This is a genomic window from Niveispirillum sp. (assembly GCF_052437035.1).
Lineage (GTDB): Bacteria > Pseudomonadota > Alphaproteobacteria > Azospirillales > Azospirillaceae > Niveispirillum.
The window spans coordinates 857,416-908,871 of record NZ_JBQVOH010000002.1 but is presented as its reverse complement, the minus strand read 5'-3'; the positions used below and the strand labels follow the sequence as shown (position 1 = coordinate 908,871).

The following is a 51,456-nucleotide window of genomic DNA, read 5'->3' as shown; positions in this document are numbered from 1 at the left end:
TAATGCTCTCCCATGGCAGCCTCCATTGCTAACCATCTGATTATAAAAGAGAGTCGCACTTCAAAATAGAATCCACCCCCCTACATCAAAAAAATCGATAATTTTGATTATGGAAATTAATATCCTATCAAAGCTTTACGGTATGTTCCGTCAATGCGCTTTGCACACCAGCCTCAATCATCTCCATTACCGTGATGGCCTGGCTGGCTGTGACCGGGTTTGGTTGCAGCCCTCTAATCGCGTTTACCACCCCTACATAATAGCAGCGATAATCACCCGGCATGCCCGTATGGTTTGTTGCTGTTATGGTTCCATTAGCATCAACGCGTGTCAGTTGCCCAGGTCGCGGATCCCAGCCCCAGCTGTGGCAGCCCGGTGTCAGACCTGCCTTCAGCATGTCCTCCTGGCTATCAAGGCCGTGCTTCACAAAGCTGCCACTGTCCCCATGCACTGCAAAACGCAAAGCACTGTCGGCTGTCAGCATCGATCCATGCAAGATCACACGCAGACCGTCAGCATAGCGCAGGATAGCGTGGAAATAGTCGGTGGCGCCGCCGCCGGGCCGTTGTGTGCCGATATCGGCCCATAGATCGACTGGCCTGCCGAACAGGCAGAGGGCCTGATCCAGGATATGCGGCCCCAGATCGTACCAGAGGCCGGCCCCAGGCACGCTAGCCCTTTCACGCCAACGGTCGCGTGGGACCGGCCGGAACCGATCGAAATGGCTTTCAAACTGTGTCACCCGGCCCAGGGTCCCATCTTTGATCAAGCGTGAGAGGGTCAGGAAATCAGAGTCCCAGCGTCTATTATGGAAAATGGATAGTATCCGGCCTGTCTGCTTTTCCAGGGTGGCCAGCGCCTTGGCCTCCTCCAGCGTCACGGTAAAGGGCTTATCCACCACCACATGCTTGCCCGCCAGCAGCGCGCGCTGTGTCAGATCGGCATGGGTATCGTTAGGTGTCGCGATCACCACCAGATCGATATCGGGATCAGCCAGCACCATGTTGATGTCCGGCGTGAAAGCGACATCTTCTCCCCAATATTGCCGCACCTTGCCGGCATTTGAGGAAACGATGCAGGCCAGTTCCAGGCCCGCCGTTGCCGCGATCAAGGGTGCATGAAAGGTCTGGCCCGCATAACCGAAGCCGACAAGGGCGGTGCGCAGCGTAGCCATGCTTCTTCCTTTTAAAACAATCAATTATGGGGGATATTTAATCTCCCTGCCCGCCCGGTATCAGCACCATGCCATCATAGCCCGGTTCGACCCCTGGCGGCAGCATGGTGCGCAGGGTGGCGTAATCCATGCTCTGATTCATGTGGGTCAGGATAGTCCGCCGGGGACGCAGCCGCTCGATCCAGCCGCGTGTAATCTCCCAATGGGCATGGACCGGATGCGGCGGTTCGATGCGCACACAATCGACGATCCAGGTATCGATCCCGGCCAGGATATCGAACGCTTCGTCCGACAGATGAACAACGTCGGTGGAATAGCCAATGGGGCCAAAACGGAACCCTAAGCTTTCCGAATAGCCATGATCCTGCACGAACGGCAAAATCTCAATGGAACCAATAGTCAGGGGCCCATTGATGATATTCGGTATCAGGACCGGACGCGGGAAAAACGGTGGCTTAACCTCTGCGGCCGTGAAACAGTAATCGAAGCGGCGGGTCAGGATGCCCATGGTGGTGGCATCGCCATAAAGCTGCACCGGCGCATGCTGAAGCCAATTCACGGCCCGCAAATCGTCGATCCCATGGGCGTGATCGGCATGGGCATGGGTGTAGAGTACTCCATCCAGCCGCTTCACCCCGGCATCGTTCAGCTGTTCGCGCATATCCGGCCCGGTATCGACCAGGATGGTCGTGTCCCGGTTCTGTACCAGGATGGAGGGCCGGCGGCGGCGGTTGCGCGGTTCGGTCGGGTCGGCATTGCCCCAGACATTGCCGACCAGCGGCACCCCGCCCGACCCGCCGCAACCCAGGATGGTGACACGCAGATCATCCATCACCGACACTTACGCTGCCTTCAGAGCCGATGCCGGCACCTTGTTGAAAAGATGCAGGAAATTGGCGGTGGAGACGGATGCCATGGTGGCCGCGTCCACGCCCTTCACCTCCGCCAGGGTGCGGGCCGTGTGAGCGACAAAGGCCGGCTCGTTCCGCTTGCCCCGCATCGGCACGGGAGCCAGATAGGGGGCATCGGTTTCCACCAGCAGCCGGTCCATCGGCACGATGGCCGCCGTGTCGCGCAGTTCTTCCGACTTCTTGAAGGTTAGGATGCCCGACAGCGAGATGTAAAAGCCGATTTCCAGTGCCTGTTCAGCCAGTTGCCGGCTGCTGCTGAAGCAATGCAGCAGGCCGCGCAAACGCCCCTGCCCCTCTTCGCGCAGGATGCGGATCGTATCCTCATCAGCATCGCGGGTATGGACGATGATGGGCAGGTCGGTTTCCAGACAGACGCGGATATGGCGGCGGAAGCTTTCCTGCTGCACATCGCGCGGCGACTTGTCATAGAAATAATCCAGCCCCGTCTCCCCGATGCCCACGACCTTGGGCTGCCGCGCCAGACGCAGCAGTTCAGCCTCGCTGCACAGCGGGAATTCTTCGGCGGCTTGATGCGGGTGCACACCCAGGGTGCAATAGACATCGTCATAATTCAGGGCGATATCATGCACTTGGTCGAACCGGCTGATATGGGTGCAGATGGTCAGCATCAGGCCCACGCCCGCATCCCGCGCCCGCTGCACCACCGCGTCACGCTCTGGCGCGAAGTCGGGGAAATCCAGATGGCAGTGGCTGTCGACCAGCATCACTTAGCCTCCTCCGGCTCGACATAGCGCGGGAAGGCCGGGACCGGGGGCGGCAGCAGCGTGCCGGGCGTCAGCGGATTTGCCGCCAGATTGGCAAAGCCACGCTGGTCAGCCGGCACCACCAGCAAATCCAGGATGCGGTTGCTGGTATCGGGCATGAAGGGCTGGGTCATGATCGCTAGTTGGCGAATGACATCGGCCAGGGTGTAGAGGACCGTGCCCAGCCGTACCTTGTCAGTCTTTGACAGGGTCCACGGGGCCATTTCCTGGACATAGCGGTTGGCTTCGTCCACGACGTGCCAGATCGCATCCAGCGCCTTGTTGAAGGCTTGAACGTCCAGTTCGGCCCGCACGGCATCCAGCATGCCCTTGGCGGCATTCAGCAGGGCGTGATCATCATCGCTCAGCACGTCCGGCGCCGGCAACTGGCCTTCATGATACTTTTGAATCATGGAGAAAACGCGCTGGCACAAGTTGCCGTAACCATTGGCTAAATCGACGTTGATCCGCTGGGCCATGGCGCGCTTGGAAAAGTCGCCGTCATTACCGAACGGGATTTCCCGCATCAGGAAATAGCGGGTCTGGTCAAGGCCATAGGTCTCGATCAGGTCGGCGGGCTTCACCACATTGCCCAACGACTTGGACATCTTCTCGCCCTCAACGGTCCACCAGCCATGGGCGAACACGCGGCGCGGCAGCGGCAGCTTGGCCGCCATCAGGAAGGCCGGCCAATAGACGGTGTGGAAGCGCAGAATATCCTTGCCCACCATATGCAGATCGGCGGGCCAGAACTTCGCAAAATCGCCGGTCGTGTCGGGGTAACCGACGGCAGTGATGTAATTGGCCAGGGCGTCCAGCCAGACATACATCACGTGCTTCTCGTCACCCGGAACCTTGATGCCCCAGTCAAACGTGGTGCGGCTGATCGACAGGTCGCGAAGGCTGCCCTTCACGAAGCTGATCACTTCCGACCGCTTGCCCGACGGCATGATGAATTGCGGCTGCTCCTCATAAAGCTTCAGCAGCGGTTCGCCATAGGCGGACAGGCGGAAGAAGTAGCTCGGCTCCTCCACCCACTCCACCGGCGCGCCGGTTGGGGCGAAGCGCTGGCCGTCGCGCTCGGTCAGTTCATCTTCGTTGTAATAGGCCTCGTCGCGGACGGAGTACCAGCCGCTATAGCTGCCTAGATAGACATCGCCACTTTCCAGCAGCCGTTCCCACAGGAACTGCACCGCCTTGATATGGCGGGCCTCGGTCGTGCGGATGAAATCGTCATTGCTGACGTTAAGCAGCTTTGCCAAGTCCCTGAAATTCTGGGAATTCTTATCCGCCAGCTCCTGCGGGGTGGTCCCGAACGCTTCTGCCGACTTCTGGACCTTCTGGCCATGCTCGTCGGTGCCGGTCAGGAACTTGACGTCAAAACCATCCAGCCGCTTGAAGCGGGCCATCACGTCGCAGGCGATCGTCGTGTAAGCGTGGCCGACATGCGGCGCATCGTTTACGTAATAGATCGGCGTGGTGATGTAATAGGGCGCGCGCCCGGACATGGGACTTCTCCGCGAAGCGATAGGACGGGTTCAGCCGGCAGCGGCCGCTTCGATCCGCGACAGCACCGACATCAGGGTCTGGCGCCGGTCGAGATTGGCGGATTCCGCCTTGGCGAACATATGGTTCGTGTTCTCCCACACCTCTACCCAGCGATCAAGGTTACCCGACCGTTGGCTCCCCTGCATCAGGCGATGGACAAGGGCGGCCTCACCGGGCACCACCTCTGGCGGGATGGTGCCACGGGCACCGGCACGGGCCACACGGCCCAGCCACCAGCCCATCAGTTCGGTGACGGCGACCCAGTTTGCTTCCTCGTTCCCGCCGCGTAAGGTCGCGTCGATGAAGGTATAGGCTTCGACAATATCCAGGCGCGGCAAACTGTCGAACACGCCCAGCATGGCCTTGTAGAGCGTAAGGCCGCCGGCGGCTTGCAGTTCCATGGCCCGGCCAATGCTGCCTTCCGACAGGCGGGCCAGGGCTGTACGTTCCGCCTCCTCCAGGTCGGGCAGATAGCGGAACAGCAGGGCCTTTACCTGAGCCTCGCTCAGCGGTTCGAGCGCCAGCTTGCGGGTGCGCGACCGGATGGTGGGCAGCATGGCGCCGACGTTATCGGCCACCAGCAATATCAAGGCCTTGGAGGGTGGCTCTTCAAGGATTTTCAGAATGGCGTTCTGACCACTGGTATTCAACTGATCGGCGCCATCGACGATCACCACCCGCCAGCCACCCTCTGCTGAGGTCAGGCGCAGGAAGGGGGCGATCTTGCGGATTTCGTCAACGGGCAGGTCACGCTTGAACCGTTTGCGCTTTTCATCCCAGGTGCGCTGAACGGTCAGCAGGTCGGCATGACCGCCCGAGGCAATACGGTGGCAGACGGCGCTGTCGGGATCGACCACCAGGCTGGTCGGGTCGGGCGGTGGGCCGAACAGGCCCATTTCCTGCTCCCCAGGCAGCCCCTTGGTCAGCACGAACCGCGCCATACGGAAGGCCAGGGTAGCCTTGCCGATACCAGGTGGGCCACCGATCAGCCAGGCATGATGCATGCGCCCGGAGTTCCAGCTGCCCAGCAGTAATTTCTGTGCTGTTGCATGGCCTTCCAGATGGGTATTGCGACGCGGGTTGAACGCGTCATCGGCCTCATGCGGTTGCCCGCTCACAGCGCCACCCCCAGCCGGTTGGCGATGGCGGCACGGATCGCAGCCTGGATGGCCTCGATACCGGTAGAGGCATCAATAACGGTGCAGCGAGAAGGTTCAGCCTTTGCAATGGCTTGGTACCCTTCCCTCAACCGTTCATGGAACGTGACCTGCATCTTTTCATACCGATCCTCACCCCCACGACGAGCGGCGGCACGGGCCAGACCCTGGGCCGGATCGATATCGAGGATCAAGGTAAGGTCGGGTATGGTGTCACCCACGGCGATATCGCGCAGCGCCGTCAGCACACCAAGGTCCAGGCCATGGCCATACCCTTGGTAGGCCATGGTGCTGTCCGCAAAGCGGTCACACAGCACCCACTTGCCGGCGTCAAGCGCAGGCCGGATGGTGCGCATGACATGGTCGTGACGGGCAGCGGACAGCAGCATGGCCTCACTGACCGGCAGCCAGCGGCCGGGCTCCCCATTGACCAGCAGGTCACGGACTGCTTCTGCGCCCGGAGAGCCGCCGGGTTCGCGGGTGGTCACCACATCGATGCCGGCGGCGCGCAGCGCGTCGGCAAGCAGGCGGATCTGGGTGGATTTGCCCGCCCCCTCGCCGCCTTCCAATGTGATGAAGCGCCCGCGTCCCATGCTGGCCGTCACTGTGCCGGGGCCGGGGTCGGCGCCGGCTGGCTGGACCCGCCGAAGAAGTGCGACAGAGCGGCACCCATGCGACCAAACAGGCCCAGTTGTGCCACATCGGCACCAGCCAGCAGCGGCAGTTCCAGCGTCTGCAGACCCGGTGCTGTGATGGTCAGCGTGCCCAGCTTGGCACCCTTGGTGACGGGGGCCGCCACGGGGCTGTCGGCCTTGAAGCTGACCTTCATCTTCTGCTTCTGATCATGGGTCATGGTGATCTTCACCTGATCCTGGATAACCAGCGGCACCGTCTCTGCAACGCCCAGCCAGACGGGCAGGCTGTCCACCGTCTCCCCGGCTTTGAACAGGGTGAAATTGTCGAACTCCCGCCAGCCCCATTCCAGGATACGGGCGCTCTCGTCGGCGCGGGCCTGCATGTTGGGCAGACCATTGACGACCAGCACCAGACGACGGCCATCGCGTTCACCCGACGCGATCAGGCCATAGCCGGCAGCCTCTGTATGGCCCGTCTTGATGCCGTCCACACCCATGTTCCGGTACAGGAGCGGGTTACGGTTACCCTGCTTGATACCGTGATAGGTGTAATCCAGCTCCGAATAGTAATGATAGTGATCGGGGAAATCCCGGATCAGGTGGCGGGCCAGGATCGACAGGTCGCGGGCCGTGGAATAATGGTTCGGGTCGGGCATGCCCGAGGCATTCATCAGGTTGGTATTGTTGAGGCCCAGTTCCTTCATCCGCTTGGTCATGGCGGCGGCAAAGGCCTCTTCGGTGCCGGACATGCCTTCGGCCAGGACCACGCAGGCATCATTGCCCGACTGGATCACCATGCCGCGGACTAGATCCTCGACCTTGATGTTGTTGCCCAACTCCACAAACATCTTGGAGCCCTGGACCTTCCAGGCGCGTTCCGACACGGGTAGCGTGTCATCCAGCGACAGCCGACCCTCCTTCACGCGTTCGAACAGCATGTAGGCTGTCGCCACCTTCGACATTGACGAGGTGGGCATGCGCTCATCCGCGTTCTTCTCGAACAGGACCGTGTTGGTCTCGGCATCGACCAGGATGGCTTCCCTGGCAATGGTGTCCAGATCGACCGCCATCGCGGGCAGCGCCGACACCGTGAACAGGAGGGTCGCGGCAAAGAAGCGGGCGGCACCCTTCATCCGATGTGCGATCCGAATATCCATCTCTTTCATCAACCCTTCACAACAAGAACAGGTGGGGGCCAGACCCCCGGCGACAGTGGGACGGGCAAGGTGGACATGTCCAGACCTGCGCGCCACCGCGACATTGTGCAACATCATGAAACATGGTGCCGGCCCCGGTTTCACGGGGGCCCGGCGCCAGGATCAGTCCACGATGATCTTCGCTTCCGACGTGCCGGCCTGCAGAACCTGGGCCAGCACCTGATCTGCGCGTTCGACCTGATCGAACGGACCGACACGAACGCGGAAATATTGCGTGCCATTGACCATGGCGTTCGACAGGTTGGTCGGCGCAATGGAATTCAGCTTGGCCCGAAGCTTGTTGGCATTGTCATAGCTGGCGAAGGCGCCGGCCTGGATATAGATCTTGCCGGGCTTGGCCGGAACCGCACGCTGTTCAACCACGGGGGCCGGCAGGAAGCGGCCATCATCGGTGGTGGTGCCGGCCAGACTGGTCGGGGCGGCGATGGTGCGGGCCGGAGCCGGCGTTGCTTGCGCCACCTTTGGCGGAATGGCGCTGCCAGGGGCGGCCTTGGTCCCGGCGGGCGGGGCCAGAGGCGTGGATTCCACCGTCACGCTGGGGCGCGGGGCGGCCTGCGGCACGGGGCCGCCGTCGGGCGAGACACCAGCCACCTGGGACGCGGCGTTCATGGCGGCGGCGGCGATGGCGCGGCTTTCCTCCGCCAGAACCTCAACCCGGACCTTGGCGGTGCCCTGCTGGTCAAAGCCCAGCAACTGTGCCCCACGGCGCGACATGTCGATGATGCGGCCCGACACGAAGGGGCCACGGTCATTGATGCGCACGACGATGGAACGGCCATTTTCCAGGTTGGTGACACGCACCAGACTGGGCATGGGCAGGGTCTGGTGTGCCGCCGTCAGCTCATTCTCATTATAAGCCTCGCCATTGGCAGTGACCTTAGTGTGGAAGCCGGGGCCATACCAGCTGGCAATGCCTGTCTCGTTATAGGAATAATCGACGCGGGGGTAATACCAGACGCCGTCGATCTGATATGGGTTGCCGACCTTGTAGCTGCCGCCCGGCGTGGGCTTGGGCTCCACCGGTGCGGGCACAGCGGCCGGAGGCTTGGGCGGCGGCGGCGAGGAACAGCCGGCCAGCCCCGCAAGGGTGACACCCAGGACCGCCAGTTTTACAAGATTTACCCGCGCCATACTTCCCTACCCCAACCAATTGTGGCCGCAGCCTACATCAACTCATTTACCGGAGCCAATATGGTCGGCGAGAATTCCGACCGCAGTTGCGAAATAGGTAGACCGGTTCCAGTCCATGATGGTCCGGTAATTGCCATAGACCAGGAATGCCTTGCCCTTCGGCCCGTCCGGCTGCACCAGCCAGGCATCGATCTTGGCCTTGGGCAGCGGTTTGCCGTCCGAACTGCGCAGACCGCGCTTTGTCCAGACGGACAGCGGCTGTGCCTGCTTGTCCAAACCGGCCCAGGCCGCCGAATCAGCACCCTTGGGCAGACGGACCGCCCTGCCCCATGTCTGGTCGGTTTTCCAGCCCACGGTGGCCAGATAATTGGCCGCAGACGCGAAGACATCGGCAGGCGTGGTCCAGATATCCCGCTTGCCGTCGCCATTTCCATCCTGGGCAAACTTGAAGAAGCTGGAGGGCATGAACTGACACTGCCCCATGGCGCCCGCCCAGGAACCCAGCATGCGGTCAGGCGCGATATGCCCCTCATCCAGGATACGCAGCGCCTTCAGCAATTCCCCCCGAAAGAAGGCGCTGCGGCGGCCGTCATAGGCCAGCGTCGTCAGCGCATCCACCACCTTGAACCCGCCCATATTGCCGCCGAAATCCGTCTCCATGCCCCACAGGGCGACGATGAACCGGGCGGGAACGCCATATTTCCTCGACATTTCGGCCAGCAACGCCTTGTGCGTCACCATGCGTTCACGCGCCTTCTTGATGCGTGCCTTGGTGACGGACCGGGACAGGTAGGTGTCGAAGGTGATGGTCCGTTCGGGTTGTTTGCCATCCAGTTCCAGAATGCGGGGGATGGGGGCAACACCGGTCAGGGCTGTGTCTACGATGGTGGGGCGGATTCCCTCACGCAGCGCTTCGGCCTTGAACTCCCCCAGCCATTGCTGGAAATCCGGTGCAGCCTGTGCCGTGGGGGCCAGCAATGTGCCCAGCAGAAGGCAAGCGGGCAACAGGCCCCGAAGGCGGCTTCGCATCGCGTGCATCATCATCTGGGGCCCTTCCGCAGTGCCTGATCCCATCGGTTGTGGCACGGGCAGGCAGACAGGGGCAAGCGTCAGGGAGAGGGTAATACCGTCGGGATACGCCCCGCGAGACGGTAGGCGACCAATCCCCGCCATTCATGGGCGGCATTGTCGAACCGGTCCAGATTGTCGGTCAGGTTAAGACCGAAACGGTCAGCCTCCGTACGGTTGGCGTTGTAGGCGACGGGAAAGGCCGTCAGATGGACATCGGGCACGACTGACCGGAAAACGCCCATGGCGCGCGGCATATGGGCCGCAGACGTGACCAGCAGCCAATGTTCGCCGGCTTTCAGTAAAGGCGCACTGTTCACTGCATTCTCCCAGGTGTTGCGCGACCCATCCTCCAGCATGATCCGGGCGGTATCGACGCCCCAATCGGTCAGCAGGGCAAGGACGAAGGCCGCTTCCCGGTCATCGGGATGGCGCGGGTCGCCACTGCCGCCGGTGAAGACCACGCGGGCCTGTGGAAAGCGCCGCATCAGTCCCGGCAGCACCGTCAGCCGTTCGGCATCGCGCGTCAGCTGCGGCGCGCCATGTTCGCGCGAGGCGATGGGCATCAGCGCGCCGCCCAGGACGATGATGCCGTCAACCGGCGGGATCGCCGTCAGGTCCGGTGCGGAGAACCGCTCCTCAAGCGGCAGGAGTGCCCATGTGGAAACAGGGGTGACGGCAATGATCAGCAAGGGGAACAAGCCCACCGCCATAATAACCACGCCCCAGCGGCGCCGGGCCAGAACCGCGATCATACCCGTCAACATTATCAGCAGCAGAAGATTGCCGGGCGATGTCACGGCTGCGAACAGTTTACCCAGCGCAAACTCCATCCTCGGCTCTCCAAAAAGATCAATAATTTAACGAACGTTTTTTTCTATGGTTATAAGAAACTGGCACCTAAAAGAGTGTCAGAAAATGATCGTTGCCGCTATTGATGCGTTCCATCAAGGGGTCGGATGTGCAATGATCTTGCCTACCCTGTGATTTGGACATGCCGGAATGCACCATCGGTGTTTCCCCGGCTGAACAGGTTTTGGGGTGCCGGGAACCCGGATGCCGGACCAGCCGTGGAAACCCGCGACAAAGGCAGCAGGTAGGATGATGCAAATGGTCACTTTTTTGTCCGCCGTACTTTCCCCGATCTGATGCCTGGACCACGGAATAACGCTGTCGTGACTTTGTCCAAGATACTGAATACGGATGGCGGTCAGGCTGCCGACTTCATCCCCCGCGATGCCGTTACCGGCGTCTGGGAGATGCGGCCTTTTGCCAACCGGGTGGCCGAGATATTGGCCCAGCATGATGGGCGGCTGATTGCGGGCATCCTGGTGGTCGAGATTGACCGCATGCCGCAGCTTTTCCGCGTCCATGGCCAGCAGGCCTTGGATCAGGCCATGGCGACATTGGTCAAGCGCCTGATGCCGGTCTGCGGTTCCAACGATCTGATCTGTCGGTTTGCGCAGACGCAGTTTGCCATATTCCTGCCGGGCCTGGACCATGCGGGCAAGGCGCTGTTCGCGGCGTCGGCCATCGCCAATTCCATGGTCGAACCGATCATTGTCGAAGGCCAGCAGTTGTTCGTGTCGGCCAAGATCGGCGTGGCGGTATCGCCCAACGACGCCACCGATGGCCCGTCGCTGATCCGCAATGCCTGCGTGGCGTTGGAACAGGCGGTGAAATCGGGGACGGCCAATTACCTGCATTTCACGCGCGCCATGCGCGACGATTTGAAGGAACGGCTGGACCTGGAGGATGAGCTGCGGGCCGCCATCCGCGATAATCAGCTTGTCTTGCATTACCAGCCGAAGGTGGCCATCCAGGGAGGCGAGCCGGTTGGCGGTGAAGCGCTGCTGCGCTGGCGCCATCCCGTGCGGGGCATGGTGCCGCCCGGCGTGTTCATTCCGACGGCGGAGGAAACGGGCCTGATCGTTCCCATCGGGGAATGGGTCCTGCGCAACGCCATCAAGCAGATCCGCGAATGGCTGGATGCCGGCCTGCCGCCGATCCAGATCGCCGTGAATGTGTCGGAACGGCAATTCCGCTGGGGCCACCTGCCGGCCCTGATCGATGTGCTGCTGGCCGAGAGCGGTATACCGCCGCACCTTCTTCAATTGGAAATCACCGAAACCATCCTCCCGGAAGACCTTGAGGGTGCCCTGCAGCAGATGCGCTGGATCGCCGACCGTGGGGTGGCGCTGGCGCTGGATGATTTCGGAACTGGATACTCTTCGTTGTCCTACCTGCGGGAATTACCGCTGGACTGCCTGAAGGTGGACCGCAAGTTTGTGATGGATATGGAGCGGGACCAGAGCACCCGCCATATCGTGGAGGCCATCGTGGCCATGGCGCAGGCCATGGACCTGAAGGTGGTGGCCGAAGGCATCGAAACCCCGGCGCAGTGGGAAATCCTGAAGAGGCTGGGCGTTGAGGAAGGCCAGGGCTACCTGTTTGCCCGCCCGATGCCGGCGGAAGGTTTCGCCGAATTCATCCGGCATGCGGCCAAGCCGGTCTGAACCTGATATGAGCTTGATTTAGGAATGATGTCGGAAAGGGCAAGGGATACCTTGCCCTTCGCCGTTATTTTTCCAGCTGATCAACGGGGTTCAGGACCTGTTCGCCTTTGCGCACCGCGAAATGCAGCTGCGGTGACCGGACATTGCCTGTCTGGCCGACGGTGCCGATCCCCTGCCCGCGCGTCACGCGCTGCCCCTGCTCCACGCCAATGGCATCCAGATGGGCATAGACGGTGACCCAGCCGCCATCATGGCGGATCAGCACCAGATTACCGAAGGATTTCAGCTGATTGCCGGCATAGGCGACGATGCCGTTTTCGGCAGCGGCCACGGCGGTGCCGCGCGGCGCACCGATATTGATGCCATCATTGCGCAGGCCACCCGGCTTTTCACCGAATCCCGACAGGATGGTGCCGCGCACAGGCCAGAGGAAGCGGTTGCCGGCACGGGCGGGCACCGCCTCCTCCCGTGGGGGAACCGGTGGCGGGGCGGTGGCGACCTGGGTGGGGGGCGGTTCGGCCACCGGGGCGGATGCCGGCGGCGCAGCGGTGCTGGCCGGGGGCGGGGTCGGACGGCGGTCGGGCGCCACGGCGGCGGGGGCTGCCTGCGCTGGCGCAACGGCGGCGGGCGGCGGGGCCAGGGTTTCCGTCTCCACGCCCTTACGGCCCGATACCGCGCCAGAGGCGGTGGCCGGTGGTGCGACGATGCCAGGCCGGGTGGGCGCCGTTGTGGCCGGAGCGGTGGATGGTGGGGGCGGCAGGGTCGCCACCTCCACGGTCGGGCGCTGCGCGCGCTCTGCCGGCATGGAGCTGGCGGCGGGTGGTGCTTCCGGCTTGCGGCCCGGGGCTGGCATGCCGGGCGGTTTGGCGGCGGGGGCAGCGGCAGAGGCGATGGCAGTCGTGCTGGCCGGTACCGGGCTTTGGCCAGGCAGGCGCAGGGTTTGACCGGCCTTCAGCGTGTAAGGCTGCTGCAAGTTATTGAGGCGGACCAGTTCGGCGCTATCCACCTGATATTGCCGCGACAGGCCATAGAGCGTGTCGCCGGGCTTCACCACATAGACCTTGGGCAGTGGAAGCAGCAGACGCTGCCCCGGCAGCAGCATGTAGGGCGCGGTCAGGCCATTGGCCTCAATCAGATCGCGGACAGGCACATTGTACTGCTGCGCCAGCTTGTAGAGATTGTCGCCACGGGAAACGAAGATGGAATTGATGGGGGCCGCCGGGGCGCGCGCCGCCTTGCTGGGCAGGTCGCCCTCTGTCGAGCAGCCGGCCAGCAGCAGGCCCGGCAGCAGCAGGGCCGCCAGAGCATAACCCGACCGGCGCTTCAGGCCGATATGGTCTCCGGTGCGATATCCGGCAGCAGGGGAACAAACCTGACGGGCCACAATACCTCTCGCTTCAATCCATCTTCGTCACGGCGGATACGCACGACGTTCAGCGCCCGATGATCCGGCCCCAACGGGATCACCATGACACCACCAACCGCCAGTTGCTCCACTAGACCATGAGGTGGATTGCCAATGCAACCTGCGGTGACCAGTATCCGTTCGAAGGGTGCCGCTTCCGGCCAGCCCTTGATGCCATCCCCTACCCTGGCCGTCATGTTATGAAGACGCAAGGCGGTAAATCGCTGCTCCGCCTCCTGGGCCAGGGGACGGTGGCGTTCGATTGTATAGACCCTGCGGGCGATCTTGGCCAGAATCGCGGCCTGATAGCCCGAACCGGTTCCGATCTCCAGCACCTTATGCCGGTCGGTCAGTTCCAGGGCCTGGGTCATCAGGCCTACCACCTGCGGCTGGCTGATCGTCTGACCATGGCCGATGGGCAGGGCCGTATCCTCATAGGCCTGATCACGGAACAGGCGCGGCACAAAAAGCTCCCGCGGGATCAGCTCGATGGCCCGCAGGACATTGACATCCGTTACCCCCTGGCGGCGCAGCAGCATCAGCAACCTGATCTTGCGCGCCGCCCCGCTGGTCATGCGAAGACCCCTTTCAGGTTCTCCAGACACCCATAATGGGTCAGGTCCAGGAAAATGGGCGTGACCGCGATGCCGCCATGATTGACAACATGCACGTCGGTGTCGGCGGGCACATCATCATCCCCGCGCGCCGCGCCGATCCAGAAGTACCGCCGGCCACGCGGGTCGATACGTTCATCCAGCTCATCCCCGATCTTGCGGTTGCCGTGGCGGACCACATGCACGCCCGTGACATCGCCGACGGAAACGTCGGGATAATTCACATTCATGAGGACCAGTTTTGGCCAGTCGGCGGCCATCACCTTGCGCACCACCTGCGCGCCCAGTGCTTGCGCTACCCCCCAGTTGGGCGGGCCGCCATGGGGCATGCGCTGGCTCATGGCGATGGCGCGCACGCCCAGCAGCGTGGCCTCCATGGCACAGGCGATGGTGCCGGAATAGGTCACATCCTCGCCCAGATTGCTGCCATGGTTGATGCCGGACAGGACCAGGGCCGGCTTCTTGTCGGCCATGAAATGGTTGATGGCCAGCAGCACACAGTCGGTGGGCGTGCCATCCACGGCAAAGCGCTTCGGCCCCAGTTCCCGCACCCGCAGGGGCCGGTGCATGGTCAGCGAGTGCGAGGCGCCGGACTGCTCCGTCTCCGGCGCCACCACCCAGACATCGTCGGTCAGTTCCCGCGCGATGGCCTCCAGCACGGCCAGCCCCTGAGCGTGGATGCCATCATCATTGCTGATCAGGATACGGGTGCCGGTGAAATCGAAATCAACCATTTGCCGTAATCCGCTCCAGCCCGCCCATATAGGGGCGCAGGGCCTCGGGGATCAGGATGGAGCCGTCGGCCTGCTGATAATTTTCCAGCACGGCAATCAGGCAGCGGCCCACGGCGGTGCCGGAACCGTTGAGGGTATGCACGAACTGGGTCGACTTCTCCCCCTTCGCGCGGAAGCGGGCCTTCATGCGGCGGGCCTGGAAATCGCCGCAGTTGGAACAGGAGGAAATCTCGCGATAAGCGCCCTGCCCCGGCAGCCAGACCTCGATATCGTAGGTCTTCTGCGCCGTGAAGCCCATGTCGCCCGAACACAGCGTGACGGTCCGAAACGGCAGGCCCAGACGCTTCAGCACGGTTTCCGCCGCATCGGTCATCCGCTCATGCTCCGCCGCAGACTGATCGGGGCGGGTGATGGAGACCATTTCCACCTTGTAGAACTGATGCTGGCGGATCATGCCACGCGTGTCACGGCCGGCGGAACCAGCCTCTGAGCGGAAGCAGGGTGTGCGGGCGGTCAGACGCAGGGGCAGCTCCTCGGCGTCCAGGATGGCGTCATTGACCAGGTTGGTCAGCGGCACTTCCGCCGTGGGGATCAGCCAGAAGCCGTTGGTGGTCTGGAACAGGTCCTCGGTGAATTTGGGCAGCTGGCCCGTGCCGAAGGCGGCGTCATCCTTGACCAGCAACGGCGGGGACACTTCCTCATACCCGTATTCGGTCGTGTGAATGTCCAGCATGAAATCGCCCAGGGCGCGTTCCAGGCGGGCCAGTGCCCCGCGCAACACAGTGAAACGCGCGCCGGACAGCTTGGCCGCCAGATCAAAGCTCATCAGGCCCAGGGCTTCACCCAGTTCGAAATGCTGCTTGGCATTGGCGATGGGCGTGGGCGTGCCGATGCGGCGGATTTCCACATTGTCATGCTCATCCTTGCCGTCGGGAACCTCCGGGGCCGGGATGTTGGGGTATGAGGCCAGGATGCGGTCCAGTTCGGCCCCCAGCTCCTTCTCCCGCTCTTCCAGCTGCGGCATCTTTTCCTTGATCGCCGCCACTTCATCCAGCAGAGGCTGGGCGTCCTTGCCGTCCTTCTTATAGGCGCCGATCAGCTTCGACGCCTCGTTCCGGCGGGCCTGCAGCTCCTGCGCCTGCGTCTGGCAGGCGCGGCGTTCCTGATCCAGTTCCAGGATGCGGGAAGACAGCGGTTCCACGCCGCGCCGGGCCATGCCGGCATCGAAGGCAGCGGGATTGTCGCGGATGGAACGGATGTCGTGCATGGAAAACCAGAAGCAAAGGGTAAATGGTGCCCCGTTTATAGATGCACGGCGGGCAGCGCGTAAAGCGCCCGAAGGTCAGACCATGGCGTTAACCCTGTGAAACATCGCGCAACCTCCCCTGCGTCCCGGTTTCACAGGATGCCGGGCTTGGGTGCCCAGGACAGCCAGCGGGGGCGTTCGGCCCAGACAATGTTGGTCAGGCCGGGGGTGGTGGGCAGGTTGTCCAGTACGGTTTGAGTCTCGAAGAGAATCCTGACCAACAGGCGTGGGGCTGAACGGGGGCGGCGCGCGGCGGGGCGGAAGGGTGCGGCCGGGTTGTGCGGCGCGGGTGGGCATGCGGCCTTCACGCGGGCCGGCGGTTTGGGCGGGGCGAAGCGGAGTTCGGGGGGATAATCGGGCGGGTAATCGCCGGACTGGCCCATGGCGTCCGCGGTGGGTGGGGGCAGGTCTTCGGGGGCGTCTTCGGCGGGAACCCGTGTGGTGGAGAGGTCGGGCGTGTGGCCCCTGGGTCCCGGCGTTCGCGGGGATGACGAGGGGAGCGGATCGGTTTGGGCCGACAGGTCGGGCAGGTCGGCGGCGAGGTCGGGGTCTTCGGCGGTGGGGGCGGTCAGGGGGTCCAGGCGGATGGCGTCGGCACCATCCGGGGAAAACCAGTCCGGCGGGACGCGGGCGTGGCCGGGCTTGGGCTTTTTTTCCGACGGTTGCAGCAGGTCCCCGCCCAGGCCCAGCCGGTCGGCAGCCCACAGGGTGGCGCGCATATCGCCGCTGGCCACGGCATGGTAGATGCTGTCGACCACCAGGGTGCGCAGGGAGACGAAGCGGCTTTCCGCCTCCCGCCGCAGCAGGGCGCGTTCTTCGGCGATGCGGCGGCGCAGATTGTGGGACCGTTGCAGAGCGCGCCAGATGGTGGTGCGCGACACGCCATATTCCGCCGTGATCTCCTTGATCTTGCGGCCCGCCGCGATGTGGAAGGCGATCTTGGCCCAGGCGACGTCCGTCACCTTGCGGGACACGTAACCCTCCGTCAGATGCTCATCAGGAGCGAAGCCGACATCCTCGGTAAAGGGCTTGGTATGAAGGTCGGAGGAACCGCGCCACCAGGCCTCTGCCTGTTCCTGCGGCGTCAGAGTGGGGTGGTCGGTGTCGTAGGGATTATGGGACAAGGACATGGGACGGCGCTCCCGAAGGCAAGGGATGGGTCCATGATCCTAATAGATTTTGGGAATTTATTCCACAGACGCGGATGGGGTGCGCATTGCTTCAATCGCCCTCCCCTTCGTCATCCCGGCGAAAGCCGGGACCCAGGGCCAAGCGCCCAACCATTGCGCTGCTTTTCCAGCGGCGGTGGAAAGGTTCGATCCTGTGGCCCCTGGGTCCCGGCTTTCGCCGGGATGACGAGAAGGGGGAGCGATGGATTTTAACCCTATAACGGCAACCGCACCACGGCGCGCAGGCCCTTCTGCGGGCTGTCGCGCAGCAGGATGTCGCCGCCATGGCGCCGGGCGATGTCGCGGGCGATGGTCAGGCCCAGGCCGACACCACCGGTTTTCTGATTGCGGGACGGCTCCAGACGGTGGAAGGGCCGGAAGACGGCGTCGCGCTGATCCTCTGGAATGCCGGGACCGTCATCATCGATGAGGATTTCCACGAAATTGCCCCGTCGTTCCAGGCTGAGCCACACATGCCGCCCATAACGTGCGGCATTGCCGATCAGGTTGGTCAGGCAGCGGCGCAGCGACAGCAGGCGCAGGGGCAGGACCACCGCCTCTCCCTGCGTCACCATCGGGTCCAGGGTCAGGCGGGCCCCTTCCCGTCTGGCATTGCCGGCGATTTCGGCCAGCAGCAAGGAAAGATCGACCTGCCGCTCCTCCTCCTCCCCGTCGCCGCGCGCGAAGGAGAGATAGCCATCGATCATCACCTGCATCTCGGCCACGTCGGCCTTGATCTCCTCCACCTCTGCCATGTCGGGCATCATGGCCAGTTGCAGCTTCATGCGGGTCAGGGGGGTGCGCAGATCGTGGCTGACGCCGGCCAGCATTTCCGTGCGCTGCGCGATCTGACGACGGATGCGGTCGCGCATCAGCAGGAAGGCATGGGCCGCCTGCCGCACCTCCACAGCCCCTTCGGGACGGAAATCGCTGATATCGCGGCCTTTGCCGAAGGCGTCGGCAGCAACGGCCAGACGGCGGATGGGCCGGATCTGGTTGCGCATGAACAGGGTGGCGATAGAGAACAGGACCAGCGAGCTGCCCAACATCCAGATAATGAACAGATAGGAGGTGAAGCTGTAGAGCCGGCGTTCGGGGGACAGGACCGACAGCACCCCGTCCGGCATCTGCACCCGGATTTCGATCCATTTATGGGCGACGTTGGAATTGATGCGCCAGGGCCGGCGGACGCGGTCGTCCAGGGCCTGGCCCAGAGTTTCCTCCAACCCGCTATAGAGCCGGGCGGGCGGGTCGTCCAGCACCTCGCCGCCTGTCCAGGTGAACAGGATGTCGGTATGGCGCGCGGCCATGGACAGGGTTTCCTCGCGCGCCTTTTCATCGCCATCGCGCGACAGCTGCTCGATCACCAGGGCGATTTCGCCGGCGACCGAATTGGCCAGCCGGTTGGTCATCGTGTCCCAGTGCCGGTCATAGAAGACGAAGGTGGCGATGGCCTGGGCCAGCACCACGGGCGTCATCATGATCAGCATGGAGCGCGCGAACAACGTGGCCGGCACCATCCGTTTCAGCCCACGCAGGGGCCGGGGACGGTTTTTCCACAAGGACTGCAACCAGCCGGTCAATCGGGCCTCAACACATAACCTTCGCCACGCACAGTATGAAGATAACGCGGTTCACGCGGATCATCTTCCAATTTGCGGCGAAGGCGGGTGACCTGAACATCGATGGTGCGTTCATTGGCGGCATCAACGCCAGCCTTTTCCACCAGCGCCTCGCGGCTGAACACCACGCCGGGGTCGGCGGCCAGCACGCGCAGCAGGCCGGATTCCATGGCGGTCAGGCGAATGATCTCGTCGCCTGACCGCAATTCCTCCCGCTCTGCATCGAACAGGTACCGGCCCAGGCGGATGGGCACAGCGGTGCTGGTGGTGCGGCCACGGGGGCGCAGGGTGCGGCGCAGAATGGCGTTCAGGCGCAGAACCAGTTCACGCGGCTCAAACGGTTTGGGCAGATAGTCGTCCGCCCCCGCCTCCAGCCCGTCGATCCGGTCGCCCGCCTCCACCCGCGCCGTCAGCAGCAGGACGGGCGGGCCGCCATTGGCAGACAAATGACGGCAGAGCGACAGGCCGTTCTCCCCCGGCATCATCACGTCCAACACCACCAGATCGAAGGCCAGCCCGGCCAGCTTGGCCCGCGCGTCAGCCGCATCGGCAGCACCGGTGACCAGAAAACCGTTCTGGCCCAGGTACCGGCGCAGCGCCTCACGCAGGCGCGTATCATCATCCACGACCAGGATGTGGGGCTGTTCGGCGGGATCGTCACTCATCATGGCCCTTCACATAGCATGGAAGGGAGCGATGGTCACCGCTTGCCGGGAGGCGGGAATTTGGCGCGGTCCTCGGCGTCGATGATGCCCAGCATGACGGTGCGGAACCCTTCCACCGCCGCGGCACCCGCCGCGCGATAGGCGCTGGCGATGCGGGCGCGTTGCGCGTCCGACAGGCTGCGTTCCAGGTCCACGCCCTTGTCCGTCAGGGTCAGCAGCCGCTGGCGCCGGTCCTTCGTGCCCGGACGCTGCGCGATATATTCCTGATCGACCAGATCGGACAGGACACGGCTCAGGCTCTGCTTCGTGATCTGCAAAATGCCCAGCAGTTCGGTCACCGTGATGCCGGGATAGCGGCCCACGAAATAGACGACGCGGTGATGCGCGCGGCCCAGACCGATCTTGGCCAGCATGGCGTCGGGTTCCGCCGTGAAGTCGCGGTAGGCGTAGAACAACAGCTCAATACCCTGGCGAAGATCTTCCTCGCGCAGGAAAAGCGGGTTCGGTCCCGATTTTATGTCAGCCATGTTGACTTATTTCCGCAATTCTGTATCGTGGATGCTGTTGTACACGACATAAAACAACAAGGAAGCCCCAAAATGTCCGTCATCCCCTTCCATGACCGTGATGGCCATATCTGGTTGGACGGGGCGATGGTGCCCTGGCGGGAAGCGCAGGTCCATGTGCTGACGCACGGGTTGCACTATGCCAGTTGTGTATTCGAGGGGGAGCGCATTTACAACGGCGTGATCTTCAAGTCGCACGAACATGCGGTACGGCTGCGCCGGTCGGCGGAACTGCTGGGGTTCGAGATCCCGTACAGCGTGGCGGAGATCGAGGCGGCGAAGAGGGAAGTCTGCCGCGCGGCGGGCCTGACCAACGGTTATCTGCGCCCGGTCGCGTGGCGCGGCAGCGAGATGATGGGCGTGGCGGCACAGAAGAACCGCATCCATATGGCCGTCGCCTGCTGGGAATGGCCCAGCTATTTCAGCGCGGAAGCCCGGATGAAGGGCATTGATCTGGAAATCGCCCGCTGGCGCCGGCCCGCCCCGGATACCGCGCCGACGGAATCCAAGGCGGCGGGGCTTTATATGATCTGCACCATCTCCAAGCATGAGGCGGAGCAGAATGGCCGGCAGGATGCGCTGATGCTGGATTACCGGGGGTTTGTGGCCGAAGCAACGGGGGCCAATTTCTTCATGGTCAAGGATGGCGTGGTGCATACGCCCATCCCCGATTGCTTCCTGAACGGCATCACGCGCCAGACCATCATTGATCTGGCGCGCCGTCGGGGCATGACCGTGCTTGAACGGCATTTCACGCTGGACGAGGTGCAGGGCGCGGATGAGGTGTTCCTGACCGGGTCGGCAGCGGAGGTGACGCCCGTGCGCCGCATCGGCGATTGGGCATTCACCCCCGGGGCGGTGTGCCGCGCCATGATCGGTGATTACAGCGATCTGGTGAATGGGCGGTTGGCGGCGGTGGCGGCGTGAGCGGTGTTTGTCGCATGCGCTTTGCTTATGCGACCTACGAAACACAATCGGTCGTAGGTCGCATAAGCGCCAAGCGCATGCGACGGCAAAGTCGTTACCTGCATCGCCATGCGACAAGGCGACGGGCCGCCTCCGCCACTTCCGCCTCGGCCGCCGCGAAGCTGATCCGCAGGTAGCGGTGGCCGCGTGCGGTGTCAAAATCCAGGCCGGGCGTGATGGCGACGCCGGTTTCGGCCAGGATGCGTTTGCAGAAGGCCTGACTGTCGTCGGTCAAACCGCTGACATCGGCATAGACATAGAAGGCCCCATCGGCAGGTGCCAGATTATCGAAGCCGGCGCGCGGCAACTCGTTCAGCAGCAGGTCGCGGCTGCTTCGGTAGCGGGCGACATGGCTGTCGGCCTCTTCGGTGCAGTCGAAGGCGGCGATGGCAGCGCGCTGGGACAGGGTGGGCGCGGAGATATAAAGGTTCTGGGCCAGACATTCGGCAGAGCGCACCAGTTCCGGCGGCACCACCATCCAGCCCAGACGCCAGCCGGTCATGCTGAAATATTTGGAAAAGCTGTTGATGATGATGGCGCGGTCGCTGAAGGCCAGCGCCGTCTGGCCCTTCACGCTGGTAAACTCGATGCCATGATAGATCTCGTCGGAGATCAGGCGGACGCCATTGGCCTCGCACCAGAGGGCCAATTCGCGCAACGCCTCGGGCGACAGCATAGTGCCGGCAGGGTTGGACGGGCTGGCCAAGATCAGGCCCTTCACGGGCTTATCCAATGCAGCCAGCAGGGCTGGGGTCGGCTGGAACCGTGTTTCGGGGCCGGTCGGGATTTCCACCGGTTCCAGGCCAAGCGCGCGCAGGATGTTGCGGTAGGCAGGATAGCCGGGGGCCGCCAGGGCCACGCGGTCGCCCGGCTCAAACGCGGCCAGGAAGCCAAGCAGGAATCCTGCCGACGAACCCGTCGTGATGGCGATGCGCTCCGGCGCCACCGACACGCCGTAATGGTCGCGATACCAGCGGGCGATGGCCTCTCTCAGCGGCGGGATGCCAAACGCGTCGGTATAGGCGATGCGGTCATTGTCCAGCGCCTCATGGGCCGCCGCGATAACGCCACGCGGGGCCGGCGTGCCCGGCTGCCCGATTTCCAGATGCAGGACATCGCCCCCGGCGGCGGCGCGTTCATTGGCCGCACGCATCACCTCCATCACGATGAAGGGCGAAACGGCGCCGCGCTGCGAGGGGGCCCAGATTGTGTCACCAGCGTGGGCTTTCAAACTCGCCCTTCCCTCGCCATGTTTTTCGTGGCTAGTGTCGGGCCGAGGGGCCTTGCCGATGGATAAAGACATGTTTGCGGTTCCAAAGCGGATTGCCAGTGCGGCCGTGGCGTTGTTGATGTCGGCGACGCTGGCCGTGCAGCCCGCCATTGCCCAGCGGTCGATCAGTTTCATTCGCGACACCGAAATCGAACACATCCTGCGCACCTATTCCACCCCCATCTTGCAGGTGGCAGGTGTCGTGCCGGAATCGGTGACCATCGCCATGGTCAATGATGACAGCCTGAACGCCTTTGTCGCGGGCGGGCAGAATATGTTCTTCCATACCGGCTTCCTGATGGACACGACGGTGGAGGAACTGGTCGGCGTGACGGCGCACGAGACAGGGCACATTGCCGGCGGCCATCTGGCCCGCGCTGGTGACGCCATGTCGAACGCCGCCACCATCGCCAGCATCTTCACCCTGCTGGGCATGGCGGCAGCCATCGGGGCCGGGCGCACCGATGTCGGCATCGGCCTGATGGGCGGTGGCCAGGAAGCGGCCATGCGCACCTTCTTCGCCTTCACGCGCGGCCAGGAAGGGTCGGCGGATGAGGCGGCGATGCAGTACCTGGAAAAGCTGGGCTGGTCGTCTGAAGGCCTGATGAAGATGATGCAGCGGCTGGCGGGACAGGAGCTTCTGCCCGAAAGCCGGCAGGTGGAGTTCGTGCGGACCCACCCCCTGACCCGCAACCGCATCGAGGCCATCCGCAATTTCGTGGAAACGAAATCCAAGAATAATGGCAAGCGCTTGCCGGATAATTTTTATGCGATGCATGAACGCATGGTGGCCAAGCTGATGGGCTTCATGCGGCCCGATGTAGCGCTGCGCCATTATTCGTCGACCGATACCAGCATCCCCGCGCGCTATGCCCGCGCCATCGCGCTGTATCAGCGCGGCAATGTGCGGGACGCGCTGACCATCACCGACAGCTTGATCGCGCAGGAGAAGGAAAACGCCTATTTCCATGAATTGAAAGGGCAAATCCTTTTCGAGGATGGCAAGGCCGCCGAAGCCGTCATCCCCTATCGCGAGTCTGTGCGGCTTGACCCGGAATCGGGCCTTCTGCGCAATGCCCTGGGCCATGCGCTGCTGGAGGTGGGCAACGACCGGTTCCTGAACGAGGCCATCACGCACCTGACGGCGGCCGCGCGGCTGGAACATAATTCGGCGCTGACCTGGCGGTTGCTGTCATCGGCCTACAGCCGCGCCGATCAGCAGCCGCAACTGGCCTATGCCCGCGCAGAGGAAGCGCTGGCACGCGGCGACATCCGGGCGGCGAAATACCATGCTGACCGGGCCGAACGCATGCTGCCCGCAGGTTCGCCGGAATGGATCCGGGCGCAGGATATCCGCGTGATGGTGGAAAGCCATCCGGGGGTTCGGGAATATAATTAAGGGTTTGCCCGTGAAGTCGCGTGGGTGGATGCGGGCGTGATTACCGCATCCGGCCCCGCGCCTGCCGCACCTGGAAGAAGGCGGCGACGACGGTGGGGTCGAACAGAGTGCCCGCCCCTTCCTCAATCGACTTCAACGCATCGGCCAGCGGCACCGCATCACGCCAGGAACGGCGGTGGGTCAGTGCGTCATAGACATCGGCGACCGCGATGATGCGGGCAGCGGGCGGAATATCGGCACCCGACAGGCCATGCGGATAACCGCTGCCGTCCCAGCGTTCGTGATGGGCACGCGCGATGGCGGCGCCGAAGGACAGGTAATTGCTGCCCTCCACCAGGCGCGAGGCCTTTTCCAGGATGGCGGCGCCACGTTCGCAGTGCATTTCCATCTGGTGGCGTTCATCGGCGTCCAGCATGTTTTCCTTGCGGATCACGCTGTCGGGGACACCGACCATGCCGATATCATAGAGCATGGCGGCCATGGTGATCTGTTCCAGGAACTCATCATCGATGATCCTGTCCCATCCATCCTGCTGACGCAGCGCGAAGGCGATTTCGGTGACCAGCCGCGACAGGCGCAGCCCATGGTCGCCGCCGCCATCCGGGTCCTTGTATTCGGCAAGACCCGCCAGCGCGATGACAGCGGCCTTGTGCGAGCGCTTCACCTGATCATAGAGGTGCAGATTATCGAAGCCGATGGCGATCTTGGCGCCCATCACCTCTGCCAGCTTGCGTTCCAGCCCGTCCAGGGAGCGGCCCACATGCAAGCAGGCGGCGGCATCACGGCCATCGGCGGTGCGCAACCACAGGATGGCATCACTGTCATCGAAATGGTGCTGCCGGGCGCGCAGCACGTCCATTACCTTGGCCGCCAGGGCCGGATCGACGCTGTGGCCCAGCGGCAGGCCCACGCTGTCGGCGTGCCTTCCCTGCGCAGCCAGGATCTGTGCATCGGCGCGGGCATTGCCGCGCGGCACGCAGACAAGCCCGTCGGGCACCACATCCAGCACACGGGCCAGTTCACGCAGCACCGCCTCGGCAAAGCGGTCGATGGCGCGCAGGGTGAACAGGTTGCTGGAGGCATCGATGATGCGTTCCATGCCCTGGCGGGAGCGCATCAGTTCGGTGATATGCTCATACGAACGCAGGGCAGCGACGGTGGCGGTGCCCAGCTTCTGCGCCGTCAGTTCCGTCTTGGCCTTGTAATCATTGATGTCATAGCCGTGGATGACATCATCTTCCGGCGCCTGCCCCGGCTGTCCGGTGCGCAGGATGATGCGGACCTGGCTGTTGCCCAGTTCATCACGGATTCGCGGCACCAGGCGCAAGCCGGCATCGTCCGTTTCCATCACCACGTCCAGCAGGACCATGGCGATGCCGGGATCGTTGCGCAGGATGCCCAACGCCTCTTCTGCCGAGTAGGCGGACAGGAACTGCACCGGACGGCTGCGATAGGCGAATTTCTTCATGACCAGACGGGTCATGGCATGCACTTCGGGATCGTCATCGACGATCAGAATCAGCCAGGGACGGACAGAAGCAGCGGACGCATCAACGGCGACCGGAAGTTCCGGCCCCTCCTCCTTGAAGAGGAATTCGTCGTCGTCGCCCGCCATCACAACCGTACGCCGCTCCCTGTCATCGTCCGTAACCCCGTCCTTTTGCCGGACGTATTAGCCATGGTCACGGTCGCATATTGCCATTGGCAATACCAATGCACACTTACGTATCACGGCATAGCTCGTGCCCAGAGGCAAGCCCCTTGAAAACAGGGGTTTCATTCCGCGTCGCGGTTGCGCGCGTGGTCTGACCGGTCCATGGTGCGGGCAACCACTTCATGGATGCGTGATCAATGTTCTCTCGTCTTCGCCTTTCGGGTCCGGTTCTGGCGCTGAGCTTGGCCCTGTCCTGTACAACCGCTCTGCCCGTGTTCGCCGCCGACAAGCCGCTGGACAAGAATGCGGTTGAACAGATCGTCCGCGACTATCTTCTGACCCATCCGGAGATCCTGCTGGAGGCCATGGAGGCGCTGGAGAAGAAACAGCAGGCCGAGGGCGACAAGGCCGTTGCCGAGGCCTTGAAATCGAATCGGAAGGCGCTGGAACAGAATGCCATGTCGCCGGTGGGCGGCAATCCCAAGGGGGATGTCACCCTGGTCGAGTTCTTCGATTACAATTGCGGCTATTGCAAGCGCACCCACCCGGAGCGCAGCGCTGCCGTGAAGGGCGATGGCAAGGTCCGCGTCGTCTATAAGGAATTCCCTATCCTGGCGCCCTCCTCCAAGGAAGCCGCCAAGGCCGCCCTGGCCGCCAACCGCCAGGGCAAGTATGAGGCCTTCCATACCGCCCTGATGACCCATGAGGGCCGCCTGGACAGCGACGCCATCCGCGCCACGGCCAAGGATGTCGGGCTGGACCTGAAGAAGCTGGAACAGGATATGGGCGATCCCGCCATCGAGGCGGAGATCAAGGCCAATATGGAACTGGCCCAGAAGCTGGGCATCCGTGGCACGCCGGGCTTTGTGATCGGCGATACGGTGGTGCCGGGCGCCATCGAAACCGAACAGTTCATCGCCCTGTTCAACGCGACGCGTGCGGCCAAGAAGGCTGGGGGGTGAAGCCACTTTTTACTGCCTCCCCGGCCTTCGCCGGGGAGGCGCGTTTTTGGCGGCAGCGGTGATGTGATAGCCCCGACAAACAGGCCCCATCGCTGTGGGGCTGAGCGGTCCGCAGTGGAGGCCGATTCCGGCGGTAGGATCAACGGATCAACCGCCCGGAGGCCGCCTGCGATGTGGAACCATGTCTGCCGTACCGCCCTGATCCTGACGGCGCTGGCCGTTCCCGCAGGCGCGTATGAAGCTTCCAGCCTGCCCTATCCGCCGGGCACCACGGTGACGGCGGCGGATGGTTATCTGTATGAGGCGTCCAAGCTGACCGAGGGTGTCTGGCTGTTCGCGTCGCCGGAACCGTTCCATGTCCAGCCCTATGGCAATGTCGTGGCCGTGGAGCAGGCGGACGGGTTCGTGCTGTTCGATAGCGGCGGCACGCCGGCGGGGGCGGCGCGCATCCTGGACATGCTGGCCAGCCTGTCGCCCAAGCCGGTCAAGGCCGTGATCGTCAGCCATTGGCATGGCGACCATATCAACGGGCTGCGCACCATTCAGCAGCGCTGGCCGCAGGTGCGGACCATCGCCACCAATGCCACCCGCCGCACCCTGACCGACCCCAAGGTCGCGCGTTTCATGCCCACAGGGGATACCGCTTCCGATGATGCGATTCGTCGCAATCTGGAGGGGGCGGTGGGCCATCTGCGCAGTCAGGCGGCCCGGACCGACCTGCCCGAGGCGGTGCGCGCGGGCAATGCCCAGGCGGCCCGAGAGCTGCAACATTACGGTCAGGAACTGCTGGGCGGGGCCATGCTGGTGCCCGCCGAAGGGTTCGATGACAGGCTGCTGATCGATGATCCGCAGCGCCCCGTCGAGCTGCGTTTCCTGGGGCGCGCCAATACGGATGGGGATGCCGTCGCCTGGCTGCCCAAACAGAAGATATTGGGGAGCGGTGACATCGTGGTCTCTCCCATACCCTATGGTTTCGGGTCGTATCCCAAGGATTGGGAGGCCACGCTGGCAGCCCTGAAAGCCTTTGATTTCAAGATGCTGGTGCCCGGTCATGGCACGGTGATGAAGGACGCGACATATCTGGACCGGCTGTCCTCCCTGATCGCCGAGACGCGTGCCAAGGTGGCGCCGATGGTGGCGCAGGGGCTTTCATTGGACGATGTTCAAAAACAGATCGATCTTTCGGCGCAGGCGCAGATGTTCAGCGGCGGTGATGCCTTCCGGTCCCGCATCTTCGACCAATATTGGCGCCAGCCATTTGTTGCCAGCGTCTTTAAAGAGGCCAAGGGCGATCCCATCATACAGGGGGGTGGTTGACTACCTTCCGTAACGTAATGTCGATCTCCATTGCCGATGCGGCCAGCCATGCTATAACCGCCCGGCTTTCGGCGAACATCACAAGGGACGGCCAAGTTGGCCCAACAGCCTTCGATCCTCATCCTGAACGGGCCGAACCTGAACATGCTCGGCACCCGTGAACCCCAGATTTATGGGTCGGAGACGCTGGCCGATGTCGAGGCCCTGTGCCGTGCCGAGGGCGCGCGCCTGGACCTGGAGATCGATTTCCGCCAGTCGAACCATGAGGGCGAGCTTGTCACCTGGATCCAGCAGGCGCGCGGAACCCGTTCCGCCATCCTGCTGAACGCCGGAGCCTATACCCACACCTCGGTCGCCATCCTGGATGCGTTGACGGCGGTTGAACTGCCGGTTATCGAGGTGCATCTAAGCAACATCTTCCGCCGCGAACCGTTCAGGCATCATTCGTATGTCTCGATGGCCGCGCGGGGGGTCATATGTGGCCTGGGTTCCCATGGCTATGTCCTGGCGCTGCAGGCGGCTGACCGCCTGATCCGTGCCACGGCCAAGCCCTGAAACCACCGGTCCCTTTCATAAGGTTGAGAACACCATGTCGAGCTTCGATCTGGATGCCAAGTTCGTGCGCACCATGGCCAAACTCCTGGAGGAGTCGGGCCTGACGGAAATGGAATATTCGGAAGGCGAGCGCCGCATCCGGCTGAGCCGCGCGGCACCGCCGGCCCCGATGGGCTATGCCCCGGCCTATGCGCCGGCCCCGGTGGCACCGGTTGCCGCCCCTGCCCCGGCTGCTGCGGCCCCCGCCGCCGCGGTTGCCCCGGCCCAGCATCCCGGTGCCGTGAAGTCGCCCATGGTCGGCACCGCCTACATGGCAGCCGACCCCAACTCCCCGCCCTTCGTGAAGGAAGGCGATACCGTCAAGGCCGGTCAGACCATCCTGATCATCGAAGCCATGAAGGTCATGAACCCGATCAAGGCCGCCAAGGGCGGCACCGTGACCCAGATCCTGGTCGCCAATGCCCAGCCGGTCGAATTCGGCCAGCCCCTGCTGATCATTGAGTGATCGATCCATGACGGCGAAATCCCAGGACGGGCTGTTCGAAAAAGTCTTGATCGCCAATCGCGGCGAAATCGCGCTGCGCATCCACCGCGCCTGCCGCGAGATGGGCATCAAGACCGTGGCCGTGCATTCCACGGCCGATGCCGACGCCATGCATGTGCGTCTGGCCGATGAAAGTGTCTGTATCGGCCCGCCGGCCGCCAAGGACAGCTATCTGAACATCCCGGCGATCCTGTCGGCGGCGACCATCACGGGCGCCGACGCCATTCATCCCGGCATCGGTTTCATGGCCGAGAATGCCCAGTTCGCCGATATGGTGATCGAGCATGGCTTTGCCTGGATCGGCCCGACACCGGACCATATCCGCATCATGGGCGATAAGGTCACCGCCAAGAAGACGGTGATCGCGCGCGGCCTGCCCTGTGTGCCCGGTTCCGATGGCCCGGTGGACAGTTTCGAAACGGCGGCGAACGTTGCCGATCAGATCGGCTATCCGGTCCTGATCAAGGCCGCCGCCGGCGGTGGTGGCAAGGGCATGAAGGTCGCCTTCAGCCGGGAAGAGCTGAAGGAAGCCTATTCGCTGGCCCGTGGCGAAGCCCGCGCCGCGTTTGGCAATGACGAAGTGTACCTGGAAAAGTACCTCGCCAATCCGCGCCATATCGAGGTGCAGCTGCTGGGTGATCACCATGGCAATGTGGTGCATTTCGGCGAACGCGACTGCTCCGTCCAGCGCCGTCACCAGAAGGTGGTGGAAGAGGCCCCGTCGCCCGCGCTGAACGCCGAGGAACGGGAGAAGGTCGGCTCGCTGGCCGCCCGCACCGCCAAGCTTCTGGGCTATCGCGGCGTTGGCACCATGGAGTTCCTGTACGAGAATGGGCAGTTCTATTTCATTGAAATGAACACTCGTCTGCAGATCGAGCACACGATCACAGAGATGATCACGGGCGTCGATCTGGTGCGTGAACAGATCCGCGTCGCCACCGGCGCGCCGCTGGGCTATACGCAGCAGGATATTCGGTTCCACGGCCATTCCATCGAATGCCGTATCAATGCCGAACATCCCGAGACGTTCATGCCGTCGCCGGGCCAGATCAAGCAGTATCATGCGCCGGGCGGCCTGGGCGTGCGCGTCGACAGCGCGCTGTATGATGGTTATCGGGTACCGCCCTATTACGACAGCATGATTGCTAAGCTGATCGTCCATGGCAACACGCGCAATGAATGCCTGATGCGCCTGCGCCGCGCGTTGGAGGAATTCGTCATCTCCGGTGTCGATACCTCCATCCCGCTGCATCAGAAGATCATCGCGGAGCCGGATTTCATCAACGGCGATTACGACATCAAGTGGATGGAAGCCTGGATGAAGCGTCAGCAGGGCTGAGGTTTCGTTCGGTTCGAACAAAGAAAACCCCCGGTGGCCGGTTCGCCGCCGGGGGTTTTTGTTTGGGCGTGAGATGTCGCATGCGCTTTGCTTATGCGACCTACAACCGGTTCGTAGGTCGTATAAGCGTCAGCGCATACGACACAATACTCAGGCCAGCGTCGCCGACAGCTTGACCTCGGCGTTCAGGACCTTGGACACGGGGCACATGGCCTTGGCCTGGGCAGCCACTTCCTGGAACTTATCGGCGCTGATGCCGGGGATTTTGGCGGTCAGGGTCAGTTCGACCGTGGCAATCTTCCAGCCGCCGCCATCGCTCTCCATGATCAGTACGGCGCCCGTCTTCAACTCATCCGGCGGGAAGCCGGCGGCGGTCAGCAGGAAGGACAGCTGCATGGAGAAACAGCCGGCATGGGCTGCGGCGATCAGTTCCTCCGGGTTCGTCCCCTTGCCATCACCAAAGCGCGCCACGAAGCTGTAGGGCACATTGGCCAAGGTCGCACTCTGCGTTGACAGCGTGCCGCTGCCATCCTTGCCGGTGCCATGCCAGACGGCATTGGCGGTACGCTTGATCTGGGCCATCGCTGCGTCTCCATCGGGAAAAGTTGTATGATGGAAGCGTAACACCGGTTTGTGACGGGTGGCAGCGGGGTGTTGGGGATTTTTAGGGGTTTTAACGCCGCCGCTTTGTGTTCTTGCCCCCGAACTCGATACCGCCAACCTCCAGCCCGCCATCCTTGGTCTTGGCGGCGCCCTTGGTGCGGCCAGCCTTCTCCGGCTTGGCGCTGCTGCGCGGCTTCTCCCCCTGAGCCGAGGCGCGGATGGGGCTGGCGCCGGGGGCCAAGCCCAGGTCGATGGCTTCCAGGCGGCGGATTTCGTCGCGGATGCGGCCCGCCTCCTCGAACTCCAGATCGGCGGCGGCGGCGCGCATCTTCTTTTCCAACTCGGCGATGATGGTCTTGATGTCCTTGCCGGCCAGACCGATGCCTTCCGCAGCACCGGTATCCACCTCCACCCGGTCGCCACGTTCATAGACGCTGCCCAGGATGTCGGAGATATTCTTCTTCACCGATTCCGGGGTGATGCCGTGGGCGGCGTTATATTCCAGCTGTTTGGCACGGCGGCGGGCCGTTTCCTCCAGCGCCGCCTTCATGGAGTTGGTTTCGCGGTCGGCATAGAGGATGGCGCGGCCTTCGACGTTACGGGCCGCACGACCGATGGTCTGGATCAGGCTGGTGCGGCTGCGCAGATAGCCTTCCTTATCGGCATCCAGGATGGCAACAAGGCCGCATTCGGGAATGTCGAGGCCTTCGCGCAGCAGGTTGATGCCGATCAGCACATCGAACACGCCAAGACGCAGATCGCGGATAATTTCAATCCGTTCAAGGGTTTCGACGTCGGAGTGGATGTAGCGGACCTTGATCCCCGCCTCCATCATGTACTCCGTCAGCGCCTCTGCCATCTTCTTGGTCAGCGTGGTGACCAGGACGCGCAGGCCCTTGGCCGTCACCTCCCGCACCTCCGCCATCACGTCATCGACCTGGGTGTCGGTGGGACGGATGATGACCTGCGGATCGACCAAACCCGTGGGGCGCACCACCTGCTCGGTGAAGACGCCGCCCGTCCGCTCCAACTCCCAATCACCGGGGGTGGCGGAGACGAAAACGGTCTGCGGACGCATGGCGTCCCATTCCTCAAACTTCAGCGGGCGGTTATCGGCGCATGATGGCAGGCGGAAACCATAATCGGCCAGAACCGATTTGCGCACGAAGTCGCCCCGGTACATGCCGCCCACCTGTGGCACCATCACGTGGCTTTCATCGACGATCAGCAACGCATCTTCGGGAAGATATTCAAACAGGGTCGGCGGCGGTTCGCCGGGATTGCGGCCCGACAGGTAGCGGGAATAGTTTTCGATGCCGGCGCAGGAGCCGGTGGCCACCATCATTTCGATATCAAAGGTCGTGCGCTGTTCCAGGCGCTGCGCCTCCAGTAATTTTCCTTGTGGAACAAGCTCATCCAGCCGCAGCTTCAAGTCACGCTTGATCTGTTCCACGGCCTGGAACAGGGTCGGTTTCGGCGTGACATAGTGGCTGTTGGCGTAGATGCGCACCTCCTTCATGGAGGCCAGCTTTTCGCCCGTCAGCGGGTCGATCTCGTTGATCGCCTCCAGCTCATCCCCGAACAGCGACAGGCGCCAGGCGCGATCCTCCAGGTGGGCGGGGAACAGTTCGATCGTGTCGCCACGCACGCGGAAGGAGCCGCGCCCGAAGCCGGCATCGTTGCGGCGATATTGAAGTTCAACCAATCTCTGAAGAAAACCCTGCCGGTGCAGCATCTGCCCGACCTGCAACGGGATGGTCATTTCCGAATAGGTTTCGACCGAGCCGATACCGTAGATGCAGGAAACCGAGGCCACGATGATGCAGTCCTGCCGTTCCAGCAGGGCGCGGGTGGCAGCGTGGCGCATGCGGTCGATCTGCTCGTTGATCGAGCTTTCCTTCTCGATATAGGTATCGGTCCGGGGCACATAGGCCTCGGGCTGATAATAATCGTAATAGGAAACAAAATACTCTACGGCGTTGTTTGGAAAGAAACTTTTCATCTCTCCATAGAGCTGCGCCGCCAGCGTCTTATTGGGTGCCAGGATCAGGGTCGGGCGCTGCACCTTCTGGATGACATGGGCCATCGTGAAGGTCTTGCCTGAGCCGGTGACGCCCAGCAGGACCTGATCCTTCTCGCCCCGGATCAACCCATCGGTCAGTTCCACAATCGCGCGCGGCTGATCACCCGCCGGCGTGTATTCCGACACGACGGTCAACGGTTCGATGAACGGCCTCTCCTCCACCTTGATGCGCCAGGGCATGGCGGCTTCGGGGACGATGGCGGCGGCGGGATCGGCGGTCTGGCTCATGGCCGGTAATCTATGCCTGTCCGGGGCCGGCGAAAAGGGGTTTGATCTGTTTTTGTTCCCTTTGAGCCTATGCAGCGTGGTGGTGGGCCCTAGAACATGGTTAACTGACCCGATGACAAGGGCGGGAGGTCAGGATGGCGGCGGTTGGACGGCAGGTGGCTGGCATTGTGGCCGGCATTATTCTGTGTATGGTCATCATCATGGCGGTTGAGAAGGTGGGGCACGCGCTGTTCAGCGGCGAGGCCTTGTTCGCCGCTCCGGTTGTCGCCTATCTGATTGCTGCAACGGTGGGCAGTTTCACTGCCATCAAGGTGGCAGGGGTACGGCTTTGGTGGTTACCCGGCATCATCGTCGCTGTGTTGGCAGCAGGTACGATCATGAACCTGACCATGATAGAGCATCCGGTTTGGTTCGCTCCCGCAGCCGCGATCGCCTTGATCGCCGGCTATGCCATCGCCTGGCGGCTCACGCGGGCGGCCTGAAACCGGGGGATTCCAATAATTGCCGCCCATTCCAGGGGCTGAGCATCAGGTGGAAATCGTCGCCCACATCATCAAGATGGTCGATCAGCAACTGGGCGGCGCGTAAATCCAGCTCCGTCTCCAGCGACAGGGCCATGCGGTCAAGGTCCGGCCGTCGCACGCGCAACTGATTGATCAATCGGACCAACCGCACCAGGGCGGCGGCCAGATCATCAGACAGGCAATGCAGATCGGGATAGGGCAGCATGGGGCGGATTAAGGGAGCATGGTACGGGGCGGTGTTCAGCGACTATGCGCTCGAAATTGTTAACAAGTTGCCTGTTCATCCAGGTAGGTCCATGTAAATTCACTGGACCTGCTGCCCATCCCGCCTATAACGATTGGGTGGTATACGGCTGGCAGGGGGCCGGTCAGGTTTGGGGAGAGTGACGCTCGTGTCTCAGGCGCTTCAAACGGTTGCCCAGCTGGCGCGTGCAGCGGAGAAGGGTTTGCCCATCGGTCCGGGTGCGGTGCGCATGGACGATGCGGGCGATTTAAGCGTCACCAGCCCCACCACGGCCTCACGCCATCATTTCTTTCTGGACGGGCTGATGTTCCATGTCAGCCTGACACCGGATGATGAAGGCACCTTGCTGCAGATCTGGGCTGAGGTGGGGTACATGCCCTTCACCATCGAATCGCCCGAAAAGCGCATGCGCCTGTCCAAAGTGATGCGCGCCGCCGGCCACCTGCAGAACGCCCGGTTCGTGGTGGATAACAAGCAGATGATCATGGTGCTGGGTCAGGCCCGCGTGGACGGCCATGTCACCTTGCCCGACTTCATGTATGAGATCCTGCAATTCGTGCAGGATGCACGGCCCTATTTGAAGGTGCTGGGCCAGTATCTGTGATTAGGGGTTGCTGAGAGCGGCCAGGGCGTCGGGCGTGTCGACATCCAGCAGGACGCCCGTATCCTCTACCGCTAGCTCGCAGACGACGGGCGCGTGTGCTGCGATCAGGGCCCGCGCCCCCTTGTCGCCCGTCAGGGTCAGCATTTCGGGGATGAAGGCGGCATCCCAGAGGACAGGGTTGCCGCGTTGACCGCCGCAGGTCGGCAGCACGATGGCGCGGCCATCGTCGGGGCTGTAGGCCGCGATCAGGCGGTTGATGCTGACCGCCGTCAGGCGCGGCATGTCGCCCAGCAGGACCAGCACACCGTCAATATCATCCGGCAAGGATGACAGGCCGGCCTTCAAGGTGGCGGACATGCCATCGGCATGGTCGGGGGCGTGGACGAATTCCACGGGCAGGTCGGTCAGTGCCGCACGGATTTCGTCGGCCTGATGCCCGGTCGCGATGGTGACGCCCGTCAGTTGCGACGACAGGGCCGTATCGACGACATGGCGGACCAGGGGCCGGCCCTGCCATTCGCACAGCAGTTTGTTGGCCCCGCCCATGCGCCGGCCAAAGCCGCCGGCCAGGACAAGCCCGTGGATACGCGGCGCGCGCGGCAAGGCGGTGGCAAGCGCGCGTGGCAGGGGCCGGCCCGGAATTTCGGCCAGCAACCCTCCCACGCCCATGGCCATGATCGCAGCGGCATCGACGGGCAGGCCCGCGCCCAACCGCTGCAACACCCAGTCCACGCCATTCAGACGCGGGGAGCGGGCGCAGCCGGGCAGGCCCAGAACGGGCTTTCCATCCAGGTCGCCCAGCAACAGCAGATTGCCGGGGTCCACCGGCATGCCCAGATGCAGGACGCGACCGCCCGCCGCCTCAACCGCCGCCGGGATGACATCGCGGCGGTCGGTGATGGCCGAGGCCCCAATCACCAGCAGGATATCACCCTCCATATCGCGCAGGGCGGTGGCCAGCGCGGTGACATCGTGCGGACACCGAACATCCCCCACAAGGTCCGCGCCGATGCCGGACAGGCGGTCGGCGGTAACGGCCACGCTTTTATCCAGCACTGATGGCTTGGTGCCCGGCAGGGTTGTCTGGATCAGGCCGGCGGACAAGCCGATCCAGGGCGACAGGGACACCGGGCCGGCGCCCGCCAGCATCCATTCCAGTTTCGTAATGATGCCGTCGGGCACGGCGAAGGGAATGATCTTGATGGTGGCCAGCATCTGGCCCTTCAGCACGGGCGTTAAGGGCGGGACAGTGGCGATGGTCACCGCCTCATCCACGCGGTTGAGCGCATGGATGGTGGCCGCGTCGATAGTAGCAAGGCCGTCAGCGGCGGCGAAAAGGTTGACGCGACCGGTATAGGCGGCACTGACCGTCAGGTTGGGGCCGGCCAGACGCGCGGCGATGCGGGTGGCAGCGGCGTCTTCGCCCACATCACCCGGCTCCAACTGCGCCACGGTGATTGTTTCGATACCGGATTGGGCCAGGAGAGCCGCATCATCGGCACTGATCACCCTTCCCTTGGCGAAGCGGCCATGGGTGTGGTGGACGCCATGGGCCAGGATGGCACCCACAGAAACGGCGACCGGTACGGAACCGAAACGCATCTGCCTATGCCTTCCACTTGGCGCCGCGCAGGGCCAGGATGATATCGGCCAGAATAGAGATGGCGATTTCGGCGGGCGTGACGGCCCCGATATCCAGGCCGACGGGGCCATGGATGCGGGCCAACTGTGCCTCCGACACCCCCTGCCCGCGCAGCCGTTCCAGGCGGGCGGCCTGGTTCTTCCGCCCGCCCAGCACGCCGACATAGAAGGCGTCGGTGGAAAGGGCCGCGGTCAGGGCCGGGTCATCGAATTTCGGATCATGGGTCAGGGCGACAACGGCGGTACGGGCATCGGGGCGCAGGGCGGCCAACGCCTCGTCCGGCCAGTCGGTGACCAGCACCGTGTCGGGGAACCGTTCAGGCGTGGCAAATGCGGCGCGCGGGTCGATTACCGTCACATCCAGACCGGCCAGACGCGCGGCGGGCGCCAGGGCCTGGGCCAGATGGACGGCACCCACGATCAGCAGGCGGTTGGCAGGCGGGTGGACATTGATGAAGAACCGGCCCTCGTAGAATTCAACAATGCCACTGCGGTTTTCACGGATGGCGTCCAGAACCTGCGGCAGGAATTCATCCTCCAGCGCCACATCGCCCATCTGCCGCCCGTCCAGATCGACCAGCGTCTGCAGGCCCGAGCCCAGATCGGTGACCAGGGCCACGGCGCGGCGGTCGGCCAGGGCGGCGCGCAGCGCGTCAAATATCCGGGCCTTCATTGGATCGGCTCCACATACACTTCCAGCTTGCCGCCGCAGGCCAGCCCCACTTCCCAGGCCATTTCATTGCTGATCCCGAAGGACAGGAAACGCGGTTCGCCATCGGATAGGACCTTGCCCGCCTCCATCACCACGGCCCCTTCGACACAACCGCCGGAAACCGAACCCGCCATGGCGCCGCTGGCAGAGATGGCCATCAGACTGCCCACGGGGCGCGGGGCGGAACCCCAGGTGGCGATGACATGGGCCAGGGCCACGGATTGCCCGGCATCACGCCAGGAGGCGGCCTGGGCCAGGATGGCTTCGTTATCGTCGCGGATCATGGAAGGTTCCAGAGTGGGATCAGCCGCATATGGGGATGCCGGCGGCGATTTTCAGTCGGCCGGGGTCAGGGCGGCGGCGAAGGCGGCGAAAAATTCATCGGCCAGTTTGGCGGCGGTGCCCTGGATCAGGCGCGCGCCCAGCTGCGCCAGCTTGCCGCCCACGGTGGCTTCCGCCTTGTAGCGTAGGATGGTGGTGCCATCGGGACCATCGGTCAGGGTGACCACCGCCCCACCTTTGCCAAAGCCGGCGGCACCGCCCTGCCCTTCGCCGGTGATGCGGTAGCCGTTAGGGGCATCAATGTCCGACAGGGTGACGCGGCCCGCGAATTTGGCGCTGACCGGGCCGATCTTCAGCTTCAGCTTGGCCGACAAGGTCGTGTCATCATCGCGCACCAGTTCCTCGCAGCCGGGAATGCAGCGACGCAGGGCTTCGGCATCGTTCAGCGCGTCCCAAACACGGGATCGGGGGGCCGGGATGGCGTATTCGCCTTCCATATCCATTGGGATGTTCCCACAAAATTCAAACCAGGGCGCCGCAGCCTGCCACAAAGCGGTGGCAAAAGGAAAATCCGGCATGAAGCGCATTGCGTGTGACCGGAATTTTCTGAAAGATCAATGATCAAGAAAAGGGCCGTGGACAGGCCCCGCGCACCGGAGAACGGTCAGCAGCAACAAACAACGGGAGGATGGTTCATGGACGGTTTGAACCGGCGGCAATTCGGCATTCTGGGTCTGGGCGGCGTGGCGGCAGCGATGGGCAGCACCCGGTCGGCCCGCGCGCAGGCCCCGCGCTTTGTCACCATCCTGACCGGCGGGACCAGCGGGGTTTATTATCCGCTGGGCGTTGCCCTGTCGCAGATCTATGGCAAGGCCATGCCGGAGACGAAGTTCACGGTTCAGGCCACCAAGGCATCGGCGGAGAACCTGAACCTGTTGCAGGCCGGGCGCGGCGAGATCGCCTTTACCCAGACCGATACGCTGGTCCAGGCCGTGCGCGGTGATGCCGAGGTGGGGTTCGCCAAACCACTAGACAAGCTGCGCAGCCTGGCCGTGATCTATCCCAACTATATCCAGATTGTGGCGTCGAAGGCGTCTGGTATCAAGACCTTGGCCGACCTGAAGGGCAAACGCATATCGGTCGGCGCACCGAAATCGGGAACGGAGATCAACGCGCGGGCCGTAGTGAAGGCTGCGGGCCTGTCCTATGCGGATTTCGAGAAGGTCGAGTATCTGCCATTCGCAGAGAGTGTCGACCTGATGAAGAACCAGCAGCTGGACGCCACCCTGCAATCCGCCGGTCTGGGCGTGGCATCGCTGCGCGATCTGGCCAGTTCCATCGACATCACCGTGGTATCGGTGCCGGCGGAGACGGTGGCGAAGATTGGCGAGGCGGTTTACCGCTCCGCCGTCATTCCCGCCAACACCTATAACGGCCAGACGGCGGATGTGCCGACGGTCGTGACTGGCAATGCGCTTGCCACCCATGCCGGCGTGTCGGACGAGGCGGCGTATCAGATGACCAAGCTGATGTTCGAGAATCTGGAGGCCATGAAATCCGCCCATGCGGCGGCCAAACAGATCGCCTTGTCCAAGGACGCGGCGGCGGAATTCGCGCCCCTGCATCCGGGGGCGAAGCGGTTTTATCAGGAGAAAGGGTTGTTGTGAGGGGGCGCGTAACTTCGTTCAATCCCCCACCTCCCCGTTCGTCATCCCGGCGCAAGCCGGGACCCAGGGGCCAGGCGCATAGGCTTTCAGCCGCGCTGATATGTGCAGCGGCGAGGTTTGAGCTTGTGGCCCCTGGGTCCCGGCTTGCGCCGGGATGACGAGGGGGAGCGTGTTTCACAATGAGCCAAATAGGCCCCCCGCATGACCCAAACCGCCGATATTGATGAAGATGCCGTCCGCCGCGCGGTGGAGAAGGATGATCCGACGTCGGCCATCGCGCGGCTGAGCGGAGGGGACCGCAGGGTCATTTTTGTGATCGGCGTGGCGTTTGCGCTGTTCCAGCTATGGACCGCCACCTTCAACCCGCTGTCCAGTCTGGTGGTGCGGTCGGTGCATGTGGGGTTCCTGCTGCTGATGGCCTTCCTGCTGATCGGTGCGCGCGACGGGATGAAGCGGGAGAAGGTGCCCGTCTATGACTGGCTGTTGGGCGGGGTGGCCTTCCTGCTGGGCCTTTATCATTGGGTGTTTGAGCATGATTTGATCCTTCGGTCGGGCACGCCCACCGATCTGGACCTATGGGTGGGGGCGCTGAATACCCTGCTGGTGGCAGAGGCCGCACGGCGGATCATGGGCTGGGGCTTGCCGGCCCTATGCCTGACCTTCGTGCCTTATGCGATGCTGGGGCCGTATATGCCCGATATCCTGGCCCATCGCGGGTATGAGCTGGATCAGGTAATCGAACAGCTGCATTTCTCCACCGAGGGGATTTACGGCACCCCAACCTTCGTTTCCTCCACCTTCATCTTCCTGTTCATCCTTTTCGGGGCGTTTTTGGAAAAGGCCGGGGTCATCGGCCTGTTCAATGATTTGTCCATGGCGCTGGTCGGGCGGCGATTGGGTGGGGCGGCCAAGGTGGCGGTGGTGTCGTCGGGCTTCATGGGCATGGTCAACGGGTCGGGTGTAGCCAATGTCCTGACCACCGGCCAATTCACCATCCCCATGATGAAGCGTTTCGGCTATTCCGCGAAATTTGCCGGTGCCCTGGAAGCCACGGCCAGCATGGGCGGGCAGATCATGCCGCCGGTGATGGGGGCCGCCGCCTTCATCATGGCCGAAACGCTGGGCGTTTCGTACCTGGAGGTATGCAAGGCGGCGGCGATTCCGGCCATCCTCTATTTCGTCTCCGCCTATTGGATGGCGCATCTGGAGGCGGCGCGCGCCGGCCTGCACGGTCTGCCGGAAAGTGAATGCCCGAAACTGTGGCCGTCGCTGCGCCGGGGATGGCATCTGCTGCTGCCGCTGGTGGCGCTGGTCACGCTGCTGCTGTCGGGACGCACGCCGCTGTTCGCGGGCGTTGTCGGCATTGCCGGCACGGTCGTGCTGATGATGGGGCTGCTGCTGGTGGCACAGATGGGGCCGGTGGCGCTGCGCGTGGCCTTCTGGGTGGGGCTGGGCCTGGGGGCCTGGGGCCTGACGCAGGCGGGCTTGCGCACAGAACAGATGGCCATGGTGGTCATTGGCCTGCTAGCCCTGCCGTGCTTTCTGTTCAAGTCGGGGCGCAGGCTGCTGAACGCGCTGATGGAGGCGCTGGCCGACGGGGCGCGGGCGGCGGTGGCGGTGGGCATTGCCTGCGCCCTGGTCGGCATTCTGATCGGCATGCTGACCCTGACGGGGCTGGCATCGGGGCTGGCCGGGATCATTGTGGAATTGTCGGGCGGGAACCTGCTGCTGGCCCTGGTGCTGACCATGGTGGCCTGCATCATCCTGGGCACCGGGCTGCCGACCACGGCCAATTACATCATCACCGCCTCCATCGCGGCACCGGCGCTGCAGCAGTTGGGTGTGCCGCTGATCGTCAGCCATATGTTCTGCTTCTATTTCGGGATCATGGCCGACCTGACGCCGCCTGTGGCGCTGGCGGCCCTGGCGGCGTCGCCCATCGCGCGGGCGGGACATATGGAGATTGCCTGGCTGGCCACCCGCATCGGGATCGCCGGATATCTGGTGCCCTTCATGGCGGTGTTCGATCCGGCCTTGATGCTGCAATCGGGCGACTGGCTGGACACGGCCTATATGGTGGTGAAGGCGCTGGTGGGGATCGGGCTGCTGGGGATCGTCACCGTCGGCCATTACAAGACCAAGCTGGCCGTGTGGGAGATGGTCTGGGCCTTTGCGGCGGCGGTCCTTCTTGTGTTGGCCATGCCGATGACGGATGAGGCGGGGTTTGTGCTGGCGGCGCTGTTCCTGGGCCGCCAGCTCTGGCGCTGTCGGCAGAGGGCGGCGGCGTGATGGCGGGGCTGCTCGCCCTGTGCCTGATCGCGGGTATGCAGCCGCCCGTGATGGTGCAAACCGACCGGTTCACCCTGTCCTGGACCCATTCCATCGAGAAGGTGGAATGGCGGGAGGAGTATCGGGTCACCGATCTGGGCCTTATCCTTGAGACTTCGCGCGTCAAGGGCAGCGGGGTGGGGATGGAGCCGGGGCCGGATGCCAGATTGGTCGATGGCTGGTGGATCAGCCACCCAACCCTTTCCCCCCTGCCCGAACTGGTGCTGGCCGGCAGCCATTTTGGCGGGGATCATACGATCTGCATTCCCGGACGGTGCGCGCCGCTTCGCCAGTGGCTGGGCCGGGACAATGATGGGCCGGTACGTTTGGTCGCATGTCCGACACGCAACTAATAACGGTTTGCAAAGGAATGTCCGGCATCCTAAGTATGAAAGATGCGTGACCCTGCCGGGTCGTGGGACAAGGTGGAAGGCGTCGGCCCCCGAATGGATACGACGATCAATGATGCGATGATCCGGGATGCGGCCGGGCGGAACCAGAAGGCGGGTTGCCCGCCGCTGGACATGGCCGCCCCCCGTCATGCCCCCCTGCCCCTGCCGTCCCTGTCGCTGGACAAGGTCAGCCACCGTTATGGCGCCAAGCAGGCGTTGAGCGATGTGTCGCTGTCGATCTCTCCGGGGGAGATTGTCTGTCTGGTGGGGCCGTCGGGATGTGGAAAATCCACCCTGCTGCGGCTGGCCGCCGGGCTGGAGACGATCCAGGAGGGCAGCGTCGCCATCGCGGGGCAGACCATTGCGCAGCCGGGATCGTCCCTGCCGCCCGAACGGCGCGGTATCGGGCTGGTGTTCCAGGATTACGCCCTGTTCCCGCATCTGAATGTTCTGGACAATGTGCGTTTCGGCCTGAACCGGCTGCCCGCGGCGGAGCGGGATGAACGCGCCATGGCGGCGCTGGAACAGGTGGGCATGGAGGGCTTCGTGCGCGCCTTCCCGCATGCCCTGTCGGGCGGGCAGCAGCAGCGGGTGGCGCTGGCCCGTGCCATGGCCCCGCGCCCGGCGGTGCTGCTGCTGGATGAGCCCTTCTCCGGCCTTGATACAAGGCTGCGCGAGAGTGTGCGTGATGAGACGCTGCATGTGCTGAAGCGTAGCGGGGCGGCGACCATGATCGTCACCCATGATCCCGAAGAGGCCATGTTCCTGGCCGACCGCATCGCCCTGCTGCGCGATGGCAGGCTGGTGCAGGTGGGGTCGCCGACAGCGCTTTATACCAAACCAGTGGATGCCTTTGCCGCCAGCTTCTTTGGCGAGGTCAACCAGTTGACGGGCATTGTGCACCAGGGCCGGGTCGACACGCCGGTCGGGTGCCTGACGGTGCCGCATCTGGATGAGGGTACGGCGGTCGACGTGCTGATCCGGCCTGAAGCGCTGCGTCTGACCATGGCGGCGGATGGCGGCATGACGGGCGTGCCCAATCTGGCGCGGGTGGAGGCATCCCGCCTGTTGGGCCGCACCAGCCTGATCCATCTCTGTGTCAGCGACCGCGACGGTCGGCCGCACCACCTGCATGCCCGCGCACCTGGCCATTTCCTGCCCGAGGATGGCAGCCATGTCTCGGTAACGCTGGAACCCAGACAGGCCTTTGTATTTGAAAAGGCGTGAATGGTGGCGCGATTGCGGCCACGGGGCCTTTCTGCCATGATCCCGCGCCTTTCCGGTGGTATGGGGCGATGGCCCCTTTGCAGGCGGAGTTGAGACATGGGTGGTTTGGGTTGGATGGAAATCCTGGTGATTCTGGTGATCGTCATGGTCATTTTCGGGGCGGGTAAGCTGCCGAAGGTGATGGGCGACCTGGGTCAGGGTATCCGTAACTTCAAATCCAACCTGTCTGACGGGGCCAAGGCCGAGGACGATGTGAAGACCGATCCGGTTCCCCCCGCCGTTCCGCCCGCCAAACCCGACGACGCGCCCAAGGCCTGACACCATGTTTGATATCGGCTGGTCCGAACTGCTTGTGATCGGGGTGGTGGCGTTGATCGTCATCGGTCCCAAGGATTTGCCCAAGGCGTTGAGCACCATGGGCAAATGGATGGCCCGCGCCCGCGCCATGGCGCGTGAGTTCCAGAACAATGTCGATGACATGGTGCGTCAGGCCGAACTGGACGAACTGCGCCAGCAGGTTCAGAAGGCCCGTGATTTCAACCTGACGGACGAGCTGGAAAAGAGCATCGATCCCGATGGCGGCGTGCGCAAGACGCTGGCTGTTGAGGATTTCACCAGCCCGGCCCAGACCGCAAAGACGGATGATAAGCCCCCTGCCCCGAAGGCCGATGCCAGCGGTGAGGATGTAGCCGACATGGCCAGTGCGGCCTTCCCGCCTGTCCCCGCCCCCATACCGGCACAGACCGGCACCGCCGCCCCCGATGCTGTCAGCGCCGCTGCTGCCATAACGGCGGCCCCCGTGGAACCCACCAAGGATAAGACGCCTTGAGCGAACCGATCGAACAGGATGAGCTGGACGCCGGCAAGATGCCGCTGCTTGACCATCTGATCGAGCTGCGCAACCGGTTGATGTGGAGCGGCGGGGCGCTGATCGTGGCGTTCCTGGCCTGCTTTGCGGTGGCCGACCATATCTATCAGTTCCTGATGCACCCGCTGGTGCAGGCACTGGGGACCAAGGCGGCGGAACGGCGCATGATCTTTACCGCACCGCAGGAATTCTTCCTGACGCAGGTGAAGGTGGCCTTCTGGGCCGGCGCCATGATCGCCTTTCCCATGATTGCCACCCAGATCTACAAGTTCGTGGCGCCGGGCCTGTACAAGCATGAGCGCAAGGCCTTCGTACCGTTTCTGGTGGCCACACCGGTGCTGTTCGCGCTGGGCGCGTCGCTGGTCTATTTCTTCATCATGCCCATGGCGTTGAAATTCTTCCTCGGCTTCGAGGTGGAGGCGACGGCGACGACGCTGGCGGTGCAGGCGGAAACGCGGGTGGCGGATTACCTGTCGCTGATCATGGCATTGATCTTCGCCTTCGGTCTGGCCTTTCAATTGCCGGTGCTGCTGACACTGCTGGCGCGCGTCGGGCTGGTCACGGCGGACGGGCTGGCGTCCAAGCGGCGCTATGCCATCGTCATCATCTTCGTGGCCGCCGCCATCCTGACACCGCCCGACGTGATCAGCCAGATCGGCCTCGCCATCCCGCTGCTGCTTTTGTACGAGGTCTCGGTGTTCATGGCGCGGCGCATTGAAAAAAGCCGGGCGGCGAAGGATGCAGCGGCGGGTGTGTAAGCCCGCCAATTTCAGGCCCTGACCTGAATTTTGTCTTCTGAGGTAGAAAACCACACCACTCTGGCTATCCATTTTCCTTTGATGTAGGAAGTTTCCATCGGGGATCATGGAGGCGACGGCGTCGGCTGTTGCAACCAGTGGGGGGCAAGCATGGGTTTGTGGCGTCTCTGCTTCGTTGTGCCGGTCTTTGCACTTGCAGCCAGCCTTTCAGCCCAGGCGCAGACGACGGTCCAGCAGGGGACCTATACCCCCCCCCAAACGGGCTGAGTGCGGGCGCGACCTTCCGGCATATCCGTTGAGGGAGCGCGATAACTGGACCGAAGGTTGGGTTGATCTGCGGTTCAATGTCACCGCCGACGGCAAGGCCCGTGATGTGACCGTCGATTATCAAATGGGCCGGGGCGATTTCGCCAAACATACCGCCAAATGGCTGGAGGGGTGCCAGTTCGAACCCGCCAAGCGCGATGGTACGCCGGTGGAGGCGCGCAACCAGTATCAGCGTTTCTATTTCCGTATTGAGTCGGCCAATCCCGGCGCCAGCCCGGAGATTATCCGGCGGCTGCGCGCCGTTGACGCCTTGCTTGAACAAGGCAAGGCGGATGAAGCCATGGCGGAACTGGACACGGCCAGCAAGGACAGCCGGTTTCTTTATGAGATGGTCCACATCATGGCCCGCAGGGCACAGGCCATGGCCGTTGCCGGCAAGGTCGATCTGGCCATCCTGTATCTTCAGCAAGTGCGATATAGCGATAGCTTTCTCGGTCCCCGCGAACAGGGCTGGGTAAGGCGGCTGACACTGCGTCTGGCCCTGTCACAGGGCCTCTATCACGACGCCGTGGACGCTGCCGAGACGATCAAGAATCTGGGTGACAAGGATGCCGACAAGCCTTTGACATCGGCGTTGGAGCGTCTGCGCAAGGCTGTGGAGGATGGGACACCGTTCGGTGTCGACGGTCGCATTCCATCGGAATGCCGTCCGGAAATCTGTTCAGCGGAGCAGCCATCCTGGCGGTATCGTCCCGTCCGGCGCACCATCTCGCTGACCGATGTCAAAGGCGAGTTGGATCGGGTTGAGGCGCGCTGCGATGCCCGCACCTTCAGCGCCAAGGCCGAACCGGATGTGACCTGGACCATTCCGGCCAGTTGGGGCGAATGCACCGTCAGCATCTTCGGCACGCCCGGCAGCACATTCCGCATCATTGACGAGAATGTGTGACCTTACCCACCCGCCGCCGCCACGGCGGTGCGGGTGGAGATCGTCAACGGTGACGGCAGCGCGTCCAGCGCGAACCAGCCCCAGTCCGACATAGCGTCGGGTTCCATCACCCTGGGTTCCCCCTGCACGATGCGGGCGCGGTGGACGGGGTTGACCCAGTGGCTGGGTCCGGTGGGATCAATCTGGTCCACGACGCAGAGCAGACCAGTCAGTTCGATGGTTACCCCCAGTTCCTCTGCGATTTCGCGGCGGATCGTGTCGGGGACGGGTTCCAGGAAATCGACCTTGCCGCCGGGCAGGCCCCAATGGTCTGCCTCTGGATTGCGGCGGCGTTTGACAAGCAGCAGACGGCCCTGCCCGTCAGTGATGAAGGCGCCGCAGCCCACACGGATGATGGTCATGAGATTATCCTTTACCGCATCGGCACGCTGGTGCGTTTGGCAACCGTGCGCAATGTGAAGCTGGACCGTACCCTCGCCACGCCGGGCAGGCGGGTCAGGGTCTGGGTGTGCAGGCGTTCATAATCGCTGCCATCGGCGACAACGACGCGCAGCATGAAATCGGCGTCGCCCGCCATCAGATAGCATTCCATCACCTCCGGGCATTCCATCACCTTCGCTTCAAACGCGCGCAGGTCCTGATCCTGCTGCCGGTCCAGCGTGATTTGCACGAAGACGGAGGTTCCACGGCCCAAGGCAGCGGGGCTGACCAACGCCACATAGCCCTCGATCACGCCCTCATCCTCCAGCCGTTTCAGGCGGCGGTGACAGGCGGATGGGGACAGCCCGACATGGTCGGCAAGGTCGGCAACGGAGATGCGACCATCGGCCTGCACCTTTATCAGAATCTTACGATCAATGGCGTCAAGGTCGATTGGCCGCATAATCCACCGCATATGCCGAATTTCATGCACGAAACGTCGAAATAGGGCCATGCCAAACCCGGTCTTTGCAAGGACATTCGGTGGGGTTCGGGCGTATTCTCTCCTCACATCCGAACAGGGAGAAAAAACATGCTCATCGGCGTTCCGAAAGAGATCAAGAATCACGAATATCGCGTCGGTCTGATCCCCGGCAATGTGCGTCAGCTGACCGTCCATGGCCATCAGGTGATCGTCCAGAAGGACGCCGGCACCGCCATCGGTCTGACCGACGATCTGTATGTCGCCGCCGGCGCCACCATCGTGGACAGCGCCGAAGAAATCTTCGCCCGCGCCGACATGATCGTGAAGGTCAAGGAGCCGCAGCCGGTCGAATGCAAGATGCTGCGTCCCGGTCAGGTCCTGTTCACCTATCTGCATCTGGCACCCGATCCGGAGCAGACCAAGCTGTTGCAGGAAAGCGGCGCTATCTGCATCGCCTATGAGACCGTGACCGACCGCAATGGCGGCCTGCCCCTGTTGGCCCCGATGTCGGAAGTGGCTGGGCGCATGTCCATCCAGGCCGGCGCGCACTGCCTGGAGAAGTCCTATGGCGGCATCGGCATCCTGCTGGGCGGCGTGCCCGGCACGCCCCCGGCCAAGGTCGCCATCATCGGTGGCGGCGTGGTCGGCACCAATGCCGCCCGCATGGCCATGGGCCTGGAAGCCCATGTCACCGTTCTGGACAAGTCGCTGGATCGGCTGCGTCAGCTGGATCAGCAGTTCGGCCGCCGCCTGAACACCGTCTATGCCAATGTCGAAACCATCGAGCAGGCCGTTCTGGAAGCCGATCTGGTCATCGGCGCCGTTCTGGTGCCGGGTGCTGAAGCCCCGAAGGTTGTCACCCGCGATCTGGTCAGCCGCATGAAGAAGGGCGCGGTTCTGGTCGACGTCGCTATCGATCAGGGCGGCTGCTTTGAGACCAGCCACGCCACCACCCATGCCGACCCGACCTATGTGGTCGATGGCGTGATCCATTACTGCGTGGCCAACATGCCGGGTGCGGTCGCCCGTACCTCCACCTTCGCGCTGAACAATGCCACGGCTCCGTTCGTGCTGGCCCTGGCCGACAAGGGCTGGGTCAAGGCGCTGAAGGACGATGTGCATCTGCGCAACGGCCTGAACGTCGCCAAGGGCCAGCTGACATATCCCGGTATCGCCCATCTGGGCGCGGTGGTCAGCGCCGACAGCGTTCTGGGCTGAGTTTAGTAAGGGCGGTTCCGGGCCATCGGAACCGCCCCGCCCACCAAGAAAGAAGGCCGGGTCCTGTCGCTGGACCCGGCCTTTTCCATGGCCCCCTGTGGAGAGGCGTGGGAAAGCTGTTTTACGGTGTGCGTTCGGCCACCTGCACCGCGGCGGCGCGGGAGGCGCGTATGGCACCAGCATAATCCAGGCGAACAGCCGTCAGATCATAGGCGCTGCGGCTGAGCCGGCCCGCGATCATGGCCTGTTCGGACTGCGTCAGGGTGGCGCGCGAGGCGCGCAGTTCCCGATGCAGGCAATCCTGATAGTCGGCCACGGCTGCCGCATAGGCATCAACGGCCCGGCCCTGCTGTTCCACCGGCTTGCCATCCAGACCCGGCGCCGGCACGGCGGCGCAGACGCGATCCAGACGCAGGCCCAGGTCATCAGCGGGCGCGGCATGGGCAGGGGTGGACAGAACGGCAGCCAGCAGAAGGGCGCCGATGGGCAGAACATTCTTCATGATAGGTCTCATCGCATGCACTGGCATGGGGTTTGTCACCCCCTTGGCATGGGGGAGTTATGACGCAGTGCAGGATCAGGGGCTGTGACGATGCCCACAGAACCATTCCGCCCTGGTCATTGCTGGCATACCCGTGACGCGGCTCAGACGGGATGGTCGGGTTGGTCGGGGCATCAATCATCGTCCCACATTGCCGGGGATGGCGGCAGCGGCGTAGGGTTAATCCCCGGCCCCTGCCCCCCATGGACACCAGCCCCTTGTTTCAGGTTACCCACCTGCTGACCACCACTCTGGTTGAGGTCACCGACGCCGTGTATGACGGAGATGGCGATGAGCTTGTCCAAGAGATGGCGGCGGCCACGCTGGTCCTGCCCTATCGCGGGCTGTTCCAATGCCAAGTCGCGGATGAACGGGTGGTGGCGGAACCCAATCAGGTTCTGCTGCTAAATGCCGGCGTACCGGTACGGTTCAGCCACCCCGTGCCGGGTGGGCATGCCAGTCTCCATCTGACCATTGATCCCTCCGTTCTGCGGGAACTGCCGCCGCCTGGCCTGCTGCAGGAGGGGGCGTTGGTTCGGTTCACGCGGCACCGGCTGCGCATTGATCCGCGGGCCCAGGCGCTGACCGCCATGCTGCGCTATTCGCTGATCCAGGGCATCGCCGAACCGTTGGAAGCGGAAAGCCTGGCGCTGACCCTGGCGCAACGCGCACTGGGGCCGCGCACAGCCCATCTGGCCGAGGGGCGGCTGGGCCAGCAGAAGCTGGTGGACCGGGTCAAACTGGTCCTGTCAGCGGACCTTTCCCGCCGCTGGAGCCTGGCCGAGATCGCGGCGGAGACAGGCGGGTCGCCCGTCTATCTGACACAGATGTTCCGGGAGGTGGAGGGGGTGCCGCTCTACCGCTATCAGACGCGGCTGCGGCTGGCCCGTGCCCTGGACCTGATGCCGGACTATGACGACCTGACGGCGCTGGGCCTGGATCTGGGTTTCTCCAGCCACAGCCATTTCACGGCGGCCTTCCGCCAGGCCTATGGACGGTCACCCACGGAATTCCGGCAATCGGTCCTTAAACGCTAAAGATTTCGACAGCGTGGTGTGGCAAGAACTGGTTTCATCGCCCTTACCAGAGACGTGGGAGGGAATGATGAACCAGAGGACCTGTGCCGCCTGTGACTGTGACCTGGATGAACAGCCGATCCGGGTGACGGTGGGCGGACGTACCGTTGAAGTCTGCTGTGACGAGTGCGCGATCAAGCTGAAGGAGGCCCATGCCTCCGCCCAGGGTGATTAGAGCATTTCTCGGGTCAGCCGAAATTCGCTCTGAAATCGCCTGAAGGACAGGCCGGCGGGCGCGGTTCCCGCCGCCCTTTCCCTCTCAAACCTGATAATTCGAGAAGAAGAGAAACCACGCCATGGCGGGGAACGGGGACGCTTTGCCGATTGCGGGCCGCAGAGGATGGCCAGGATGGCTGTTGGCGGCCCTGCTGCTGTCGGCACCAGTAAAGGCGCATGATTTCTGGATTGAGCCGCAGCTTTTCCAGGCAGAGCCGGGGCAAGCGGTACCGGCCATGATCTGGGTCGGTGATCACGGGGTGCGGGAACGCTCCCCCATTCAAGCAAGGCGCATCGTGACATTGCGTAGCCTGGGACCCGGCGGGGGACGCGATCAGGTAGCCGGCCTGAACCTGGGCGGGGATACGGCGGATATGCACCTGTCGCTGATGGAGACGGGTACGCATCTGCTGATCCTGGAGACAGACCACGCCCCCATTGCCCTGCACGCCGACCGGTTCAACAGCTACATCCAGCAAGAGGGGCTGACACCGGCCATCGCTTGGCGCCGTGAGCGGGGGCAGGAAGACAGGCCTGGGCGGGAGATTTATTGCCGGCGGGCCAAGGCCATCCTGCAGGTGGGTGCCCTCCATCCCGACAGCGCGGCGATCGCGACGCGGGCCACTGGCCTGAACCTGGAAATCGTGCCGGAGATACATCCGGGTTTGCTGAAACAAGGGCAGGCTCTGCCTGTACGCGTGCTGTTCGATGGGGCCGTCCTGGCCGGGGCCCAGGTCCGGTTGAGCGACCTGACGGCAGATGGCAGGCCCGTTGACCAGCAGGTGACGGACCATGAGGGCCGCACCCGCTTCGCCATTTCGCATCAGGGGCGCTGGCTCCTGTCGGTGGTGTGGACGACGCCCATTCCCGACGGGATCGTCGCGGATTTTGAAACCCGTTTTGCCAGCCTGTCCTTTGCGGCGGGCGAATAAGGATCAGAGAAATGGTGCGTTGCCGATCAATCCTTGGTGCCCTGTTGTCATGCCTGTCCCTGATATCGGGGTCCAGGGCCGCAGACCATCTGGACAGCCCGACCGTCATCGCCGACCCGCGCGCCGATATTGGCGATCTCTATGCCTGGATGTCGGCGGATACTTCGCGATTAAATCTGGCCCTGACAATTGTGGGGCATGGGTTCGCGCCGGACATCGCCTATGAATTCCATATCGGCAGCGGTACGCGGTTCGGGGAGACCGCCCGGTCGATCAGCGTTTATTGCCGTTTTCCCAAACCGGATGCGGGCGATTGCCGCCTGGGTGGAGATGACCGGGCGCAGGGCCGGGCCGGAGATGCGGCAGGTATTGTCTCTGGCCATGAGCGGTTCCGGATGTTCGCCGGACTACGGGATGACCCGTTCTTCAACAATGTACGCGGGACCCGCGATGCCTACCGCGTGGCGCAGGCGGCGTTGGGGGCCGGTGCCACCGTGGACAAGGACCGCTGCCCGGCCTTTGTCGGGGCCACGGTGGCGGCAATCAGGGAACGCTGGCGGCAGGTGGATGGCGGGCCAGCCACGAACTTCCTGAAAGGCTGGACCCCGGCCAGCATCGTGTTGTCCATCGATGTCGCGTCCATCAATGCCGGCGGGCCGATCCTGTCGGTCTGGGCCGCAACGAGGGGGGCGGATCGGCAGATCGACCGCATGGGCCGTCCCCTGACCGGCAATGCCCTGCTGGGCACCCTGGACCCGGCGGATCAGGCCAATGTCATGAAGGAGGCGTATAATGCCGCCGATCCCGCACACTGGCCCGACTTCGCGGCGGAGATTGCCCGCAATCTGGGCCTTTATGATGGTTTTGACGGGGTCTGCGGCAATGCGCTGCTGACCGGCGGTGCGGCACCGGCCGGCCGGCGCTATGACCGGCTGGCCGCCTTTCTGGCCGATGACCGGCTGTGGATCAATTCGGCATCCGGCC

Annotated in this window: 53 protein-coding genes (1 of these 53 only partly in view); 23 read left to right on the top strand and 30 right to left on the bottom strand. The window is 63.5% G+C overall.

What is annotated here, in order from left to right:
- Positions 1-127 precede the first annotated feature (127 nt).
- The 10 genes from ACT6Q8_RS09320 to ACT6Q8_RS09275 form a co-directional block, all read right to left on the bottom strand.
- Entirely contained in the window at positions 128-1,174 is a 1,047-nt protein-coding gene (locus ACT6Q8_RS09320) for an oxidoreductase (protein ID WP_444733292.1), read from the bottom strand.
- Positions 1,175-1,211: 37 nt separating this feature from the next.
- Positions 1,212-2,006: an MBL fold metallo-hydrolase gene (locus tag ACT6Q8_RS09315; protein WP_444733291.1), complete on the bottom strand. Its 795-nt coding sequence runs from the start codon at positions 2,004-2,006 to the stop codon at positions 1,212-1,214.
- Between the two features lie 9 nt (positions 2,007-2,015).
- Positions 2,016-2,810 (bottom strand): TatD family hydrolase, encoded by a 795-nt coding sequence (locus ACT6Q8_RS09310; protein ID WP_054167586.1) that lies wholly within the window; start codon positions 2,808-2,810, stop codon positions 2,016-2,018.
- Positions 2,810-4,357 (bottom strand): methionine--tRNA ligase, encoded by a 1,548-nt coding sequence (metG, locus tag ACT6Q8_RS09305; RefSeq protein WP_054167587.1) that lies wholly within the window; start codon positions 4,355-4,357, stop codon positions 2,810-2,812. The genes ACT6Q8_RS09310 and metG overlap by 1 nt, the downstream gene beginning before the upstream one ends.
- Positions 4,358-4,387: 30 nt before the next feature.
- Positions 4,388-5,515: a DNA polymerase III subunit delta' gene (locus ACT6Q8_RS09300; RefSeq protein WP_444733290.1), complete on the bottom strand. Its 1,128-nt coding sequence runs from the start codon at positions 5,513-5,515 to the stop codon at positions 4,388-4,390.
- The gene (tmk, locus tag ACT6Q8_RS09295; RefSeq protein ID WP_054167600.1) at positions 5,512-6,147 is read right to left on the bottom strand and encodes a dTMP kinase; all 636 of its coding nucleotides are present in this window, start codon (positions 6,145-6,147) and stop codon (positions 5,512-5,514) included. The genes ACT6Q8_RS09300 and tmk overlap by 4 nt, the downstream gene beginning before the upstream one ends.
- Before the next feature lie 8 nt (positions 6,148-6,155).
- Positions 6,156-7,346, bottom strand: coding sequence for a D-alanyl-D-alanine carboxypeptidase family protein (locus ACT6Q8_RS09290; RefSeq protein WP_082372215.1), 1,191 nt, complete (start codon positions 7,344-7,346; stop codon positions 6,156-6,158).
- A 162-nt stretch (positions 7,347-7,508) separates the two neighbouring features.
- Positions 7,509-8,537 (bottom strand): septal ring lytic transglycosylase RlpA family protein, encoded by a 1,029-nt coding sequence (locus ACT6Q8_RS09285; protein ID WP_444733289.1) that lies wholly within the window; start codon positions 8,535-8,537, stop codon positions 7,509-7,511.
- 42 nt (positions 8,538-8,579) lie between these two features.
- Positions 8,580-9,566: a lytic murein transglycosylase gene (locus tag ACT6Q8_RS09280; RefSeq protein WP_444733288.1), complete on the bottom strand. Its 987-nt coding sequence runs from the start codon at positions 9,564-9,566 to the stop codon at positions 8,580-8,582.
- A gap of 80 nt (positions 9,567-9,646) precedes the next feature.
- Positions 9,647-10,438, bottom strand: a complete 792-nt coding sequence (locus tag ACT6Q8_RS09275; protein WP_444733287.1) for a YdcF family protein — start codon at positions 10,436-10,438, stop codon at positions 9,647-9,649.
- Between the two features lie 342 nt (positions 10,439-10,780).
- Here ACT6Q8_RS09275 and ACT6Q8_RS09270 point away from each other — a divergent pair, with 342 nt between their 5' ends.
- Entirely contained in the window at positions 10,781-12,121 is a 1,341-nt protein-coding gene (locus ACT6Q8_RS09270) for a putative bifunctional diguanylate cyclase/phosphodiesterase (protein ID WP_444733286.1), read from the top strand.
- A 64-nt stretch (positions 12,122-12,185) separates the two neighbouring features.
- Here the strand turns inward: ACT6Q8_RS09270 and ACT6Q8_RS09265 are convergent, their stop codons facing one another.
- The 8 genes from ACT6Q8_RS09265 to ACT6Q8_RS09230 form a co-directional block, all read right to left on the bottom strand.
- Positions 12,186-13,505: a peptidoglycan DD-metalloendopeptidase family protein gene (locus ACT6Q8_RS09265; RefSeq protein ID WP_444733285.1), complete on the bottom strand. Its 1,320-nt coding sequence runs from the start codon at positions 13,503-13,505 to the stop codon at positions 12,186-12,188.
- Positions 13,445-14,101, bottom strand: coding sequence for a protein-L-isoaspartate(D-aspartate) O-methyltransferase (locus ACT6Q8_RS09260; RefSeq protein ID WP_054167594.1), 657 nt, complete (start codon positions 14,099-14,101; stop codon positions 13,445-13,447). The genes ACT6Q8_RS09265 and ACT6Q8_RS09260 overlap by 61 nt, the downstream gene beginning before the upstream one ends.
- Positions 14,098-14,874: a 5'/3'-nucleotidase SurE gene (gene surE, locus ACT6Q8_RS09255; protein ID WP_444733284.1), complete on the bottom strand. Its 777-nt coding sequence runs from the start codon at positions 14,872-14,874 to the stop codon at positions 14,098-14,100. The genes ACT6Q8_RS09260 and surE overlap by 4 nt, the downstream gene beginning before the upstream one ends.
- On the bottom strand, positions 14,867-16,141 hold the full coding sequence (gene serS, locus ACT6Q8_RS09250) for a serine--tRNA ligase (RefSeq protein ID WP_444733283.1): 1,275 nt from the start codon (positions 16,139-16,141) through the stop codon (positions 14,867-14,869). Before serS ends, surE begins: the two co-directional genes overlap by 8 nt.
- 131 nt (positions 16,142-16,272) lie before the next feature.
- On the bottom strand, positions 16,273-17,310 hold the full coding sequence (locus ACT6Q8_RS09245) for a hypothetical protein (RefSeq protein ID WP_444733282.1): 1,038 nt from the start codon (positions 17,308-17,310) through the stop codon (positions 16,273-16,275).
- A gap of 254 nt (positions 17,311-17,564) precedes the next feature.
- Complete coding sequence (locus ACT6Q8_RS09240) at positions 17,565-18,932, bottom strand: ATP-binding protein (protein WP_444733281.1); 1,368 nt, start codon at positions 18,930-18,932, stop codon at positions 17,565-17,567.
- Positions 18,929-19,639, bottom strand: a complete 711-nt coding sequence (locus ACT6Q8_RS09235) for a response regulator (protein WP_444733280.1) — start codon at positions 19,637-19,639, stop codon at positions 18,929-18,931. Before ACT6Q8_RS09235 ends, ACT6Q8_RS09240 begins: the two co-directional genes overlap by 4 nt.
- Positions 19,640-19,671: 32 nt before the next feature.
- On the bottom strand, positions 19,672-20,163 hold the full coding sequence (locus tag ACT6Q8_RS09230) for a MarR family winged helix-turn-helix transcriptional regulator (RefSeq protein ID WP_102111230.1): 492 nt from the start codon (positions 20,161-20,163) through the stop codon (positions 19,672-19,674).
- Positions 20,164-20,235: 72 nt separating this feature from the next.
- On the opposite strand from ACT6Q8_RS09230, the gene ACT6Q8_RS09225 reads away from it, so the two are divergent.
- The gene (locus tag ACT6Q8_RS09225) at positions 20,236-21,129 is read left to right on the top strand and encodes a branched-chain amino acid aminotransferase (protein ID WP_444733279.1); all 894 of its coding nucleotides are present in this window, start codon (positions 20,236-20,238) and stop codon (positions 21,127-21,129) included.
- Positions 21,130-21,223: 94 nt separating this feature from the next.
- Here the strand turns inward: ACT6Q8_RS09225 and ACT6Q8_RS09220 are convergent, their stop codons facing one another.
- Positions 21,224-22,330 (bottom strand): pyridoxal phosphate-dependent aminotransferase, encoded by a 1,107-nt coding sequence (locus tag ACT6Q8_RS09220; protein ID WP_444733299.1) that lies wholly within the window; start codon positions 22,328-22,330, stop codon positions 21,224-21,226.
- A 139-nt stretch (positions 22,331-22,469) separates the two neighbouring features.
- On the opposite strand from ACT6Q8_RS09220, the gene ACT6Q8_RS09215 reads away from it, so the two are divergent.
- Entirely contained in the window at positions 22,470-23,837 is a 1,368-nt protein-coding gene (locus ACT6Q8_RS09215; protein ID WP_444733278.1) for a M48 family metalloprotease, read from the top strand.
- 40 nt (positions 23,838-23,877) lie between these two features.
- Here the strand turns inward: ACT6Q8_RS09215 and ACT6Q8_RS09210 are convergent, their stop codons facing one another.
- Positions 23,878-25,452 (bottom strand): DUF3369 domain-containing protein, encoded by a 1,575-nt coding sequence (locus ACT6Q8_RS09210; RefSeq protein WP_444733277.1) that lies wholly within the window; start codon positions 25,450-25,452, stop codon positions 23,878-23,880.
- Positions 25,453-25,688: 236 nt separating this feature from the next.
- Here ACT6Q8_RS09210 and ACT6Q8_RS09205 point away from each other — a divergent pair, with 236 nt between their 5' ends.
- The 5 genes from ACT6Q8_RS09205 (at position 25,689) to accC (ending at position 30,208) form a co-directional block, all read left to right on the top strand.
- Entirely contained in the window at positions 25,689-26,453 is a 765-nt protein-coding gene (locus ACT6Q8_RS09205; RefSeq protein WP_054168640.1) for a DsbA family protein, read from the top strand.
- Between the two features lie 171 nt (positions 26,454-26,624).
- On the top strand, positions 26,625-27,770 hold the full coding sequence (locus ACT6Q8_RS09200; RefSeq protein ID WP_444733276.1) for an MBL fold metallo-hydrolase: 1,146 nt from the start codon (positions 26,625-26,627) through the stop codon (positions 27,768-27,770).
- A 96-nt stretch (positions 27,771-27,866) separates the two neighbouring features.
- A complete protein-coding gene (aroQ, locus tag ACT6Q8_RS09195; protein WP_082372405.1) occupies positions 27,867-28,325 on the top strand; it encodes a type II 3-dehydroquinate dehydratase in 459 nt (152 codons plus the stop codon).
- Positions 28,326-28,359: 34 nt separating this feature from the next.
- Entirely contained in the window at positions 28,360-28,830 is a 471-nt protein-coding gene (gene accB, locus ACT6Q8_RS09190) for an acetyl-CoA carboxylase biotin carboxyl carrier protein (RefSeq protein ID WP_054168642.1), read from the top strand.
- A gap of 31 nt (positions 28,831-28,861) precedes the next feature.
- Positions 28,862-30,208 (top strand): acetyl-CoA carboxylase biotin carboxylase subunit, encoded by a 1,347-nt coding sequence (gene accC, locus ACT6Q8_RS09185; RefSeq protein WP_054168764.1) that lies wholly within the window; start codon positions 28,862-28,864, stop codon positions 30,206-30,208.
- Between the two features lie 150 nt (positions 30,209-30,358).
- Here accC and ACT6Q8_RS09180 read toward each other — a convergent pair whose 3' ends face one another.
- Both ACT6Q8_RS09180 and uvrB read right to left on the bottom strand, forming a co-directional pair.
- Positions 30,359-30,790, bottom strand: a complete 432-nt coding sequence (locus tag ACT6Q8_RS09180; protein ID WP_444733275.1) for an OsmC family protein — start codon at positions 30,788-30,790, stop codon at positions 30,359-30,361.
- Positions 30,791-30,881: 91 nt separating this feature from the next.
- Entirely contained in the window at positions 30,882-33,074 is a 2,193-nt protein-coding gene (uvrB, locus tag ACT6Q8_RS09175; RefSeq protein ID WP_054168766.1) for an excinuclease ABC subunit UvrB, read from the bottom strand.
- A gap of 182 nt (positions 33,075-33,256) precedes the next feature.
- Between uvrB and ACT6Q8_RS09170 the strand changes: the two genes are divergently transcribed.
- Positions 33,257-33,604 carry a hypothetical protein gene (locus tag ACT6Q8_RS09170; protein WP_444733274.1) on the top strand — a complete coding sequence of 116 codons (348 nt, stop codon included), beginning with the start codon at positions 33,257-33,259 and terminating at the stop codon, positions 33,602-33,604.
- Here the strand turns inward: ACT6Q8_RS09170 and ACT6Q8_RS09165 are convergent.
- On the bottom strand, positions 33,588-33,851 hold the full coding sequence (locus tag ACT6Q8_RS09165; protein ID WP_054168644.1) for a hypothetical protein: 264 nt from the start codon (positions 33,849-33,851) through the stop codon (positions 33,588-33,590). The two genes, ACT6Q8_RS09170 and ACT6Q8_RS09165, sit on opposite strands and share 17 nt — an antisense overlap.
- Positions 33,852-34,029: 178 nt before the next feature.
- Here ACT6Q8_RS09165 and ACT6Q8_RS09160 point away from each other — a divergent pair, with 178 nt between their 5' ends.
- Complete coding sequence (locus tag ACT6Q8_RS09160) at positions 34,030-34,494, top strand: hypothetical protein (protein WP_156344651.1); 465 nt, start codon at positions 34,030-34,032, stop codon at positions 34,492-34,494.
- Here the strand turns inward: ACT6Q8_RS09160 and ACT6Q8_RS09155 are convergent, their stop codons facing one another.
- From ACT6Q8_RS09155 to ACT6Q8_RS09140, 4 genes are read right to left on the bottom strand one after another with little or no spacing between them, the layout of a single operon-like run.
- Positions 34,495-36,096: an NTP transferase domain-containing protein gene (locus ACT6Q8_RS09155; protein ID WP_444733273.1), complete on the bottom strand. Its 1,602-nt coding sequence runs from the start codon at positions 36,094-36,096 to the stop codon at positions 34,495-34,497. It abuts the gene before it with no gap.
- A 4-nt stretch (positions 36,097-36,100) separates the two neighbouring features.
- Positions 36,101-36,808 carry an XdhC family protein gene (locus ACT6Q8_RS09150; protein ID WP_444733272.1) on the bottom strand — a complete coding sequence of 236 codons (708 nt, stop codon included), beginning with the start codon at positions 36,806-36,808 and terminating at the stop codon, positions 36,101-36,103.
- Positions 36,805-37,131 (bottom strand): XdhC family protein, encoded by a 327-nt coding sequence (locus tag ACT6Q8_RS09145; protein ID WP_054168648.1) that lies wholly within the window; start codon positions 37,129-37,131, stop codon positions 36,805-36,807. Before ACT6Q8_RS09145 ends, ACT6Q8_RS09150 begins: the two co-directional genes overlap by 4 nt.
- A 51-nt stretch (positions 37,132-37,182) precedes the next feature.
- A complete protein-coding gene (locus ACT6Q8_RS09140; RefSeq protein ID WP_444733271.1) occupies positions 37,183-37,632 on the bottom strand; it encodes a CoxG family protein in 450 nt (149 codons plus the stop codon).
- 192 nt (positions 37,633-37,824) lie between these two features.
- Between ACT6Q8_RS09140 and ACT6Q8_RS09135 the strand changes: the two genes are divergently transcribed.
- The 8 genes from ACT6Q8_RS09135 to ACT6Q8_RS09100 all read left to right on the top strand — a co-directional run bounded on the left by ACT6Q8_RS09135 (position 37,825) and on the right by ACT6Q8_RS09100 (position 45,585).
- The gene (locus ACT6Q8_RS09135) at positions 37,825-38,796 is read left to right on the top strand and encodes a TAXI family TRAP transporter solute-binding subunit (protein ID WP_444733270.1); all 972 of its coding nucleotides are present in this window, start codon (positions 37,825-37,827) and stop codon (positions 38,794-38,796) included.
- Positions 38,797-38,997: 201 nt separating this feature from the next.
- Positions 38,998-41,085, top strand: coding sequence for a TRAP transporter permease (locus ACT6Q8_RS09130; RefSeq protein WP_444733269.1), 2,088 nt, complete (start codon positions 38,998-39,000; stop codon positions 41,083-41,085).
- On the top strand, positions 41,085-41,477 hold the full coding sequence (locus ACT6Q8_RS09125; protein WP_444733268.1) for a DUF1850 domain-containing protein: 393 nt from the start codon (positions 41,085-41,087) through the stop codon (positions 41,475-41,477). Before ACT6Q8_RS09130 ends, ACT6Q8_RS09125 begins: the two co-directional genes overlap by 1 nt.
- A 42-nt stretch (positions 41,478-41,519) precedes the next feature.
- Positions 41,520-42,743, top strand: a complete 1,224-nt coding sequence (locus tag ACT6Q8_RS09120) for an ABC transporter ATP-binding protein (RefSeq protein WP_444733267.1) — start codon at positions 41,520-41,522, stop codon at positions 42,741-42,743.
- A gap of 96 nt (positions 42,744-42,839) precedes the next feature.
- Positions 42,840-43,061, top strand: coding sequence for a Sec-independent protein translocase subunit TatA/TatB (locus tag ACT6Q8_RS09115; RefSeq protein WP_444733266.1), 222 nt, complete (start codon positions 42,840-42,842; stop codon positions 43,059-43,061).
- Positions 43,062-43,065: 4 nt separating this feature from the next.
- Positions 43,066-43,572 carry a Sec-independent protein translocase protein TatB gene (gene tatB, locus ACT6Q8_RS09110; protein ID WP_054168652.1) on the top strand — a complete coding sequence of 169 codons (507 nt, stop codon included), beginning with the start codon at positions 43,066-43,068 and terminating at the stop codon, positions 43,570-43,572.
- Complete coding sequence (tatC, locus tag ACT6Q8_RS09105; RefSeq protein WP_444733265.1) at positions 43,569-44,369, top strand: twin-arginine translocase subunit TatC; 801 nt, start codon at positions 43,569-43,571, stop codon at positions 44,367-44,369. Before tatB ends, tatC begins: the two co-directional genes overlap by 4 nt.
- Before the next feature lie 295 nt (positions 44,370-44,664).
- On the top strand, positions 44,665-45,585 hold the full coding sequence (locus ACT6Q8_RS09100; RefSeq protein WP_444733264.1) for an energy transducer TonB: 921 nt from the start codon (positions 44,665-44,667) through the stop codon (positions 45,583-45,585).
- 2 nt (positions 45,586-45,587) lie between these two features.
- Here the strand turns inward: ACT6Q8_RS09100 and ACT6Q8_RS09095 are convergent, their stop codons facing one another.
- Positions 45,588-45,986: an NUDIX hydrolase gene (locus ACT6Q8_RS09095; protein WP_054168654.1), complete on the bottom strand. Its 399-nt coding sequence runs from the start codon at positions 45,984-45,986 to the stop codon at positions 45,588-45,590.
- 11 nt (positions 45,987-45,997) lie between these two features.
- Positions 45,998-46,480 (bottom strand): Lrp/AsnC family transcriptional regulator, encoded by a 483-nt coding sequence (locus ACT6Q8_RS09090; RefSeq protein WP_444733263.1) that lies wholly within the window; start codon positions 46,478-46,480, stop codon positions 45,998-46,000.
- 117 nt (positions 46,481-46,597) lie between these two features.
- Between ACT6Q8_RS09090 and ald the strand changes: the two genes are divergently transcribed.
- Positions 46,598-47,707 (top strand): alanine dehydrogenase, encoded by a 1,110-nt coding sequence (gene ald, locus ACT6Q8_RS09085; RefSeq protein ID WP_444733262.1) that lies wholly within the window; start codon positions 46,598-46,600, stop codon positions 47,705-47,707.
- A 121-nt stretch (positions 47,708-47,828) separates the two neighbouring features.
- On the opposite strand, the gene ACT6Q8_RS09080 is transcribed toward ald, so the two are convergent.
- Positions 47,829-48,209 (bottom strand): hypothetical protein, encoded by a 381-nt coding sequence (locus tag ACT6Q8_RS09080; protein ID WP_444733261.1) that lies wholly within the window; start codon positions 48,207-48,209, stop codon positions 47,829-47,831.
- Between the two features lie 242 nt (positions 48,210-48,451).
- Here ACT6Q8_RS09080 and ACT6Q8_RS09075 point away from each other — a divergent pair, with 242 nt between their 5' ends.
- The 4 genes from ACT6Q8_RS09075 to ACT6Q8_RS09060 all read left to right on the top strand — a co-directional run.
- A complete protein-coding gene (locus ACT6Q8_RS09075) occupies positions 48,452-49,285 on the top strand; it encodes a helix-turn-helix transcriptional regulator (RefSeq protein ID WP_444733260.1) in 834 nt (277 codons plus the stop codon).
- 64 nt (positions 49,286-49,349) lie between these two features.
- A complete protein-coding gene (locus ACT6Q8_RS09070) occupies positions 49,350-49,499 on the top strand; it encodes a hypothetical protein (protein WP_156344653.1) in 150 nt (49 codons plus the stop codon).
- Between the two features lie 181 nt (positions 49,500-49,680).
- The gene (locus ACT6Q8_RS09065; protein WP_054168659.1) at positions 49,681-50,472 is read left to right on the top strand and encodes a DUF4198 domain-containing protein; all 792 of its coding nucleotides are present in this window, start codon (positions 49,681-49,683) and stop codon (positions 50,470-50,472) included.
- Between the two features lie 11 nt (positions 50,473-50,483).
- On the top strand, positions 50,484-51,456 hold the 5' portion of the coding sequence (locus tag ACT6Q8_RS09060) for a DUF4331 family protein (protein ID WP_444733259.1). The gene runs 212 nt beyond the window's last position; the window shows 973 of its 1,185 coding nt (coding positions 1-973); it begins with the start codon at positions 50,484-50,486; its stop codon lies off the right edge, out of view.

Coding starts and splice junctions, on each gene's coding strand:
- ACT6Q8_RS09320 (WP_444733292.1), bottom strand. CDS start 1,174: ATGGCTACGCTGCGCACCGCCCTTGTCGGCTTCGGTTATGCGGGCCAG.
- ACT6Q8_RS09315 (WP_444733291.1), bottom strand. CDS start 2,006: ATGGATGATCTGCGTGTCACCATCCTGGGTTGCGGCGGGTCGGGCGGG.
- ACT6Q8_RS09310 (WP_054167586.1), bottom strand. CDS start 2,810: ATGCTGGTCGACAGCCACTGCCATCTGGATTTCCCCGACTTCGCGCCA.
- metG (WP_054167587.1), bottom strand. CDS start 4,357: ATGTCCGGGCGCGCGCCCTATTACATCACCACGCCGATCTATTACGTA.
- tmk (WP_054167600.1), bottom strand. CDS start 6,147: ATGGGACGCGGGCGCTTCATCACATTGGAAGGCGGCGAGGGGGCGGGC.
- ACT6Q8_RS09290 (WP_082372215.1), bottom strand. CDS start 7,346: ATGGATATTCGGATCGCACATCGGATGAAGGGTGCCGCCCGCTTCTTT.
- ACT6Q8_RS09285 (WP_444733289.1), bottom strand. CDS start 8,537: ATGGCGCGGGTAAATCTTGTAAAACTGGCGGTCCTGGGTGTCACCCTT.
- ACT6Q8_RS09280 (WP_444733288.1), bottom strand. CDS start 9,566: ATGCGAAGCCGCCTTCGGGGCCTGTTGCCCGCTTGCCTTCTGCTGGGC.
- ACT6Q8_RS09275 (WP_444733287.1), bottom strand. CDS start 10,438: ATGGAGTTTGCGCTGGGTAAACTGTTCGCAGCCGTGACATCGCCCGGC.
- ACT6Q8_RS09260 (WP_054167594.1), bottom strand. CDS start 14,101: ATGACCAGCGGGGCGGCGCGCAAGATCAGGTTGCTGATGCTGCTGCGC.
- surE (WP_444733284.1), bottom strand. CDS start 14,874: ATGGTTGATTTCGATTTCACCGGCACCCGTATCCTGATCAGCAATGAT.
- serS (WP_444733283.1), bottom strand. CDS start 16,141: ATGCACGACATCCGTTCCATCCGCGACAATCCCGCTGCCTTCGATGCC.
- ACT6Q8_RS09245 (WP_444733282.1), bottom strand. CDS start 17,310: ATGTCCTTGTCCCATAATCCCTACGACACCGACCACCCCACTCTGACG.
- ACT6Q8_RS09235 (WP_444733280.1), bottom strand. CDS start 19,639: ATGATGAGTGACGATCCCGCCGAACAGCCCCACATCCTGGTCGTGGAT.
- ACT6Q8_RS09230 (WP_102111230.1), bottom strand. CDS start 20,163: ATGGCTGACATAAAATCGGGACCGAACCCGCTTTTCCTGCGCGAGGAA.
- ACT6Q8_RS09225 (WP_444733279.1), top strand. CDS start 20,236: ATGTCCGTCATCCCCTTCCATGACCGTGATGGCCATATCTGGTTGGAC.
- ACT6Q8_RS09220 (WP_444733299.1), bottom strand. CDS start 22,330: ATGGAGGTGATGCGTGCGGCCAATGAACGCGCCGCCGCCGGGGGCGAT.
- ACT6Q8_RS09215 (WP_444733278.1), top strand. CDS start 22,470: ATGTTTGCGGTTCCAAAGCGGATTGCCAGTGCGGCCGTGGCGTTGTTG.
- ACT6Q8_RS09210 (WP_444733277.1), bottom strand. CDS start 25,452: ATGGCGGGCGACGACGACGAATTCCTCTTCAAGGAGGAGGGGCCGGAA.
- ACT6Q8_RS09205 (WP_054168640.1), top strand. CDS start 25,689: ATGTTCTCTCGTCTTCGCCTTTCGGGTCCGGTTCTGGCGCTGAGCTTG.
- ACT6Q8_RS09200 (WP_444733276.1), top strand. CDS start 26,625: ATGTGGAACCATGTCTGCCGTACCGCCCTGATCCTGACGGCGCTGGCC.
- accB (WP_054168642.1), top strand. CDS start 28,360: ATGTCGAGCTTCGATCTGGATGCCAAGTTCGTGCGCACCATGGCCAAA.
- ACT6Q8_RS09180 (WP_444733275.1), bottom strand. CDS start 30,790: ATGGCCCAGATCAAGCGTACCGCCAATGCCGTCTGGCATGGCACCGGC.
- uvrB (WP_054168766.1), bottom strand. CDS start 33,074: ATGCCCTGGCGCATCAAGGTGGAGGAGAGGCCGTTCATCGAACCGTTG.
- ACT6Q8_RS09170 (WP_444733274.1), top strand. CDS start 33,257: ATGGCGGCGGTTGGACGGCAGGTGGCTGGCATTGTGGCCGGCATTATT.
- ACT6Q8_RS09165 (WP_054168644.1), bottom strand. CDS start 33,851: ATGCTGCCCTATCCCGATCTGCATTGCCTGTCTGATGATCTGGCCGCC.
- ACT6Q8_RS09155 (WP_444733273.1), bottom strand. CDS start 36,096: ATGCGTTTCGGTTCCGTACCGGTCGCCGTTTCTGTGGGTGCCATCCTG.
- ACT6Q8_RS09150 (WP_444733272.1), bottom strand. CDS start 36,808: ATGAAGGCCCGGATATTTGACGCGCTGCGCGCCGCCCTGGCCGACCGC.
- ACT6Q8_RS09145 (WP_054168648.1), bottom strand. CDS start 37,131: ATGATCCGCGACGATAACGAAGCCATCCTGGCCCAGGCCGCCTCCTGG.
- ACT6Q8_RS09140 (WP_444733271.1), bottom strand. CDS start 37,632: ATGGATATGGAAGGCGAATACGCCATCCCGGCCCCCCGATCCCGTGTT.
- ACT6Q8_RS09135 (WP_444733270.1), top strand. CDS start 37,825: ATGGACGGTTTGAACCGGCGGCAATTCGGCATTCTGGGTCTGGGCGGC.
- ACT6Q8_RS09130 (WP_444733269.1), top strand. CDS start 38,998: ATGACCCAAACCGCCGATATTGATGAAGATGCCGTCCGCCGCGCGGTG.
- ACT6Q8_RS09125 (WP_444733268.1), top strand. CDS start 41,085: ATGGCGGGGCTGCTCGCCCTGTGCCTGATCGCGGGTATGCAGCCGCCC.
- ACT6Q8_RS09120 (WP_444733267.1), top strand. CDS start 41,520: ATGCGTGACCCTGCCGGGTCGTGGGACAAGGTGGAAGGCGTCGGCCCC.
- ACT6Q8_RS09115 (WP_444733266.1), top strand. CDS start 42,840: ATGGGTGGTTTGGGTTGGATGGAAATCCTGGTGATTCTGGTGATCGTC.
- tatB (WP_054168652.1), top strand. CDS start 43,066: ATGTTTGATATCGGCTGGTCCGAACTGCTTGTGATCGGGGTGGTGGCG.
- ACT6Q8_RS09095 (WP_054168654.1), bottom strand. CDS start 45,986: ATGACCATCATCCGTGTGGGCTGCGGCGCCTTCATCACTGACGGGCAG.
- ACT6Q8_RS09090 (WP_444733263.1), bottom strand. CDS start 46,480: ATGCGGTGGATTATGCGGCCAATCGACCTTGACGCCATTGATCGTAAG.
- ald (WP_444733262.1), top strand. CDS start 46,598: ATGCTCATCGGCGTTCCGAAAGAGATCAAGAATCACGAATATCGCGTC.
- ACT6Q8_RS09080 (WP_444733261.1), bottom strand. CDS start 48,209: ATGAAGAATGTTCTGCCCATCGGCGCCCTTCTGCTGGCTGCCGTTCTG.
- ACT6Q8_RS09075 (WP_444733260.1), top strand. CDS start 48,452: ATGGACACCAGCCCCTTGTTTCAGGTTACCCACCTGCTGACCACCACT.
- ACT6Q8_RS09070 (WP_156344653.1), top strand. CDS start 49,350: ATGATGAACCAGAGGACCTGTGCCGCCTGTGACTGTGACCTGGATGAA.